Origin of the sequence: Rhodococcus sp. YH3-3 (genome assembly GCF_001653035.1) — a bacterium.
GTDB classification, from domain to species: domain Bacteria; phylum Actinomycetota; class Actinomycetes; order Mycobacteriales; family Mycobacteriaceae; genus Rhodococcus_F; species Rhodococcus_F qingshengii.
In genome coordinates this window covers 1,054,905-1,108,244 of the sequence record NZ_BCWH01000001.1, presented here as the reverse complement: position 1 = coordinate 1,108,244, position 53,340 = coordinate 1,054,905, and the positions used below count along the sequence as shown (strand labels likewise).

At 63.1% G+C, this 53,340-nt stretch carries 48 protein-coding genes and 1 pseudogene; 12 read left to right on the top strand and 37 right to left on the bottom strand.

The annotated features are described in order from the left end of the window. On the top strand, positions 1-353 hold a 353-nt coding region (locus YH3_RS36575), incomplete at its 5' end, for an enoyl-CoA hydratase-related protein (RefSeq protein WP_238592523.1). Positions 354-448: 95 nt separating this feature from the next. Further along, entirely contained in the window at positions 449-2,038 is a 1,590-nt protein-coding gene (fadD5, locus tag YH3_RS05195) for a fatty-acid--CoA ligase FadD5 (RefSeq protein WP_042451945.1), read from the top strand. Between the two features lie 57 nt (positions 2,039-2,095). Here fadD5 and YH3_RS05190 read toward each other — a convergent pair whose 3' ends face one another. The 8 genes from YH3_RS05190 to YH3_RS05150 form a co-directional block, all read right to left on the bottom strand. Next, positions 2,096-2,569, bottom strand: a complete 474-nt coding sequence (locus tag YH3_RS05190) for a nucleoside deaminase (protein ID WP_064443067.1) — start codon at positions 2,567-2,569, stop codon at positions 2,096-2,098. A 77-nt stretch (positions 2,570-2,646) separates the two neighbouring features. Then, positions 2,647-5,190, bottom strand: coding sequence for an ATP-dependent Clp protease ATP-binding subunit (locus tag YH3_RS05185; RefSeq protein ID WP_003945604.1), 2,544 nt, complete (start codon positions 5,188-5,190; stop codon positions 2,647-2,649). A 297-nt stretch (positions 5,191-5,487) separates the two neighbouring features. Continuing rightward, complete coding sequence (locus YH3_RS05180; RefSeq protein WP_047269654.1) at positions 5,488-6,345, bottom strand: triacylglycerol lipase; 858 nt, start codon at positions 6,343-6,345, stop codon at positions 5,488-5,490. A gap of 38 nt (positions 6,346-6,383) precedes the next feature. Continuing rightward, positions 6,384-7,280: a triacylglycerol lipase gene (locus YH3_RS05175; RefSeq protein WP_047269726.1), complete on the bottom strand. Its 897-nt coding sequence runs from the start codon at positions 7,278-7,280 to the stop codon at positions 6,384-6,386. A gap of 150 nt (positions 7,281-7,430) precedes the next feature. Continuing rightward, on the bottom strand, positions 7,431-7,769 hold the full coding sequence (locus YH3_RS05170) for an Lsr2 family protein (protein ID WP_003945673.1): 339 nt from the start codon (positions 7,767-7,769) through the stop codon (positions 7,431-7,433). A gap of 642 nt (positions 7,770-8,411) precedes the next feature. Next, a complete protein-coding gene (gene lysS / locus YH3_RS05160) occupies positions 8,412-9,923 on the bottom strand; it encodes a lysine--tRNA ligase (protein WP_003945834.1) in 1,512 nt (503 codons plus the stop codon). 11 nt (positions 9,924-9,934) lie between these two features. After that, the gene (locus YH3_RS05155) at positions 9,935-10,438 is read right to left on the bottom strand and encodes a DUF1772 domain-containing protein (protein ID WP_054826783.1); all 504 of its coding nucleotides are present in this window, start codon (positions 10,436-10,438) and stop codon (positions 9,935-9,937) included. Next, entirely contained in the window at positions 10,435-11,268 is an 834-nt protein-coding gene (locus tag YH3_RS05150; RefSeq protein ID WP_058227243.1) for an NAD(P)H-binding protein, read from the bottom strand. Before YH3_RS05150 ends, YH3_RS05155 begins: the two co-directional genes overlap by 4 nt. A gap of 80 nt (positions 11,269-11,348) precedes the next feature. Between YH3_RS05150 and YH3_RS05145 the strand changes: the two genes are divergently transcribed. Further along, on the top strand, positions 11,349-12,308 hold the full coding sequence (locus YH3_RS05145; protein WP_064443066.1) for an AraC family transcriptional regulator: 960 nt from the start codon (positions 11,349-11,351) through the stop codon (positions 12,306-12,308). 21 nt (positions 12,309-12,329) lie between these two features. Here YH3_RS05145 and YH3_RS05140 read toward each other — a convergent pair whose 3' ends face one another. The 14 genes from YH3_RS05140 to YH3_RS05075 form a co-directional block, all read right to left on the bottom strand. Beyond that, the gene (locus tag YH3_RS05140; RefSeq protein ID WP_003945445.1) at positions 12,330-12,752 is read right to left on the bottom strand and encodes a rhodanese-like domain-containing protein; all 423 of its coding nucleotides are present in this window, start codon (positions 12,750-12,752) and stop codon (positions 12,330-12,332) included. Next, positions 12,749-13,267, bottom strand: coding sequence for a cysteine dioxygenase family protein (locus tag YH3_RS05135; protein WP_007726989.1), 519 nt, complete (start codon positions 13,265-13,267; stop codon positions 12,749-12,751). The genes YH3_RS05140 and YH3_RS05135 overlap by 4 nt, the downstream gene beginning before the upstream one ends. A 261-nt stretch (positions 13,268-13,528) precedes the next feature. Further along, positions 13,529-14,344, bottom strand: a complete 816-nt coding sequence (locus tag YH3_RS05130) for a type III pantothenate kinase (protein ID WP_064443065.1) — start codon at positions 14,342-14,344, stop codon at positions 13,529-13,531. A gap of 3 nt (positions 14,345-14,347) precedes the next feature. Continuing rightward, on the bottom strand, positions 14,348-14,794 hold the full coding sequence (gene panD, locus YH3_RS05125) for an aspartate 1-decarboxylase (protein WP_003945761.1): 447 nt from the start codon (positions 14,792-14,794) through the stop codon (positions 14,348-14,350). A 27-nt stretch (positions 14,795-14,821) separates the two neighbouring features. Beyond that, complete coding sequence (gene panC / locus YH3_RS05120) at positions 14,822-15,754, bottom strand: pantoate--beta-alanine ligase (RefSeq protein ID WP_003945953.1); 933 nt, start codon at positions 15,752-15,754, stop codon at positions 14,822-14,824. Then, on the bottom strand, positions 15,747-16,688 hold the full coding sequence (locus tag YH3_RS05115; RefSeq protein WP_003945822.1) for a Rossmann-like and DUF2520 domain-containing protein: 942 nt from the start codon (positions 16,686-16,688) through the stop codon (positions 15,747-15,749). Before YH3_RS05115 ends, panC begins: the two co-directional genes overlap by 8 nt. Before the next feature lie 110 nt (positions 16,689-16,798). After that, complete coding sequence (locus YH3_RS05110; protein WP_193777147.1) at positions 16,799-17,920, bottom strand: DUF6779 domain-containing protein; 1,122 nt, start codon at positions 17,918-17,920, stop codon at positions 16,799-16,801. 68 nt (positions 17,921-17,988) lie between these two features. Further along, on the bottom strand, positions 17,989-18,456 hold the full coding sequence (locus tag YH3_RS05105) for a DUF3180 domain-containing protein (RefSeq protein ID WP_153213529.1): 468 nt from the start codon (positions 18,454-18,456) through the stop codon (positions 17,989-17,991). Positions 18,457-18,473: 17 nt separating this feature from the next. Beyond that, on the bottom strand, positions 18,474-18,977 hold the full coding sequence (gene folK, locus YH3_RS05100; RefSeq protein ID WP_003945848.1) for a 2-amino-4-hydroxy-6-hydroxymethyldihydropteridine diphosphokinase: 504 nt from the start codon (positions 18,975-18,977) through the stop codon (positions 18,474-18,476). Further along, positions 18,974-19,339: a dihydroneopterin aldolase gene (gene folB / locus YH3_RS05095; RefSeq protein ID WP_003945780.1), complete on the bottom strand. Its 366-nt coding sequence runs from the start codon at positions 19,337-19,339 to the stop codon at positions 18,974-18,976. The genes folK and folB overlap by 4 nt, the downstream gene beginning before the upstream one ends. A 1-nt stretch (position 19,340) precedes the next feature. Further along, on the bottom strand, positions 19,341-20,201 hold the full coding sequence (gene folP, locus YH3_RS05090) for a dihydropteroate synthase (RefSeq protein ID WP_064443469.1): 861 nt from the start codon (positions 20,199-20,201) through the stop codon (positions 19,341-19,343). A 5-nt stretch (positions 20,202-20,206) separates the two neighbouring features. Then, positions 20,207-20,824, bottom strand: coding sequence for a GTP cyclohydrolase I FolE (gene folE, locus YH3_RS05085; RefSeq protein ID WP_019746783.1), 618 nt, complete (start codon positions 20,822-20,824; stop codon positions 20,207-20,209). 59 nt (positions 20,825-20,883) lie between these two features. Further along, complete coding sequence (ftsH, locus tag YH3_RS05080) at positions 20,884-23,448, bottom strand: ATP-dependent zinc metalloprotease FtsH (protein WP_050656734.1); 2,565 nt, start codon at positions 23,446-23,448, stop codon at positions 20,884-20,886. Positions 23,449-23,715: 267 nt separating this feature from the next. Then, positions 23,716-24,363 carry a FadR/GntR family transcriptional regulator gene (locus YH3_RS05075; protein WP_007727006.1) on the bottom strand — a complete coding sequence of 216 codons (648 nt, stop codon included), beginning with the start codon at positions 24,361-24,363 and terminating at the stop codon, positions 23,716-23,718. Between the two features lie 99 nt (positions 24,364-24,462). Here YH3_RS05075 and YH3_RS05070 point away from each other — a divergent pair, with 99 nt between their 5' ends. Both YH3_RS05070 and YH3_RS05065 read left to right on the top strand, forming a co-directional pair. Continuing rightward, positions 24,463-25,803 (top strand): SLC13 family permease, encoded by a 1,341-nt coding sequence (locus YH3_RS05070; RefSeq protein WP_064443063.1) that lies wholly within the window; start codon positions 24,463-24,465, stop codon positions 25,801-25,803. Positions 25,804-25,831: 28 nt separating this feature from the next. Continuing rightward, positions 25,832-27,241 carry an acyl-CoA synthetase gene (locus YH3_RS05065; RefSeq protein ID WP_064443062.1) on the top strand — a complete coding sequence of 470 codons (1,410 nt, stop codon included), beginning with the start codon at positions 25,832-25,834 and terminating at the stop codon, positions 27,239-27,241. 32 nt (positions 27,242-27,273) lie between these two features. Here YH3_RS05065 and YH3_RS05060 read toward each other — a convergent pair whose 3' ends face one another. The 7 genes from YH3_RS05060 to dacB all read right to left on the bottom strand — a co-directional run bounded on the left by YH3_RS05060 (position 27,274) and on the right by dacB (position 37,131). After that, positions 27,274-29,934, bottom strand: coding sequence for an RDD family protein (locus YH3_RS05060; protein ID WP_154100281.1), 2,661 nt, complete (start codon positions 29,932-29,934; stop codon positions 27,274-27,276). 46 nt (positions 29,935-29,980) lie between these two features. Next, positions 29,981-32,302: a PQQ-binding-like beta-propeller repeat protein gene (locus YH3_RS05055; RefSeq protein WP_238592522.1), complete on the bottom strand. Its 2,322-nt coding sequence runs from the start codon at positions 32,300-32,302 to the stop codon at positions 29,981-29,983. A gap of 22 nt (positions 32,303-32,324) precedes the next feature. After that, positions 32,325-32,990, bottom strand: coding sequence for a DUF4190 domain-containing protein (locus tag YH3_RS05050; protein WP_020968343.1), 666 nt, complete (start codon positions 32,988-32,990; stop codon positions 32,325-32,327). A gap of 122 nt (positions 32,991-33,112) precedes the next feature. Beyond that, positions 33,113-33,667: a hypoxanthine phosphoribosyltransferase gene (gene hpt, locus YH3_RS05045; protein WP_003941159.1), complete on the bottom strand. Its 555-nt coding sequence runs from the start codon at positions 33,665-33,667 to the stop codon at positions 33,113-33,115. A gap of 3 nt (positions 33,668-33,670) precedes the next feature. Beyond that, complete coding sequence (tilS, locus tag YH3_RS05040) at positions 33,671-34,648, bottom strand: tRNA lysidine(34) synthetase TilS (RefSeq protein WP_058227234.1); 978 nt, start codon at positions 34,646-34,648, stop codon at positions 33,671-33,673. Next, positions 34,649-35,722, bottom strand: coding sequence for a zinc-dependent metalloprotease (locus YH3_RS05035; protein WP_007727018.1), 1,074 nt, complete (start codon positions 35,720-35,722; stop codon positions 34,649-34,651). Continuing rightward, positions 35,722-37,131, bottom strand: coding sequence for a D-alanyl-D-alanine carboxypeptidase/D-alanyl-D-alanine-endopeptidase (gene dacB / locus YH3_RS05030; RefSeq protein WP_058227233.1), 1,410 nt, complete (start codon positions 37,129-37,131; stop codon positions 35,722-35,724). The genes YH3_RS05035 and dacB overlap by 1 nt, the downstream gene beginning before the upstream one ends. Before the next feature lie 103 nt (positions 37,132-37,234). Between dacB and YH3_RS05025 the strand changes: the two genes are divergently transcribed. After that, positions 37,235-37,726: an inorganic diphosphatase gene (locus YH3_RS05025; protein ID WP_003941181.1), complete on the top strand. Its 492-nt coding sequence runs from the start codon at positions 37,235-37,237 to the stop codon at positions 37,724-37,726. 106 nt (positions 37,727-37,832) lie between these two features. Here the strand turns inward: YH3_RS05025 and YH3_RS05020 are convergent, their stop codons facing one another. The 3 genes from YH3_RS05020 to YH3_RS05010 all read right to left on the bottom strand — a co-directional run bounded on the left by YH3_RS05020 (position 37,833) and on the right by YH3_RS05010 (position 40,579). Next, positions 37,833-38,663 (bottom strand): crotonase/enoyl-CoA hydratase family protein, encoded by an 831-nt coding sequence (locus tag YH3_RS05020; RefSeq protein WP_007727023.1) that lies wholly within the window; start codon positions 38,661-38,663, stop codon positions 37,833-37,835. 46 nt (positions 38,664-38,709) lie between these two features. Next, entirely contained in the window at positions 38,710-38,916 is a 207-nt protein-coding gene (locus YH3_RS35530) for a hypothetical protein (protein ID WP_124568973.1), read from the bottom strand. Positions 38,917-39,049: 133 nt separating this feature from the next. Continuing rightward, entirely contained in the window at positions 39,050-40,579 is a 1,530-nt protein-coding gene (locus tag YH3_RS05010; RefSeq protein WP_233405644.1) for an LCP family protein, read from the bottom strand. 122 nt (positions 40,580-40,701) lie between these two features. Here YH3_RS05010 and YH3_RS05005 point away from each other — a divergent pair, with 122 nt between their 5' ends. From YH3_RS05005 to YH3_RS04985, 5 genes and pseudogenes are all read left to right on the top strand, one after another. Continuing rightward, the gene (locus YH3_RS05005) at positions 40,702-41,520 is read left to right on the top strand and encodes a polysaccharide deacetylase family protein (protein WP_007727026.1); all 819 of its coding nucleotides are present in this window, start codon (positions 40,702-40,704) and stop codon (positions 41,518-41,520) included. Between the two features lie 4 nt (positions 41,521-41,524). After that, a pseudogene (locus YH3_RS05000) lies at positions 41,525-43,503 on the top strand (amino acid permease). A 434-nt stretch (positions 43,504-43,937) separates the two neighbouring features. Beyond that, on the top strand, positions 43,938-44,360 hold the full coding sequence (locus YH3_RS04995; RefSeq protein WP_228232423.1) for a hypothetical protein: 423 nt from the start codon (positions 43,938-43,940) through the stop codon (positions 44,358-44,360). A gap of 142 nt (positions 44,361-44,502) precedes the next feature. After that, positions 44,503-45,102, top strand: a complete 600-nt coding sequence (locus tag YH3_RS04990) for a TetR/AcrR family transcriptional regulator (protein WP_039972767.1) — start codon at positions 44,503-44,505, stop codon at positions 45,100-45,102. After that, positions 45,099-46,892, top strand: a complete 1,794-nt coding sequence (locus YH3_RS04985; RefSeq protein ID WP_064443058.1) for an alpha/beta fold hydrolase — start codon at positions 45,099-45,101, stop codon at positions 46,890-46,892. Before YH3_RS04990 ends, YH3_RS04985 begins: the two co-directional genes overlap by 4 nt. Positions 46,893-47,840: 948 nt before the next feature. Here the strand turns inward: YH3_RS04985 and YH3_RS04980 are convergent. After that, positions 47,841-48,326: a hypothetical protein gene (locus tag YH3_RS04980; RefSeq protein ID WP_147343843.1), complete on the bottom strand. Its 486-nt coding sequence runs from the start codon at positions 48,324-48,326 to the stop codon at positions 47,841-47,843. A gap of 475 nt (positions 48,327-48,801) precedes the next feature. On the opposite strand from YH3_RS04980, the gene YH3_RS04975 reads away from it, so the two are divergent. Beyond that, positions 48,802-49,323 carry a 2-oxo-4-hydroxy-4-carboxy-5-ureidoimidazoline decarboxylase gene (locus YH3_RS04975; RefSeq protein ID WP_007727034.1) on the top strand — a complete coding sequence of 174 codons (522 nt, stop codon included), beginning with the start codon at positions 48,802-48,804 and terminating at the stop codon, positions 49,321-49,323. A gap of 56 nt (positions 49,324-49,379) precedes the next feature. Here the strand turns inward: YH3_RS04975 and YH3_RS04970 are convergent, their stop codons facing one another. The 4 genes from YH3_RS04970 to YH3_RS36570 form a co-directional block, all read right to left on the bottom strand. Beyond that, a complete protein-coding gene (locus tag YH3_RS04970; protein WP_003941110.1) occupies positions 49,380-49,835 on the bottom strand; it encodes a tellurite resistance TerB family protein in 456 nt (151 codons plus the stop codon). 84 nt (positions 49,836-49,919) lie between these two features. After that, on the bottom strand, positions 49,920-51,476 hold the full coding sequence (locus YH3_RS04965) for a TerD family protein (RefSeq protein ID WP_052959813.1): 1,557 nt from the start codon (positions 51,474-51,476) through the stop codon (positions 49,920-49,922). A 40-nt stretch (positions 51,477-51,516) separates the two neighbouring features. Then, the gene (locus tag YH3_RS04960; protein ID WP_047269678.1) at positions 51,517-52,410 is read right to left on the bottom strand and encodes an SGNH/GDSL hydrolase family protein; all 894 of its coding nucleotides are present in this window, start codon (positions 52,408-52,410) and stop codon (positions 51,517-51,519) included. A 158-nt stretch (positions 52,411-52,568) separates the two neighbouring features. After that, on the bottom strand, positions 52,569-53,340 hold a 772-nt coding region (locus YH3_RS36570), incomplete at its 5' end, for a TerD family protein (protein WP_238592521.1).

Here is a 53,340-nt window from a genome sequence, read left to right as displayed (position 1 = left end):
ACGGCGGCGCCAGTGCGTTGGTACCGGCAGCGATCGGACGCGCCCGAGCGGCCGAGATGGCATTGCTGGGCGAGCGAGTTTCCGCCGAGGACGCAGAGCGGTTCGGGCTCGTGTCCCGCACCGTCGCCGACGACGCGTTCGACGCACTCGTCGACTCCGTGGTCGATCGCACGTCGAAGGCTCCCCGACGCGCCCTCGAACTCACCAAGCGCGCACTCAATGCGGCGACACTGGACCGCCTCGATGATGCGCTGGAGCTCGAAAATACCGGTCAGGCAGAACTTCTCACTGGCGAGGACTTCAAAGAAGGCGCGATGGCGATGCTGCAGAAACGCGCGCCCCACTTCAAGTAATCACTGCGAATTTTCGTTAACAAAACCACTGTACGAATCGACGGCTCACTGTAGCCTGAGTCACACAATCACCCACGCATGAGAGGAACCCATCGATGGCCTCCACCGATGCAGTCTCCGAGGCGCAGCGTTCACGCCGCACCAACTGGAACAATCAGATCGCCAGGCATGCGCAGATGATTCCCGATCGCACCGCACTGCGATTCCTGGGCGATTCCATCACCTGGAGCACCCTCGACGCACGCGTCGAGAAGCTGGCGGACGCTCTTGCCCGACGCGGCGTCAGCTTCGGCGACCGCGTGCTCATCCTGATGCTCAACCGCCCCGAATACCTCGAGGTCGTGCTCGCGACCAACGCACTGGGCGCCATCGCTGTTCCGGTGAACTTCCGTCTGACACCACCCGAGGTCGCTTATCTGGTAAACGACTCCGGCTCCAAAGTCATTGTCGCCGAAGGACCGTTGGCTCCGTTGGCCGGAGCTGCGCGAGCCGCGTCCGAGGGTATCGACATCTCCATCACCGTAGGCGCCCCCGCCGAGGGTGACAGCCTGAATTACGAGGACTTGATCAGCGAAGAGGGCGAGTCGCACGCGTTCGTCGACATCCCGGACGACACTCCTGCACTCATCATGTACACCTCGGGAACCACCGGTCGCCCCAAGGGCTCGGTGCTCTCCCACTCCAACCTGTCTTCGCAAGCATTGACCTGTATCAGGGCCTTCCACCTGTTCAATGCCGATTCCATCGGCTTCTGCGCGTCGCCCATGTTCCACATCGCAGCCCTCGGTTCCATAGCGCCGAGCCTGCAACTCGGCACGACCACGGTGATCCATCCGGTCGGCGCATTCGACCCGGGTCAACTACTCGACATCCTGGAAGCCGAGAAGGTCACCAGCTTGTTCCTCGTGCCCGTGCAATGGCAGGCCGTGTGCGCCGTACAGAAGGCGCAACCTCGAGCACTGTCGCTGAAGAACATCTCGTGGGGCGCCGCACCGTCGTCCGATACGATCCTGCGGGCAATGGCCGAAACCTTCCCGGACGCATTCAATGTCGCGGTCTTCGGTCAGACCGAGATGTCGCCCATCACTTGCGTTCTCGACGGCGAGGATGCGATTCGTAAGCTCGGATCCGTCGGTCGGGTCATCCCGACCATCTCGGCCAGGGTCGTCGACGAGAACATGGACGACGTGGCGCCCGGTGAAATCGGTGAAATCGTCTACCGCGGGCCCACGATGATGAGCGAATACTGGAACAACCCCACCGCCACCGCTGACGCCTTCCACGGTGGATGGTTCCACTCCGGCGATCTCGTTCGAGTCGACGACGAAGGCTTCGTCTACGTCGTGGATCGCAAGAAGGACATGATCATCTCCGGCGGAGAGAACATCTACTGCGCGGAGGTGGAAAACGTTCTCTACGAACACGAATTGATCGTCGAAGCGGCCGTCGTCGGTCGCCCCGACACCAAGTGGGGCGAGGTGCCGGTAGCGATCGTCGCGATGGCGCCAGGTTCAGCCGTGGACCTGACCATCGAGGAGCTGAGCAGCTTCCTCAACGATCGTCTCGCGCGCTACAAGCACCCGAAGGACATCGTCGTCGTGGAAGCACTGCCGCGCAATGCAAGCGGCAAGGTCGTCAAGGGTGAACTGCGAGAGAAGGTTCGAGCGGTCGACGCAGTTTCCTGACTTCACACGCAAACGGGCGGCACCTCCAGCGAGGTGCCGCCCGTTTGTGTGTGCCCGTCAAGCCCTCTGCGAATGCAACTTCCGATGCAGTTCTCGCACCAGCGGAACCAACTCCGGCACCGGGCCTTCGACCGGGACGTTCGGCGCAACCTCGTTGACGGACAGAGACTTCACGGGGCCCCCCCCCCCCGCGGGGAGCCAGTCGCCGAGTTGGGCCGAAGAGCAGATGTAGACGATCCGTCCGAGGCCCACCCACGCGTGCGCGGCCGAACACATCGCGCAGTGCTCTCCCGAGGTGAACACCGTTGCCGTCGAACGCTCGTCCGGCGTCAGATACTGGGCCGCCCACCGAGCCAGCTCGAACTCGGGGTGGCGAGTGTTGTCGCCGCCCGCGATCCGGTTTCGATCTTCCGCCAGAAATGTTCCGTCGGCCGCTGCCAGGACGGAACCGAAAGGTTCGTCGCCCGCATCCAATGCTTCCGTTGCCAATTCGACGCAACGACGCAGGTGACCCAGTTCGATGTCGTTCATGTGTACGCCCTCTCCCGTGATACACGAAACGGGCGGCACCGGTGAGGTGCCGCCCGTTCGTTACCTACTCTGCTGTACTACTCTGCTGCGCTTTCGCTTTCGCCGGCCTTGGTCAGCTCGATCGGCGGTGCGTCCGGCACGTCGATCGGCTTCTTGGTAGGCGTGAACGTGAACTTCGCGTCCTCGCCCGAGCCTTCGCCGTCCCAGTTCTCGACGTCGACGAGCACGATGTGGCCGGGTCCGATCTCTCCGAAGAGGATCTTCTCGGACATCTGGTCCTCGATCTCGCGCTGGATGGTGCGACGCAGCGGTCGTGCACCCAGTACGGGATCGAATCCGCGCTTGGCCAGAAGCGACTTGGCCTTGTCGGTGACCTCCATGGCCATGTCCTTGTTCTTGAGTGCCGCCTCGACGCGAGCGAGCATCAGGTCGACCATCTGAACGATCTGCTCGTTCGTGAGCTGATGGAAGACGACGATGTCGTCGATACGGTTCAAGAACTCGGGACGGAAGTGCTTCTTCAGCTCGTCGTGAACCTTGAGCTTCATGCGCTCGTAGTTCGACTCCGTGCCCGTTCCCGAGCTGAAGCCCAGGCCGACTGCCTTGGAGATGTCCGACGTACCGAGGTTGGACGTGAAGATCAGCACCGTGTTCTTGAAGTCGACGGTACGTCCCTGACCGTCGGTGAGACGGCCGTCCTCGAGCACCTGCAGGAGGGTGTTGTAGATCTCCTGGTGTGCCTTCTCGATCTCGTCGAACAGCACGACGCTGAACGGCTTGCGGCGCACCTTCTCGGTGAGCTGGCCACCCTCTTCGTATCCGACGTACCCGGGAGGGGCACCGAACAGACGTGAAGCGGTGAAGCGGTCGTGGAACTCGCCCATGTCGATCTGGATCAAGGCGTCGTCGTCGCCGAACAGGAAGTTGGCGAGCGACTTCGCGAGCTCCGTCTTACCGACACCGGACGGGCCGGCGAAGATGAACGAGCCCGAGGGACGCTTGGGATCCTTCAGACCTGCACGCGTACGACGGATCGCCTTCGAGACGGACTTGACCGCCTCTTCCTGGCCGATGATCCGCTTGTGCAGTTCCTCTTCCATGCGGAGCAGACGAGTGGTCTCCTCCTCGGTGAGCTTGAAGACGGGGATACCGGTCCAGTTGCCCAGAACCTCGGCGATCTGCTCGTCGTCGACCTCGGCAATGACGTCCAGGTCGCCCGCACGCCACTGCTTCTCACGCTCAGCGCGCTGAGCAACGAGGGTCTTCTCCTTGTCACGCAGGTTCGCAGCCTTCTCGAAGTCCTGCGCGTCGATCGCGGACTCCTTCTCGCGACGCGCGTCGGCGATGCGATCGTCGAATTCGCGCAGGTCCGGCGGTGCAGTCATCCGACGGATGCGCATTCGCGCGCCCGCCTCGTCGATGAGGTCGATCGCCTTGTCCGGCAAGAAGCGGTCGTTGATGTAGCGGTCGGCCAGCGTCGCCGCTGCCACGAGAGCACCGTCCGTGATGGAGACACGGTGGTGAGCCTCGTAGCGGTCACGAAGACCCTTGAGGATCTCGATGGTGTGCTCGACGGTCGGCTCGCCCACCTGAACGGGCTGGAAACGACGCTCGAGGGCAGCATCCTTCTCGATGTACTTGCGGTACTCGTCGAGCGTGGTGGCACCGATGGTCTGCAGCTCACCGCGAGCAAGCTTGGGCTTGAGGATGGAGGCCGCGTCGATAGCGCCCTCGGCCGCGCCCGCACCCACGAGGGTGTGCAGCTCGTCGATGAACAGGATGATGTCGCCGCGGGTGTTGATCTCCTTGAGAACCTTCTTCAGGCGCTCTTCGAAGTCACCGCGGTAACGGCTGCCGGCCACGAGCGACCCGAGGTCGAGCGTGTACAGCTGCTTGTCCTTGAGGGTCTCGGGGACCTCACCGTTGACGATTGCCTGAGCCAGGCCCTCGACCACAGCGGTCTTACCGACACCGGGTTCACCGATGAGAACCGGGTTGTTCTTGGTACGACGCGAGAGAACCTGCATGACACGCTCGATTTCCTTCGAGCGGCCGATGACCGGGTCCAGCTTGCCTTCGAGGGCAGCTTGCGTCAGGTTGCGACCGAACTGGTCGAGCACGAGCGAGGTGGACGGCGTGCCGGCCTCTCCGCGGGTGCCACCGGTTTCGGTGGGCTCTTTGCCCTGGTAGCCCGACAGCAGCTGGATGACCTGCTGGCGGACGCGGTTGAGATCGGCACCGAGCTTGACCAGAACCTGGGCTGCTACGCCCTCACCCTCACGGATGAGACCGAGCAGGATGTGCTCCGTACCGATGTAGTTGTGCCCGAGCTGCAGCGCTTCGCGCAGACTCAGCTCGAGGACTTTCTTGGCGCGCGGTGTGAAGGGGATGTGACCGGACGGAGCCTGCTGGCCCTGGCCGATGATCTCCTCGACCTGGCTGCGGACTCCCTCGAGGGAGATACCCAACGACTCCAACGACTTGGCTGCGACACCTTCGCCCTCGTGAATGAGGCCGAGAAGGATGTGCTCCGTGCCGATGTAGTTGTGGTTGAGCATCCTGGCTTCTTCTTGAGCCAGGACAACAACGCGCCGCGCGCGATCGGTGAACCTCTCGAACATCGCTCTCCCTCACACTCTCCGGCGGGCAGGTTCGAGACCGGATGTCTCGTCCCTGGTCGCCGCGTTTCGCTCCGGCACTACAGACTGATCGCCTCGCCGGTCAGCGGACTGACGTCCACGAATCGACAAAGGTTGCACGACCCCACTTATTACTCTAGAGGGCGCGAAGTCCACCTGCTGCTCCTCCACCCGATTGGCGGCGGAAGCCGGACTGCTTACCGTTCACAACGTCGCAGCTGAGGGAATCGTTTCCCGGTTCCTGTACGCCTGAAGCGAACAGCGATTTTCGACGCCTGATCAGCCGAATATCGGGAGTACCCGAGCGCACGGCACCTCACGCGGATTCGACGGATCCAGCGCGTTGAGCGTCAGAGTCGCCGTTCGCTGCGACGCCACCAGCGCGATGTGATCCGACAGGTCCTGCTCGCAACCGTCCTGAACAACTATGTTCGACGCGTTCGACGCGGCCAGTATTCCGCTGCTGTACGGAACGACCACTTGATCGAACCGAGTCACGATGTTGGTGTACTCGACGTCATCGGAGTAGACGCCCGCGTCGCGCAGTTCGGTGACGAAGCTGGCGTTGTCGAAATCCGGTCCCCCGACGCCTTCCGGCGGGCCGACCTCCGAGCCGTCCCACAACGGAGCGATGGAGACGATCTTGGAAACGTGCGTGTCACCGCCGAGGAACTTGGCGTAGTAGGCACTGACCGTCGTCCCCTGGGAGTGCCCGATCAGGTCGACCTTCGAGGCACCCGTCGCAGAGAGAACGTCGTTGACGAAGTCCGACAGCTGCCCTGCGCTGTCTCCGAGTGGTGCGAGACCGCCGGCTGCGGAAATCGGCCACGGCTGGTCCGTTCGATTCCCGAAGGTGAGCGCAAAAACGCAGTATCCCTCGTTGGCTAGTACGGGTGCGAGTACGCCCCAATTGGTCTGACGGTTGGCCGCCGTCCCGTGCACCAGGACGACTGGATCAGGATGAGCAGCGGAAGGCGTGCACGAGAAGTCGTTGGTGCCAGGGGCCGATCCGCCCGGGCTGGTCGCTTCGAGGGCGATTCCACTGAGGAAACCGGACGGAACGGGAAGAGGTTCGTTCGCCGACGCAAGAGACGGCGCGGACACGGCCACGGCTCCCGCCACAGCGAGAGCGCCCACGCATGTTCGAATCCCCACCGAAGGCCTCCGCATAGTGATCAACCCACGACGGGCAATACCGAGTTGCACGGTACCGGCCGCTGATGCGCGGGGTCGAGTGCATTGAGAGCAAAAGTCGCGGCGCGCAGCGATGCCGCGATGGCGAGGTGATCGGAGATGTCTTGCTCACAACCGTCCTGGACGACGATGTTGGTGGCGTTCGGCCCAGGCTCCAGCCCATTTGTATACGGCAGCACCAGTTCGTCGTAGCGGGTCGTGATGTTCGTATAGTGAACACCCGGCGCGTAAACGCCTCCCGCACGGAGATTTTCGATGAACTCCGAGCCTGCCCCCATGTTCAGACATGCCTTGCAGATCGGGAATCCGGCCTGCGCTGCCTCGGATACCCCGAGTTCGCGAAGGCTGCGGCCGACACTTGCCTGCTCGTTTCCGAGCGTTCCCTTCCACAGCGACGCCACCGAGACGATGTTGTCCACTTTGTCGGCACCACCGAGGAACTTCGCGTAGTACCCGTTGATGATGGTGCCCTGGGAATGTCCGATCAGATCTACCGATGTAGCACCCGTGGCATCAAGTACTTGATCGACAAAATTCGACAATTGCGCTGCGCTGGAAGGAATTTCCTGCATTCCACCGATGGCCGACAACGGCCACGGCTGCTCGGGGAAGTTGCCGTATGTCAGCGCGAAGACGCAGTAGCCCTCGTTGGCGAGCAACGGCGCATAGGTGGCCCAGTTGGTCTGCCTGTTTCCACCCGTTCCGTGAACGAGCACAACCGGATTGGGATGTTCGGCAGTCGGTTTACACGAAAAGTCATTGGATCCAGGAGCTGAACCGCCAGGATTTCCCAACTCCTGAGGAACACCGGCAAGGAAGGCATTGGGCACGGGCAACGGGGCCTGAGCCGAAGCCACGGAGGTGAACCCGACGAGCATCAGAGCGGCAAGAACCACGCCCCCGAACAACCTGTTTCTGTGCACGACCGACTCCTCTACGAGAGATGCGAACCGTGCAGACGCTAACAAACTAGAACGCGTTATCAATCCGTTTCGGCAAAATGCGCCCGAATCCATTCGCGATCCATTTCAGACGGCCTTTTCGTAGGCTCGGCGCACCTCGGTGGAAATACGACCGCGGGCCGAAATCTCGAAGCCGGCACCCTTGGCCCATTCGCGGATGGCGGCACTCTGATCGCGGTCCGCAACGGGACGGGATTTGGTCACCGCTCCGTTGACTGATTTGGCGGAATTCGACTTTCTCGCATGAGGAATCCACTTTTTCAGTGCATCGCGCAGTTCCGCGGCGTGGGCGGCGGTGAGATCGATTTCGTAAGCAACTCCGTCGACGGAAAACTCCACAGTTTCGTCCGCGGGCGATTTTTTGTCCAGATCGTCAACCATCGTGACAACAACCTTTTTCACCACGACCATTCCTCCCCAGATCCTTCGATAAGCAGCGACAATAGCACCTGGACAAACGTCCTGTCTTGGCTCGTCAGGATGATTGGGACTTCTCGCCGCCGGGTATGCCGGTCGACTTGTCTTGCGACAAGGACAGTGCCGATACACTCCTCGCGACGCATCGGGGGATGCATCCAGACGGGGGAATCATGACAGACGACGGCTCGAGAAAAGACCTCTACCGAGCGCAATCTTCGCCTCCAAGAACGGCACTCTCGCCAGTATCGCTTACGGCGGACCCACGAATTTCACCATCTCCGGACGCCCGGCGATCCGGCACGCCGCAACCGTCACAAATATCCCGGCGGACAACGAATGCTATCCGCCCTCAGCACAATTCGATGTCGTCACCACACCCGGATACTCCACAGCCGAGGTCATGGTCTTCCTTGTCCAGTCGGATCAGGGACTACCTGACGCACTCAACCAGGGCACGATCGACCAAATCATCGCAACAATTCGAGAGTCCGAAACTCGGGCGACCGCGCATGGATGAATCCTTTGCCGCAGGCGAATGTCGTTGGGAACTATCGAATACCTTGGGAGCGCCCCAACTGAAAAAGGTTCGGCCGCAACATGTGCGGCCGAACCTTGATCGAAGTAAAGCTAGCGAGCGGACGGACGAACGATCGGGAAGAGGATCGTCTCGCGAATACCGAGACCAGTCAAAGCCATCAGCAGTCGATCGATTCCCATGCCGGTGCCGGTGGTCGGCGGCATGCCCTGTTCCATCGCGGCGAGGAACTCCTCGTCCAGCACCATCGCTTCGTCGTCGCCTGCCGACGCGAGGCGCGCCTGGTCGACAAAGCGCTCACGCTGGATGACCGGGTCGACAAGTTCGGAGTAGCCTGTCGCCAACTCGAATCCGCGGATGTACAGGTCCCACTTCTCGGTGACACCCTTCTTGCTGCGGTGATCACGGGTCAGGGGCGACGTCTCGACCGGGAAGTCACGGACGAACGTCGGCACGTACAGCTGATCGCCGCACTGGTGTTCCCACAGCTCCTCGACGAGCTTGCCGTGGCCGTAGCCCTTGTCCTTGGGAACCTCGAGGCCGACCTTCTCCGCCAGAGCGAGAAGCTCGTCGACCGTTGTATCCGGCGTGACCTCGGTGCCGATGGCAGCCGACAGCGACGGGTACATCTCGAGAACCTGCCACTCGCCACTGACGTCGTACTCGGAACCGTCGGCGAGGGTGAGGACCTGCGTGCCGAATGCTTCCTGCGCAACTTCCTGGACGAGTTCACGAATCATCTTCGCGGAATCGTCGTACGTGCCGTAGGCCTCGTACGTCTCGAGCATCGCGAACTCGGGCGAGTGAGTGGAGTCGACGCCCTCGTTGCGGAAGTTGCGGTTGATCTCGAAGACCTTCTCGATACCGCCGACGACGCAACGCTTGAGGAACAGTTCCGGCGCGATACGCAGGTACAGGTCGATGTCGAGGGCGTTCGAGTGCGTGACGAACGGGCGAGCTGCCGCGCCGCCGTGCAGCGTCTGCAGCATCGGCGTCTCGACCTCGAGGAAGCCGCGGCTCTCGAGTGCATTGCGCAGCGCACGGACAACTGCGACGCGCTTGCGGGCGTTGTCCCGAGCCTCGGGGCGAACGATCAGATCCGCGTAGCGCTGACGCACCCGGGACTCTTCGCTCATTTCCTTGTGAGCAACCGGCAGGGGGCGCAGCGACTTGGACGCGATCTGCCACGCGTCGGCCATCACGCTGAGCTCGCCGCGACGGGAGCTGATGACCTCACCGTGGATGAAGACGAAGTCGCCGAGGTCGACGTCGGACTTCCAGGCAGCCAGTGCCTCTTCGCCGACGCCGGCGAGGCTGATCATGGCCTGCAGCTGGGTACCGTCGCCTTCCTGCAGAGTCGCGAAGCACAACTTGCCGGTGTTGCGCATGAAGATGACGCGGCCGACGACGCCGACCAGCACACCAGTCGCCGTGTCCGGCTCGAGTTCCGGGTACTCCGCGCGGATCTGCGCGAGCGTGTGGGTGCGATCGACCGAAACCGGGTACGCCTCCTGCCCCTGCGCCAGGATCCGTTCACGCTTCTCGCGCCGGATACGGAGCTGCTCGGGGGTGTCGTCGACTGGCTGGGCTTCTACATCACTCACGGGGTACAAGACTACTGGGCCGTGTCCACCGCGTTTGTTGCTGGTAGCACCGCGGCCACCGCGAGCACGATTCCCGACAGCAGGTACAGCCCGACCCGAACGTGATTCCACATAGTCCAACCCGCCTCGTACGACGCCCATGCGGCCGCGTCGGTAGTGCTGACCGAGGCAAACGCGTCGTTGCGAGGGACGTGGTAGATCGCGGTCACCGCGAAGGACGCGAGCACCCCGACGCAACCAACGACAGCAAGGACCCAGCCGTCCGGTCTGGAGATCGCTGCCCAGATTCCAGCGGCGATCGCGGTGAGCGCCGATCCGACCAGCGGCAGCATCAACGCACTACGCGGCGCTTCGACGTTGATCGCCTGCATCGACGTGATCGCGGTATGTGCATCGACCGACCGCAGAGCGGGCATCACGAAGGACGAGAAGGCAAACAACGCACCACCGGCGACGAGCGCGCCGAGCGCAGTCACCCCGAGCAGCAGCTCCAAGAAAATCTCGGATTTCTTCACGACCAGACCCCCGTTCGGGCAGCCTCGGCGGCAAAAGTGGTGAAATCTCGAGCGGGTCGTTCCAGGACCTCTTCGACGGCGCCGGTCACACTTTGATTTCGTCCGTCGAGAACCTCGGCAAACAGGTACCTGAGTAACTCCACGACGTCACTCGGGACGCCGACCTCCGCCATGCCGTCGGAAAACTGTTTGAGTCCAATTCTTTCGAATGTCACGAGACGACCCGACGCCGTCGAAATCGCATCCACCGCCGCCGCGAAGGTGAGCAACTCCGGACCTGTCACCTCGAGAACTCGGCCGAGGAGGTCGGTTCGAGTCAATGCGGCCACCGCCACGTCGGCGAGATCGTCGACGTCGATGAACGGCTCCCCCACCTCACCGACCGGAAGTGCCAGGTGGCCTTCCCGAATCGGATCGAGTAGGTACCCCTCACTGAAGTTCTGGGCAAACCAACTGGCCCGCACCACAGCCCATTCCAGACCGCTGTCGGCGAGAACCTGCTCGGCTTTCTGCGCCGCCGGTTCACCGCGCCCGGACAAGAGCACCATGCGACGAACCCCTTCGCGGTACGCAAGCTCCGCGAACTCCTCGATGTGGGTGCTCGATTCCGGAACAGCCAGATCTGGCGCATACGTCACATATGCCCCGTCGACGCCGGACACTGCTGGCTGCCACGTCGCCTGATCGTTCCAGTCGAAACGCGTCCCGGATGTTCTCGACGCGATTCGGGTACGGATTCCCACCGCCGTCAGCCTCTGCGCAACGCGCGCACCGGTCTTACCGGTACCACCGATCACTACTGCCGATTGAATGTCGCTTGTTGTCGTCATGCACTCATTCGACCGCGGAGCACCAATACGATCCATAGCCGAAGGTCGCAGAAACATACGCCAGCGTCTACGGTCGAAGCATGGATGCATTGTCGATGATGCTGGCGGGATCGCGGGCGGAGGGCGCTTTTCTACTGCGCTCGCTGCTCGATCCACCGTGGTCACTACGTATCGAGGACCACGCACCGATCACCGTGCTGGTTCTGGTTCGAGGCAGCGCGGTCGTCGTCTCCGACACCGGCCAGACAGAAGAACTCGAGGCCGGCGACGTTGCACTGTTGCGCGGCCCCGATCCGTATACGGTCGCCGATCACCCGGACACACCAGTCCACGTACTGATCGACGAGGCACAGAATTGCGCTGCGGTCGACGGCACACCGCTCGAGGACATGTCGGTTCTCGGCGTTCGCACCTGGGGCAACTCGACCAGTGGTCAGACCGTCATGCTCACGGGCACATACCGTTTGGACTCCTATGTCAGCCGTCAGATCCTCGACAGCCTGACACCCGTCGCGGTAGTGCGACGCAGCATCGAAACCGCGCCGATGACAAACCTTCTGGAACAACAGATCGCCGCCGACGGGCCAGGGCAGGAAGTGTTGTTGGACAGGCTCCTTGACCTGGTCCTGATATCGGCGGTCCGTACGTGGTTCGCCGAGAACCCGAATCGATCACCGCGTTGGATCAAGGCCTACGAGGATCCCGTCATCGGGCATGCCTTGCGGCTCATACACAATCGGCCGGAGCACCCCTGGACGGTCGCGAGCCTGGCCCAGGAGTCCGGCAGTTCACGAGCGGCCTTCGCGCGCAGGTTCACCAGCCTCATGGGGCTCGGACCTGTCGGCTATCTGACCGAGTGGCGACTGTCCGTGGCGGCAGATCTGCTCGCAGACCCGGCACGAACGGTGTCGTCGATCGCGCGAGAAGTGGGCTACTCGAGCCCCTTTGCCCTCACAACCGCGTTCACCCGTCATCACGGAATGAGCCCGAAGATGTACCGCCAGACCCGCTGTGCGCCTTTATTAACCGCCCGCGGTTAATAAAGGCGCACAGCAAATACCTCAATGAGCCGAAACCGCCGCCAACTCGCGGGAGCAATGACGAACTCCGCTGAGCGCACCGAGCAGGCCGGCGGCCTTGATCGCCTGGTACCCGCCCACGAGATCGGTGGCCTTGTGCAGACCCAACTGCTGCAACGACGCTGCGGCCAGGCTCGAGGTGTAACCCTCGGAGCAGACGATCACCCACTCGACGTCGTGGTCGGTGGCCAACGCGAGGTGTGCGCTGCTGGTGGGGTCAAGGCGCCATTCGAGCACGTTCCGCTCGATCGCGAGTGCACCGGGGAGAGTTCCCTCGATGGCGCGCTGCGCCTGCGGGCGAATGTCGACGAAGATCGCGCCGCGGTGGAAGGCTTCGGTGAGCTGGAAGACGTACATACGATCGATCTGTGCGCGAGCGTCGTCGAGCATTTGGTCGATGGTCATTTGGTGCCCCCCTCGGGCAGGTCGGTCAGCTCGGTACGGGTGCGGCGAAGTGTCCGGTGATCCGTCACTTCGTAGAAGGACATTGCCGTCAGCGGCGGCGAGTAGGCGTGAACGCTCAGAGTCGGTGCATCAGAGCTGATTTCGATCGGAGCACCGGGAGCATCCGTCGAACGCACGACATCGTGAACCCATCCGAGCGGGAACGAAGCCTGATCGCCGGCGTCGAGCTGGCGTTCCACCAGGGCGTCACCGGCCCAACGGAATTCGGTGAGCGAACCACTGAGGACGGTCAAGGCGCCGAACGAGCCTGCGTGGTCGTGCAATTCGGTGTTGCGTTCGGGCACCCAACTGATGAGCCACACATCGACGTCGTCGTCCGCGTGCAAGCGGGTGGACCAACGGTCGAGCGTCGGGAAGGTATCGGGGATGAGGTGATCGAAACGGCCGTCGAGCACGCCGTTTGCTCCCTCGTCGGTCAGCCGCAGCAGATCGGCCGGGCGAAGGCGGGTAGGCAACGACGCACCACTCGGACGGCGTCCGGACGCCCCACGATTAGCGCTACGACCTGCGGAAACAGCACGATCAGCAGCGAGAGTCGGGGTCAAATCAGAGAGATCTGCAGAATATGTGGATAGCACGAGCTAGCTCCAAGGAATGTGAATTGGTCAAGGCAGCGGTCAGCCTCGACAACACTCCTGAGCACCCATGCAGCGATTCACGAGCACCATTGTGGCATAACTTTTGCAATCGCGAAACCGCTGGAACGAAACCATCGATCAGGCGACGGGTCGTCGACCGGATCCACGACGCGCCTGATTGCGCTCGAAGACCAACCTCAGCCCCTCGAGGGTGAGGTCCCGTTCGAGGTGATCGATGGTGTCGGACTCGGGAATGATCAGCGGTGCGCTGTCCCCGGTCGCGATCACGGAGACGTCGTCACCACCGAACTCCGGTAGTTCGTCGCGGACGCGGTTGACCAATCCGTCGACGAGGCCCGCAAAGCCGAATACCGCACCGGACTGCATGCATTCGACGGTATTCTTGCCGACCACCGAACGCGGGCGCACCAATTCGACCTTGCGCAGCGCAGCGGACTGCGACGCCAAGGCATCGGTCGAGATCTCGAGTCCGGGCGCGATGCAGCCGCCCAGAAACTCACCCTTGGCGGAAACGACGTCGACACAGGTCGACGTACCGAAGTCCACGACAATGCATGGCCCCTCGTAAAGATGGTGAGCGGCAAGGCTGTTGACGATCCGGTCGGCTCCCACCTCTTTGGGGTTGTCCACCAGCAGTGGCACTCCGGTGCGAATACCCGGTTCGACCACCACATGGGGAACGTGACCCCAGTACCGCTCGAGCATCACACGGATTTCACGCAAGACGGACGGCACTGTCGACAGCGCCGCAACGCCGGTGATCTGATTGACATGAGAACCCAACAGCCCACGGAAGGTCAACGCCAACTCGTCGGCAGTCATCCGAGGATCGGTTCGCATTCGCCAGTCCTGCAACAGCTTCGAATACTCACCAGTCCCGGAGAACAGACCGAGAACGATGTTGGTGTTCCGGACGTCGACCGTGAGCAGCATGGATTACACCAGGCTGGATTCGCGCGAGGCCTCGAGCGTCGACAGCATGCGTGGGGTGATCAGACCCGAACCCTCCGGCGCGTGAGCCGGGTCGGAACCGAGTTCGATCTGCTTGTTGTCGGCATCGACGAAGACTACGCGCGGGGAGTACTCCTTGACTTCCTGCTCGTTCATCACGCCGTAGGCGATGAGGATGACCAGGTCGCCTGGCTTGACCAGATGCGCTGCCGCACCATTGATTCCGATGACACCGGTTCCGCGCTCGCCGGCAATGACATACGTCTCGAGACGCGCACCGTTGTCGATGTCGACGATGCACACCTGTTCGCCTTCGAGGAGGTCTGCGGCGTCCATCAGATCCTGGTCGACGGTGACGGAGCCGACGTAATGCAGGTCGGCGTGAGTCACGGTGGCGCGGTGGATCTTCGACTTCATCATCGTGCGAAACATATCCAGGTCCTTACTCGTGAAAAGTGCTCAGTGAGACAGCAGGTCGTCGATGGCGTCGGCGGATGGGTCGGTGTCACGCTCGAGGAAGCCGGTTCCCACCGCGACACCGACGTTGTCGATCAAACGGGTGGTTCCGAGCTTGGCGGCCACCAACAGTCGGCCGTCACCTCGCTCGGGCGCGGGGCCCAGATCGACGCCCCGAACCTCGAGGTAGTCGACCTCGATTTCCGGAACAGCTGCCAGAACAGCGCGTGCGGTTTCCAGGATTGCTTCCGCTCCCCCAGCCGCCGCGTGTGCACCGGCGATCAGAGCGGCGGACAGCGCGACCGCTGCCGCGCGCTGGTTCTCGTCGAGGTAGCGATTGCGAGAGGACAACGCGAGGCCGTCGAACTCGCGAACCGTCGGAACTCCGATGATCTGTACATCGAAGTTGAGATCCCACACCATCTGACGGATGAGCGTCAGCTGCTGGTAGTCCTTCTCACCGAAGTACGCGTGATTGGGTGCCGCGATCTGCAGCAGCTTCGCCACTACCGTCAGCATTCCCGCGAAGTGAGTGGGGCGCGCTCCGCCTTCGAGTTCGCTACCCAACGGGCCCGGCACGATGGTGGTGCGCTGACCACGCGGGTACATCGTCTTGGCGCTCGGCGCGAACACCAATTCGACGCCCTCGGCGCGCAACAGGTCGAGATCCGCATCGAGAGTGCGCGGGTACGCGTCCAGATCTTCGCCGGCACCGAACTGGAGCGGGTTCACGAAGATGGAAACGATCACGACGGCGCCGGTGACCTTGGCCTGACGAACCAGTTCGATGTGGCCGGCATGCAGCGCACCCATCGTCGGAACGAGCGCCACCTGACGCCCGACACCTCGCAGTGCCCGCGAGACGCGCCGAAGCTTGTCCGGATCGTGGTGCACCGTCAGTTCGCCGCGCTTGTATCCGCCCTGCAGATCACTCACGACGGTCACCTCCCGTTTCAGTCAAGATGTCGAACAATTCGGTGGGGGCGCCCACCCGCTGGGCCGATCGCAAGGACATCGCCCGATAGCCGGCAGCGAGCTCCGGATCCAGGTCTGTCAGTACGCGCAAATGTGTGTCGACAGCAGCAGCGTCGCCGCGTGCCACCGGGCCGGTCAACGCCGAGGGACCGCGTCGTAGCGCGTTGTCCAAGGCCGCCGACAGCAGCGGCTGCAGGACTCGCTCGGCCACTCCACCCGGATCGCCGTCGACCAACTGCTGACCGAGCAGCTCGTCACCTTGCAACGACGCTCGCAGGGCCTCGACGGCGTCGACCACGAGCGTGACCAGGTGATTACTGCCGTGAGCCAGTGCGGCGTGGTAGAGCGCGCGGTTCTCCTCGCGCACTCGGACGGGCTCGCCGCCGATCTCGAGGACCAGTGACTGCGCGATCGCGTAACCGATGTCGTCGGCAGCGGTGATTCCGAAGCATGCCGACGACAGCCGTGCGGTGTCCTCGTCGTGACCGGTGAACGTCATCGCCGGATGGATAGCCAGGGGTAGTGCGCCCAGTTCGGTGAGTGGAGTCAGGATCGCGATCCCGTTGGCACCGGACGTATGGGCGACGAGCGTGCCCGGCTTGACGGCATGGGTGGCCGCCAGACCTCGAACAAGATCCGCAAGTTGATCGTCAGGAACGGCGAGAATCAGCAACTCGGAACGAGCTGCGACGTCGGCGGCCGGAAGAATTTCGGTATCGGGAAGCCGCTTCACAGCGCGGGCAACCGAGGCGCTGGAGACGGCGGAGCAAGCGCTGACAACATGACCGGCTCGCTCCAATGCGGCACCGACAGCTGTTCCGACCCTGCCTGCGGAGACAATTCCTACCGTCAATCGCGCAGGTGCAGGTCCATTAGTGATCCCGAAGGAAGTCACCGGATTCCTCTCGTTCGTTCCAGTCCCGCTCGGCGGGTACCAGACGTTCTGCGTCCGAGGATATCCTTCGCCCGAACCGTCATGCCATGGCCGGGCGAGTGATCTGCGACTCAGTCCTCTCGGCGACGGCGTCGACCGGAGCCTTCGGACGGGCTGTTCGAACTCAGGTTTGCCATGATTTCGGCGACGGTCAATCCGTTGGAATGAGCACCACTGGCGGCATCTTCCGGGGCAGCACGGCGACGACGTCGCGGCTCCGCGTCAGGCTCCGCAGCGGATTCGGGTTCAGCTTCCGCGACAGCTTCGGGAACAACCGCGGGAACAACCTCGGGCACCTCTTCGACGACAGCGTCTTCGATGACGGCATCTTCGATGTTCGGGGCCTGGGCGGGAGCCTTGACTTCAGGCTCGACCGGCGCGACCGGCTCCGAATCCTTCTTCACCGGAACGTCTTTCACCGTTCGTGTCGGCGAGGAACTCACCGGAGAACTCGGCGCTAGGTTCCCGCTCTGGGGCTTCTGTGTCTCTTGTGGCTTCTGCGTCTCTCGAGACTTCTGGGTCGGGATGACGCGCGGCGCCACGAAGCTGCTGTCACGCCACGACGTCTCCGCGAACACGACGGTTGTCTCAGCAGTCACCGGATCGTCGTTGGGCGAAGCCAAGCCGCCGACGTTCGGTGCCGGTTGGCTGGGTCCGCTCTGGCCGGCGCCGGGAACATACAACCCCGACGGTGCCGGCTGGTACGCGCCGTACGAACTACCGCCAAGTTCCGGTACTCGCGTGGAATCGGTCTTGAGCGCGGTCTGTTCGGGCAGCAGTCCACCTTCGAACAGTGCTTCGAGGTTTCGGCGCAGCGCCACCAATTCGGCGCGCAGCCCGGCCAGTTCCTCCGCGTCCGCGGTCACCTCACGTCGCACGCGACCTTCGACGCTCAGTTCGTACTCACGTCGAGCAGAAATTTCACGTTCGAGCTGCAGTTCGTACACGGTCTGCAGATCAGCAACCTTGGCTTTGTCCAGTGCCGACTCACGCCGATACTTGGTCATGGCGATAGCGCCGAGGGTGGCTGCCCACAGAGCGACGACCAGACCCACCCGAAGAAGCTGAACGCTGTTGCTGAAAATCAGAAACAGCGAAGCAATGACAGCAAGTGCCAGAAGAGCAGCAATGATCATCTGGCTCGCGCTGCGCTTGCTTCGGCGCGCAGACTTCGATCGACCAGAATTTGTCATGGTTGCCAGGGTACTTGCCGAGACCGGGGTCGCCACGTACCTCGGTGGGTGATTTGCCGACCAGGCTGTCAGTGCGCAGGCTCGTCAGGTGTATCTTCCGGCGTCTTGCAACAATGTTCGAGCCACAGAGCTGCCGCTACCAGCGCAATTGCGGCGCCCAACCCCACCCACGCGCCCGGCGTGTCGGAGGCTGCGGCCTGCAGAACCGAGCGCTGTGGGATGAGATACACCAGCACTCCGACCCAGACACCGACGGTAGCTGAACCGACCAAAGCGGATGCTTTGGCCAATGCCAGCGCTCGGGCGGCGGTGATCGGATGAAGCTGTCTGAGCCCGTCGCCGACCTGCCGGTTCTTGACGCGTGAACGAATGACAAAAGCGAAGACGGCCTCGGCAACGGCGACGAAGTAGAGCGACGCTCCCGCATAAACGGGGATGGGCGGCATCGAACCGTAGAACACGCGAATCAGAATCCAGGTGGCCACGGCCGCCACTGCGGCGAGTACCGCGAGTTCACTGATCCGGGTCGGCTTCAAACCCTTGTCGTTTTCGGTCACCGCGCAAGCACCACATCGGTAGTGCGGACACCTTCGCGCTCAGTGCGATCGAGGCCGTCGAGAATTTGTGCCACCGGCAACTTCTGGCCGTCGACGATCAGCGTCGCGTCAGGCTCGACGTCCAGCCAGGGAACGAGAACGAATGCCCGAAGATGCGCGCGCGGATGCGGAAGTGTGAGCACGGGATCGGAACTGACGACGCCTTCGCAGTCGACTACGTCCACGTCCAGGCTCCGTGGCCCCCACCGCTGTTCGCGCACCCGGTCTGCGGCTTCCTCTAGAGCTTGCGAGCGGCGAAGCCATTCAGCGGCATCGGCTTCGGGATCGTCGACCACCACCACCGCGTTGTAGAAATCCTGCTGCTCGACGCCACCCCACGGCGCGGTCGAGTAGACCGGTGAGACAGCAACGACGGCGCTGCCCAACCCGTCGACAACGGACTGTAGGTGAGCCACACTGTCGCCGATGTTGGAACCGATCGACAGAACAGCGCGCGTCATGCCGATCTGGTCCGATGTGCGACGACGGCGACGTCCGCAAAAACCAGCGGAATCGGTGCCGACGGTTTGTGGACAACAACCTCGACGCTCTCGACTCGCGAATCTTTCATGACGTCGTCGGCGATCTCCGCGGCGACGGTCTCGATGAGATCGCGCGACGGGCCGGCGACTATCGCTGCGGCGGCTTCCGCCAACTCGCCGTAGTGCAGGGTCTGCGTCAGGTCGTCCGACGCCGCGGCGGGAGCCAAGTCCATCCATACGGTGATGTCGATGAAGAAGTCCTGACCGTCACGCTTCTCGTGGTCGAACACTCCGTGATTGCCGCGAACCTTCAGTCCGCGCAATTCGATTCGGTCCCCCATGTCAGGCCCTTTCTCGTCCACGGTTCCAGGCGTCGACCACGGCAATGGCGTCGAGCGAAGCTTGTGCGTCGTGCACCCGAACTCCCCAGGCGCCTTCGCGCGCTGCAAGGGCGGAGACCACGGCCGTCGCAGGCTCGCGGCCACCGGGTGGACGCGGATTGCCGTCGGGATCGCTGAGCAGAGACCCGAGGAACCGCTTTCGGGAAGCGCCGACCAGTACCGGGAATCCGGTCGCGTTGAACTCGGGTAGTGCTCGCAACAGTGCCCAGTTGTGGTCGGCGTTCTTAGCGAACCCGAGGCCGGGGTCGAGGATGATCGACGACGAATCGACCCCTGCTTTCAACGCCAGATCGACCTGCGACAGCAGTTCGTCACGGACGTCGCGGACCACGTCGTCGTAGTGATCGGCGCTGCCACGATGGACGTAGTCGCCGGCCGAGCGCCAATGCATGAGGATCCAGGGCACTCCGGCGTCGGCCACAACGGAGGCCATGTCGGGGTCTGCGCGACCGCCCGATACGTCGTTGACGATGCCTGCGCCCGCTTCGATCGCGGCGGCGGCGACGGAAGCACGCATCGTGTCGACGCTGACGCGAATTCCGGCTGCCACGAGTTCTTCGATCACCGGGGCAATTCGGTCCGCCTCGAGTTTCGGATCGACGCGGGTGGCTCCGGGGCGCGTCGACTCGCCGCCGACGTCGACGATGTCGACGCCGATGCGTTGCAGTTCGAGTCCGCGAGCGATCGCCGCGTCACGATCGAGAAATTGACCACCGTCGGAAAACGAATCGGCGGTGACGTTCAGAATCCCCATCACGACCATCCGGGCCGGATCGCTGCCTGCAACGGGAGCCGCGGACATCTTGCTCACTTACGCAGGATGAGGTCCAGCGCTTCGGACCGCGAGGCCGCGCTGGATTGCAGGAGCCCACGAACCGCAGACGTGGTCGTGCTGGCTCCGGGCTTGCGGATACCGCGCATCGCCATGCACAGATGCTCGGCTTCGATGACGACGATGGCTCCGCGCGGGTCGAGCTTGCGCATCAAAGCATCCGCGATCTGACTGGTCAGGCGTTCTTGAACCTGCGGACGCTTGGCGTACAGGTCGACGACGCGCGCGAGCTTCGACAAACCGGTGACCTTGCCCGACTTTCCCGGGATGTAGCCAACGTGAGCAACACCGTGGAAGGACACCAGGTGGTGCTCGCACGTCGAGAACATCGGAATGTCTCGCACGAGCACCAATTCCTGGTGCCCCTCGTCGAAAGTTGTGTTCAACGCGTCGTCGGGCTCTGAGTACAAACCCGCGAAGATCTCCTTGTACGAGCGCGCCACCCGGGCCGGCGTATCGAGCAGGCCTGGGCGCTCCGGATCTTCACCGACCGCGATCAACAATTCCCGTACGGCAGCCTCTGCCCGCGCCTGATCGAACGGGCGGCCCGTTCCGAGCGACACCAGTTCACTGGCCACATCATTCACCGACAACCGAACTCTCCTCGAGAATTGTTCACAGGTCCCCCGCCGCAGAGCCTAGTGGCGCAAGGTCAGCGAGATCCGTCCGGTCCGTCCCAGCGAACGGTGCTCGGTCCCTCGTCCTCAGCCGAATGATGCGGCGGAGGAGTTTGCGGCTGTTCCGGTGCGGGGCTCTGCCACTGGTTTTCACCCGACGGGTTTCCCCGGTTCGGATCGGCGAAGGGTCCACTGTCCGGGTACTGCACCGGGTAATCGGGCTGCGCGGGGTAACGGCGGCCGGGATGCGGCTGCTCCGGGTACGCCTGCTGCCCCGGGTGCGGCTGGCCGTACTGCCCCTGATCGGGCTGGGGCTGACCGTGTTGGGGCTGACCGTACTGGCCCTGCGACTGGTTCGGCGGGGTCGGATTCTGTCCACCGGTGTACCCACCCGACTGCTGTCCGGGGTACGTCGGCGACGGGTTCTCACGCGGAGGCCAACCCGGTGCCGACCATCCGGCGGGCGCTCCGTAGTCGGGTGTTCCCGGTTGCGGAGTCTGCTGCGGAGCACTCGGCTGCGGGTACGAAGGCTGTGCGTAGCCGTTCGAGGGTCCCTGGTTGCCGTTGTTGGGGAGACCACCGTTGTTGGGGAGACCACCGTTGGGGGCACCGCTGTTGGGTGCACCTGCCTTGACGAGAACAGGTGCGGCAGCTGGCTCCGGCCAGGTTTCGCCGCGCTCGATCGCGAGTTCGCGAGGAGTCTTCACCGGCGGACGATCCGAAGGCGTACGCCCACCGAAATCGTTGAAAGCCGTGATGCGCGGACGCTTTTCGACGCCGGCAAGGATCTTCTCGAGGTCCTTGCGAGTCAACGTCTCACGCTCGAGCAGTTCGGTAGCGATGAGGTCGAGCGCATCGCGGTACTCGTTGAGGATTGCCCACGCTTCGGTGTGCGCTGCCTCGATGAGGTTGCGCACCTCTTCGTCGATTTCACGGGCGATCTCGTGTGAGTAGTCGGACTGAACGCCCATCGAACGGCCGAGGAACGGATCCCCGCCCTCCTGTCCGTAGCGAACCGCGCCGAGCTTGGCACTCATGCCGTATTCGGTGACCATCGCGCGGGCGATCTTGGTCGCCATGTCGATATCGGACGACGCTCCGGTGGTGGGCTCGTGGAACACCAACTCCTCGGCGGCGCGTCCACCCATTGCCATGACGAGACGAGCGATCATCTCCGAACGCGTCATCAAACCCTTGTCGTCCTCGGGCACGGTCATCGCGTGGCCGCCGGTGCGTCCGCGAGCGAGGATCGTGACCTTGTAGACCGGCTCGATGTCAGGCATTGCCCAAGCAGCCAGCGTGTGACCGCCCTCGTGGTACGCCGTGATCTTCTTCTCGTGCTCGCTGATGATGCGACTCTTACGCCGCGGTCCACCGACAACACGGTCCACCGATTCCTCGAGCGAGGCTTCGGTGATGACGGTCCCGTTTTCGCGTGCGGTGAGCAGTGCAGCCTCGTTGATGACGTTGGCGAGATCAGCACCCGACATTCCGACGGTCCGCTTGGCGAGACCTTCGAGGTCGGCGTTGGGATCGATCGGCTTGCCCTGCGAGTGCACGCGCAGGATCGCGCGGCGACCGGCGAGGTCGGGGGCGCCGACCGGAATCTGGCGATCGAAGCGTCCCGGACGCAGCAGTGCGGGGTCGAGGATGTCGGGGCGGTTGGTTGCGGCGATCAAGATGATGCCGGTGCGATCACCGAAGCCGTCCATCTCGACGAGCAACTGGTTGAGTGTCTGCTCGCGCTCGTCGTGTCCGCCGCCCAATCCTGCGCCGCGCTGACGACCGACGGCGTCGATCTCGTCGACAAAGATGATGCAGGGGCTGTTCTGCTTGGCCTGCTCGAACATGTCGCGAACACGCGAAGCACCGACACCGACGAACATCTCGACGAAGTCCGAGCCGGAGATGGTGAAGAACGGGACGCCGGCTTCGCCTGCGACAGCGCGAGCGAGCAGCGTCTTACCGGTTCCGGGAGGGCCGTACAGCAGCACACCGCGCGGAATCTTGGCGCCGAGCGCCTGGTAGCGAGCCGGGTTCTGCAGGAAGTCCTTGATCTCGTACAGCTCTTCGACAGCCTCGTCCGCACCGGCGACGTCGGCGAACGTGGTTTTCGGCATGTCCTTGGTGAGCTGCTTGGCCTTCGACTTACCGAATCCCATGACTCCGCCGCGACCACCGCCGCCCTGCATCCGGTTCATGACGAAGAAGAAGATGCCGAACAGAATGATCATCGGCAGCACGAATAGAAGGATCGACGTCAGCCAGCTCTCCTGAGTGACCGTCGTGTTGAACTTGTCCGCACCGGCGCCTTCGACCTTGTCGAAGATCTGCTCCGACGCACTCGCGGGGTACTTCGCCAGGATCTGCGTCTTACCGTCGGTGGCGTCGTTGCCGTTCTTGAGCCACAGACGAACCTGCTGCTCACGGTCGTCGATCTGCGCCGACTCAACGTTCTTGGCGTCGAGTTGGGAGATCGCGACCGAGGTGTCGACGGTCTTGAAGTCGCGGGTGTCGTTGCTGAAGTAGCTGAAGGCATAGATCACCAACAGCACGACGGCTACGAGTAGCACGTTACGGAACACAGTCTTACGGTTCATACAGGTCGGCCGATGTGGCCGGTCCTTTCGAGAGTGCGGGTCTGCCAGGTCGCCTTCCGGCTGCCAACCGGACACCTGCAGGTTACCGCGATCGGCCCCATCGATGCCCGCCAGCGGCCGTGCCGCTTGGTTGGAACGGTCGTCACTGTGTTCAACGTGCGCATTGCCGATCAGGTTCCCGGGCTACGTCGCAGCACAGTTTCCTGTGAGCGAACATGCTCATAGTGGTTATCGTGCGCTTTTCCGACGCTCGTCCGTCGTTATTCGTCAGGCCGTTTCGGAGAGGATTCCCGCAACAGCGTCAGCGGCGCCCGATTGGTCACCGTCGATGATCCGGTGGGCGAGCTGATCGAGTCGCGCAGACAGTCGCGCCGAGGACTCGGGCACGTCTGCCTGCTTGGCGATGGTGTCGTCGAGATCAGCCAATAGGCCGCCACCGGCCAGGTGCCTGACGCAGCGCCATGTCTCGGCGAAGTTTCTCGCGGTCCCGTCGTCGGTCAACATCGCGACCCGAAGCGCAGCGTTGGGATTCGACGCCGCCGCCCGAGCCAGGCCGGCCATGATCGCCTCCCTGGCGGCAGTCAGTTCGTCGACGGTTCGGTCCTGTAGCCGCACTCCCGAGTCCGCAGAGCGGCCCGCGTCGGGCGTCGGAGCTTCACGAATCACTGCACCGTTACCGTGCTGGATTTCGACTCGGCCTCGGATTTCGAGGGCAACGAGCGCTTGAGCCAGCGACGCGCGACTCACGCCGAGTTCGGCAGCCAGGCTGCGTTCGGGAGGAAGCCGATCACCGGGCGAAAGACCTTGAGCCTCGATGAAATTCGAAATGTGCTCGGCCAACTGCTCGTACAGGCGCGGACGCTTCAATCGTCCGGGCAGGCCCGAGCGCGAGCCGGGCGATGACGTCGAATTCATGCCTCGGAGTGTACTTGACAAATGGAGCAGTGGCAGAGAGGCTAGGCCACTTCCAAGTGATGCAGACCACAAGCTGGTCGCGAACGGATTGAGAGTTCGATGGCAAATGTCATAGCCCTGTCAGTACTTGTCCTGGTGTTCGTCATATCCACCGTGAGGTCGGTGAACATGGGTGCGCTCGCCCTGGTGGCTGCCTTCGTCGTCGGAACACTGGTCTTCACCGTCGATACCAGCGAGATCCTCGACGGCTTCCCGGCCAGTCTCTTCGTCATCCTGGTCGGCGTCACCTACCTGTTCGCGCTGGCCAGAAACAACGGCACGGTCGACTGGATCATTCACGCGGCAGTCCGCGCGGTCAGAGGACGAGTGGCCCTCGTGCCGTGGGCGATGTTCGCGGTGTGCGCGGCCGTCACCGCCATGGGCGCGGTCAGTCCCGCTGCCGTCGCCATCATCGCGCCTGTGGCAATGGGCTTCGCCACCCGCTACCGGATCCACCCCATGCTGATGGGCTTCATGGTCGTCCAGGGCGCAACGGCGGGCAGCTTCTCCCCTATCGGAATCTTCGGTGTGATCACCAACGACGTCATGCGTCAGAACGGCCTCCCGTCGAGCCCGGCCTTGCTGTTCGTCTCGACCTTCGCGGCCGCGGCCGTTGTTGCTGCCATCGCGTACGTCTCGTTCGGCGGACGCGCGTTGATTGCGCGCGGCGCCTCCGAACGCGTGCTCGTCAACGCAGTCGGCAATGCGTCTGGCGGGAGCGACACCATCACCGGTTCGGGTTCCGGCGACAGCTCGAAGGGTGGCGGCAAGTCCTCGGGTGGGACCGCTCCGCACGAGGGAGCACTCAACCTCGAGCGCCGACTCACCTTGCTCGGACTGGCGTCGCTTGCACTCGGCGCCTTGGTGTTCGACCTCGACGTCGGATTCACCGCACTGACTGTCGCGGTACTTCTCACCCTGATCTTCCCGGCCTCCGCCCGCGGCGCCGTCGACAAGATCAGCTGGGGCACCGTGCTCCTCATCGGCGGAATCGTCACGTACGTCGCTCTTCTGCAGAACCAGAACACCGTCCAGTGGCTCGGGGATTCTGTTGCACACGTGGGGATTCCACTTCTCGCGGCGTTCTTGATCTGTCTGATCGGCGCGATCGTGTCGGCGTTTGCATCCACCACGGGAATCCTCGGCGCACTCATCCCTTTGGCAATTCCATTCCTCATGACCGGTCAGGTCAATGCAACCGGTCTGGTCATCGCGCTGGCAATCTCCTCGTCTCTGGTCGATTGCAGTCCGTTCTCGACCAACGGCGCGCTGGTGGTCGCGAACGCCGCTCCGGAAGAACGCGACGTGGTGTTCGGGCTGACGATGCGGTGGGGCATGACCATCATGGTGGTGACGCCGATTCTCGCCTGGCTGATGTTCGTTGTTCCCTGGTCCGTCTGAATCTTCGCTCAAAGAAAGGGAACTCGCGATGAACAGCGAATCCACACTTCTGCGCTCCCTCGACCCCCGCATCTTCGACGACCACGGAGCGGCGGTCAGTTTCGGCGAAGGCGCAACCCTCTCTCGCGCCGACTTGTTTGCCGCCGCCACCGCGGTCGCCGATCGAATCCACGGTGCACAGCGAGTGGCAGTACAAGCCGCCGCCCGCCTCGAGACAGTGGTCGCCGTCGCCGGCGCGCTGATCGCCGGTGTTGCCGTGGTCCCGATCCCACCGGACTCCGGCCCGCTCGAACGTCAGCACATCATCGCCGATTCCCAGGCCGAACTGATACTCGGAGAAGGACCGTCGGATTCGAGTATCCCGTTGATTCCCATCGATATTCACGCGCGATCTGCGACGTCCTATCCCGAACCGAGCGCGTCAGCTACCGCACTGATCATGTACACCTCAGGAACCACCGGAGCTCCGAAAGGCGTTGTCCTCTCGCGAGCATCGATCGCAGCGGATCTCGACGCGCTCGCTCATGTGTGGAATTGGACGCCAGAGGACACACTCGTCCACGGACTGCCCCTCTTCCACGTCCACGGGTTGATTCTCGGCGTGTTGGGCGCCTTGCGCGTGGGTTCGCCGCTGATTCATACCTTCAGACCAACTCCGGATTCGTATGCCGCAGCGGGTGGCTCGTTGTACTTCGGTGTTCCGACCGTCTGGTCACGCGTGTGCGGTGATCCCTCGGCGGCAGCAGCATTGCGATCCGCGCGCTTGCTCGTGTCCGGAAGTGCACCACTTCCGGTTCCATTGTTCGAGCGGATGAAATCGCTGACCGGGTTGGCTCCCGTCGAGCGCTACGGAATGAGTGAAACCCTCATCACCGTCAGCACGACGCACGACGGCGAACGTCGCCCGGGTTGGGTCGGGCACGCCGTTCCGGGAGTCAGGACGAGGTTGCGCGGCGAGAACGGCGAATTGTCGGCGCACGACGGAGAGCAGCTTGGGCAACTGGAAGTTGCGGGCGCCGTTCTCTTCGACGAGTACCTCGGGAACCCCTCGAAGACAGCGGAATCCATGACCGAAGACGGCTGGTTCCGCACCGGCGACGTCGCGGTGATCGACGACAGCGGATTCCACCGCATCGTAGGTCGCGAGTCGGTCGACATGATCAAGTCCGGTGGATACCGCATCGGTGCAGGCGAGGTGGAACAGGCACTTCTGGCATACCCCGGTGTTCGCGAGGCCGCCGTCGTCGGTGTGCCGGACGACGATCTCGGCCAGCGCATAGTCGCCTTCATCGTCGGAGATGTAGCCGACTGCGCGGTGGTTTCGGACTTCGTCGCCGAATCGCTGTCGATCCACAAGCGCCCTCGTCAGGTTTGTCTGGTGGACAGCTTGCCGCGCAACGCTATGGGCAAGGTCCAGAAGAAGCTGCTGACGCCCTGAAGATGTGCTTGTTTCACTCGAAGCGTGCTCGCTCACTGCCTGGTGACCACGACGACGGCATCAGCCATCCGATCGTGGAAGCCGCGGACGTCCGGTGCGCTACCGATCGAAACGATGATCGCGATCGAAATAGCGACTGTTACCAGAGAACCGAGAATGCTCGCGACACTGCCCAACGACATCGAATTCAGCATGCCGACGAGCTCGTCACCACTACCGAGCATGGCCAACGCCGAAACAGCCGATCCGAGGTACATGGGGATCACGAATGCATTCCGTTTGAAGGACTGCGCCAGGGCCGGACGCGCACCTCCTACCGAGCGAACGCCTATTCCGAGGGCGAGTTTGCCCAGGGTTACCCCGAATGCCGACTCTCCCCATACGAAGTACACGATCGAACCGATCCCGATCAGCAGGCCAATCAGACCCGAACTTGTCCGGTAGGAATCGAAGTCGAATCCGTTTCCGAGCGTCGCGGTGGAGATCATTCCGCCGACGACCGACACAACTGCGAGAATGGCAAAATCGATGAACCGCGCGGCAACTCGTATCCCGGCTCCGGCCGGCCGAAACCCACCAAGCCGGAGTGGAACGCCGGTCGGCCCATACCCCGGGTCCGGTGGCGGCACGGCAAATTGCGGCACGGCCGATCGCGGTGCGAACGGTTGCACAATTTCGCCGCTGGAGCTGGACTCCGGTCCGCTCGAAATGAACGTCTCGGTCGCAGGTTCGGGTTCGGGTCCGAGTAGACCGAATTGCCCGGCAGCCCTTCGGTCCAACGCTGCATCCACAGCAGGATCACCCAGCGCTTCGAGCCACGTCACAAGATCGTCGTACGTCGACGGATTCGCAGCAATCGCCGGCCGCAACTCCGGCGAACTCGACGCAATCTCGAACAGCACCGCCGCCGGAGTCCGCGGATCCGCAGCCTCGAGAGCACGTCTCGAAGACTGCACGGGCACGGGCACCGGCGCAGGCACGGGCACGGGCACACGGCCAGGTTCAGGTTCAGGTTCAGGTTCAGGTTCAGGTTCAGGTAGACCGAATTGCCCAGCAGCCCTTCGGTCCAACGCTGCATCCACAGCAGGATCACCCAGCGCTTCGAGCCACGTCACAAGATCGTCGTACGTCGACGGATTCGCAGCAATCGCCGGCCGCAACTCCGGCGAACTCGACGCAATCTCGAACAGCACCGCCGCCGGAGTCCGCGGATCCGCAGCCTCGAGAGCACGCCCCGAAGGCCGAACGGGCTGTCCGAGATTCGGTATTGCAGCTGTAACCGTGGTGGCCGACGCGAACAGTTGCACCCCCGCATACAAATTCCGAACAGCCGGTGAGACTGTGAGAGCGAGAGCAACCAGAACCACCAGCATCGCCATGGCGAGATCGAATATCCATGCACTGTAATATATTTCGCCATACATGGCCGACTGCACCACGAGACGAGCGATCATCAGGACGAGCAAGCCGAGACAGACTCCGAGACCGACCTCGCGTGACGGGCGAGGGTCGAGCGAAGAATACCGAAGCGACAGTGATCTGACTCCGACAACGGCAAGAATCCCGAAGAGTATCGCGAGAACAGCGAGCACTAACGCATCTCCCCACGGCACGATGCCAAATTGCGTTGCTGCCATTGCGATCTGAGAGAATCCAACACCGAAGCTCCACACCGCGATCAACAGCATGCCGTTTCGTGCCGCTGCGAGCCAGACGTGTCCGGGGTGCGTCCCGTCGCCGACGGACGCAACACCGAATGGAATGAATGTAATTGCGGCTGCGGCAATCAAGAACGTGATGCCGTAGTAGGGACTAGCCGTGACCGTGTGGAACAGCTCGACACTTGTGCCCTCGCTGATCGAGTGGAGTAATCCGGCTGCGAGGAGAGCGATGCCGAGCGCGGCGATGGTGAGGCGCCAGGACGCAAACCGTCTGGCGAGACCGACTGCCGCAACACCCACCACGACGATCGGAACGGCCGACGACACGAAGAGAACGATCAGGCTCTCGAATGTCTGCGGCCCGTCGTAATATCGGTAGCGACTGACGGAGACCAGGATGTAGATCAGCGCGAGTAGCGCCGAGGCCACTGACGACCCCCAAGCCACAAACACAAGCGGCTTCACCAACGCCAACCATCGCGGCGCGGTTCGAGGGTCGATGCGAATTTCGGCCGCGCGCGGTTGAGCTGCGAGCAGGGCGCCGGCAAGCCCGAACCACGCTCCAGCGCCAACCCCGTTGCCGGTGAAAATACTCGAACTCTCACCGAATCGGAACATTCCACGAATGACGTCGTAGACGACAAGACCCACAACAGTGGCAATGAGGGGTCCGTTGGCCACCAGACGCAGCACACGTATCTGCCCGACATTCCAATTCGGCCCGAGCATTCCGAGTCGCGCCACGTACGGCAGTAACAGCGACGCCAGCGACAGCAGTGTCGGCAGAACCAGAAGCAGCACAAGAGCACTCGAACCGACGCGGGCTATTCCGACGGTCGCACTCCACGGTAAGAAGAGCGACACGAACAGCAGTGCCGCGGCTGTCCCGTCGCGGGTGTAGTCGCCGATCCGAATATCCACGAACGCAGATCGCGTCGGTGAATAGCTCTGTGGCGGTGGATACATGCCGTGCGACTGGGGCGAACTGCTTATTGATGGTTCACCGGGTTGACGCGAGTTGTCTTCGGTCATTCGCCAAGCTCCTCAGATGTGGGAAGTGCGCCGAACGGGTCAGGCACTATCGCCGATATTTGGTGGTCCCCGACGAATCGCGATCGTTGCTGACGATCTTGGCGAAGCATTGATCGTTGGCAATCCGCTTCGAATCGCACCACCCGTTGGACGCATCCGCATCCGCAAACGTCAAGCCTGCGACGGTTATCCACCAACCCCGGAGATCGAAGGTCCGCCATTCGTCACTCCAGAGCAGACGCACCTCCGGATACATGAGACGAAGTTCGAGATGCTGTCGCAGGATCTGGGCAGCAGTCCAATGCACCTGAGCGCCATTGATATCCGCCGCATCGAGTCCGACCCGCTTGGAGGAGATCTGAGCCACCCACCTGTTCGCGAGGTCACCGATCACAAAGGGGCGATCGGCGTCGGCCTGAGCCCGGAGGGCGTCGAGACTCGCAGATTCGACGTCGCCCGTTGTCGGCTGCGCGCTACGTGTGGGTCGGATCGGCGTATTGGTGTCACTTCGCGATGCCGGCCCGGATGTCAGGCTGGTATCACTCGTCCCGTCGTCCTCGCATTCGACGAGTTGAGCACCTGACGCTCTCGAATTGGTCAGACTCGAAGACTCACCGAGAGTGTTCGGCAGCCTCCAGAAGCTACCGAGGTCGTACAGGAACTCGCGCTGGATCGAGTTCGTCGTGTTCGTCCCATCGGTTCGGGGAAGATAGATCGGCGCATCGGAGAAGTCGAACACCGCCGATGCAACGCTCTGGCCGGTGTCGGTGATCGATACACGAAGCGCGTCGGTGGAGACGATGTCTCCGCCGGGACATGATGCTTTCATTTCCATTAGAACGACGAGACCCTCTGCCTGCGTGCGGTATTCAACCGGCGTCAGGGTCGGTGTCCGTCCGCATTTCGTGACGTACTCGTTGCCTCCGTCGAATTCAGGGACAGCGGGCAGCCTGCCCGGTGCTCCTGACGGTCCGCCGGTCGGTGGGTAGTAGAGGAATCTGTCATTGGAGATCGAGGCGAGTCCGTCGTGGGCCTTCGACCAAGACCAGTGGTTGGTGTGGGAATCGAGGGACCAACTGACAGAGCCGTCGTCGAGTTCGACGGCGAGTACCCTGCCGTCGTTAGGATGGACGAGAATTCGCTCACCGTCCGAGACCGAGTAAGAGAAGTAGTCGCCGATCTTGGTCGACCACAACTGTTCCCCGGTGTCGATTCGGTAGGCCGAGAGCGTGTCCGAGTCGTTGCCCAACACGATGTCGCCGACGATCCGGCGTAGCGAGAAGTGGTCTCCGCCGATGACCGACCACAGCTCGGTGCCGTCGTTCATGTCGTAGGCACCGTGCGAGCCGATGTACGGACGAGATTTCGATGCCGAGACAAGCCACGGTGATGCCGGTGCGTCTTCGTCAACTCTAAATCTCTCGGCACCGTCACGGTCGGACACGATGCTGGAGTATCCGTCCGACGCAAATGGCATCGCACAGAGGACGCCGGCAAAACCTTGTCCTGGAAGTGCCTCGTAGCCACCCAGATTCGGATTCGAAAGCAGTGCGCCATCGACCGCGTTGAGCGCCGTAGATCCGATGCTCGAGTAATAGACGATGCCGTCGACGATCTCGAACGAATGCGAATCGCCGGATCCGACGCAGTCGGTTTCCGGTGGAGTTGTCGTTGTCCACGCCGCATCGAGGTCGGTGGGGGTTCCGCGCGAAATCACCAGCCCGGACTGGCTACCGCCGACAGTGAAGACCGCTCCGTCGGAGACCTCGACCAAGGTGGCCGTATCGGTGTCGACACTCGAACGAATCGCCCCCGAGTCGAGCGAGAAGGAAACGACTCGAGCTGTTCCACCAGGGTTCCTGACGACACAAGGTAGGGCTGCATCGATCGCGGCGGTCGCACACGACACCGTGCCGGCGACCGGCGTTTGCCATCGAATGGATCCGCTCTCGGCGTCGACTGCAACAAGTTGGGACTGCTGGCCCTGCTGTGGACCGACCGTAGTGATCAGAGTCTGTCCCACGTCGATGAATCTCGCCGTTCCATAGCTCGCACCGAGCGAATCCGGCCACAGAAATCTTCCGCCCGGCAGAACCTCGTCAACGTCCAACGACCACCCTGGCGTCGGCTGCGTCGGGTAAGTGTTGACCAGCTGGCCTGCCACCGGTCCATCGGTGTCTCCCGACCGGAGAATCGTGACAACGGTGACGGCGCCTGCGGCGAGGGCCGCGACGGCGGTAAGGGCTGCAACGGCAACAATCCATCCTCGGCCACGAGATCGAGAGGGCGGAGGATGTCCGGCAACCGGAGCCTGCGGTGGTGAAGGCGGGGGTGGTGGGGGAGGTGGGGGCGGGGGCGGCAACGTCATCGGTTGTGTCTCCCTCTGTCGATCATTCGTCCGCTAGGCAAAGCACTACGACAGGACTCTCTTTGCGAACCCAATCGGCGGTGCACGAAGATGTGGACGTGCCGCGGCTGACTACCCGGTGAGTGGCGCTGCTCGAGCTGCATGAGACCGGACTGACGTATGTCTCGCTGGTCCCGTCGCCCTTGTCTGCCCCGAGCCTTCGTACGACGCAGTCACCTACCGAGGCATTGGCGATGACCGACGCCGTGTCGCTTCCGCTGTACGTCGGCGCCACCGTCCGGGATGTGGTGGTCGCATACGTCGGATAAGTCGTACTCGACGATTCAGATGTGTAGTAGAGAGAAGACGCGCTGTCGTAGTCGTCGAACGCGCGGGTGACTGCATTGGCAATGAGAAACATCCACACGATCGACAGCACCAGAAGCGCGGTGAAGATGTAGCCGATGACCAGACCGGCGATTGCAAGTCCTCGCCCCTGCTCACCGGTTCGTTTGATCTGCGCCAGCGAAATGTGGCCGAGCACAATGCCGACCGGCGCCAGCACGAGCGCCCCGACCAGGGCGGCAATTGCGAGGCCGTTTGTGGTCGGAGGTTGGTACAGAACGCCCTGCGGTTGGGCACTCCAGTACTGCTGCTCCCCACCAGGCGGGGGCGGTGGTGGCGGTGGCGGTGGCGGCGGAAGGGTCACCGAATAAGCCGTCGATAGCGCATTCCGTGAATCTAGCGACGCCTCGGAGACCTGTCTGTCATCCGTTCGGCGGACTGATGCAGAGGTGCCGAAATGTGAAGAGTTCTAACCGGCGAGCAGGCTCAGCCGCCGTAGACCTCGGGGTCCAGGGTGCCGATGTACGGCAGATCGCGGTACCGCTCGGCGTAGTCGAGGCCGTAACCTACGACGAACTCGTTGGGGATGTCGAAGCCCACGTCGCGGACGTCGACGTCGATCTTGACCGCATCCGGCTTGCGGAGCAGGGTGACGACCTCGAGCGAAGCGGGATTACGTGTCTTGAGGTTGCGCATCAGCCACGACAGCGTGAGACCGGAGTCGATGATGTCCTCGACGATCAGCACGTGGCGACCGGCAATGTCCTTGTCGAGGTCCTTGAGGATGCGGACGACACCCGAAGACGAGGTCGAGGATCCGTAGGAGCTCACGGCCATGAATTCCATCTGCGACGGGATCGGCAGGGCGCGGGCGAAGTCGGTCATGAAGAAGACCGCTCCCTTGAGGACGCCGATCAGCAGGAGATCCCCTTCGGGGGCGCCTGCCGGGTAACGCTTGGCGATGTCCTCAGCCAGTTCCGCCGTTCGTGCACGGATCTGTTCTTCGGAGATCAGTACCGATGCGATGTCGCCCTCGTACACGCGTCAAACCCTTCGTCGGTCTTCGAATCCGAGGATCAGCCTGCCACGTCGCCGGGCCGCCACCAACCTCGCCTCCGGTGTTCCGCCGCCGATCGCGACGCCGCCTTGCCCCCGCCAGTCGGTCACCAGGGCGTCGACTGCGCGTAACTGTTTGTCCGTCAATGCTTTTGCGCCGCCCTGCAGCAGCCAGGCGCGCAGAGCGCGTCGACGGATTGCGGTGGGCGCTTCGGCAAGTGTGTCCACTTCCACTTCCCCGTCGACGACAACCCGTAGGAGTAGGGCCTCGGCGTACTCGTCGAGCGCCTCACCGTCCTCACGCAACTGCGTCGCGGTTCGGGCCAACGCCTCGGCAACTCCCCCGCCGAGAATTTCTTCGAGCAGCGGCAACGCCTCGTGCCGCAGACGCACGCGAGTGAACTCGGGATTGTTGTTGTGCGGGTCCTCCCACGGCGTGATGCCCAGGTCGACGCAGGCCGCCCTGGTCACCGATCGCCGGATGCCGAGTAGCGGCCGTCCCCAGGGAGCGTCGAATGCAGCCATACCTTGAATCGATCGCCCACCGGACCCGCGCGAGAGTCCGAGAAGCACGGTCTCGGCTTGATCGTCGAGCGTGTGTCCGAGCAGAACCGGGAGGTCAGTCCTGGCGTCGCGCAGAGCGCTGTACCGAGCCTCACGCGCAGCGGCTTCGAGACTCCCACCTTCGGCTACGTCGACGGTCAGCACCGTCGCGGTCCGGCAACCCAGCGCCAGCGCCTGATCCGCGGCAGAGCGTGCGACGGCATCCGAACCAGGCTGCAGCCGATGGTCCACGATCAACGCGTCGACCGAATCGGCTTCCGCCACCGCTGCTGCGGTCAACGCCAATGAATCGGCGCCCCCGGACAGGGCGACGACCACACGGCGTCGTGGCTCGAATGCGAGCGTCCACGCCCGCACGGCCTGTCGCAGCGCCAGGAGGGCAGGCGTTTCAGGCAGCAGCATCTAGCCGAGAACGCGCTTTACCCACGCGTCGGGATTGTCGATCTCGTCGAGCAACGGCAAGGTCTCGGGCCCGGTCCAGATGGTGTTGAACTGCTCCATGCCGACCTTGAGAACCACCGCGTCGACGAAGGCCTTGCCGCGTACGTACTGCGCCATCTTGGCGTCCATGCCGAGAAGCATCTTGATGATCCGCTGCACGGGGTTGGACTTGCGCTGCCGACGCTTGTCGAAGGCCGCGCGGATAGTTGCCACCGACGGCACCACGGCGGGGCCGACGGCGTCCATCACATGGTCTGCATGCCCTTCGAGGAGGGTGCCGAGTACAAGCATCCGATCCAGCGCGTCACGCTGAGGTTCCGCCTGCGAGGCGCGCAGCAGCCCGATGATGCCGCCCGCCGTCGCACCGTCACTGGAGTCGGGTTCCTTCCGCGAGCGCAGCTCTGCAGCAAGGCGCCCGACAACGTCGGTCATCGACTCGTCCACCGTCGCACCAAGCGTTTCGACGGAATCCTTCATGTACTCCGCTAGCCACGGCGAGGACGAGAACTGAACCCGGTGCGTGACCTCGTGCAGGCAGACCCACAACCGGAAGTCACTCGGGTTCAGCCGAAGGGACCGTTCGACGGAGACGATGTTCGGTGTGACCAGAAGCAGGGTGCCGTGCTCGCCGGTGAACGGGTCGTACTGCCCGAGGATCGCCGAAGACAGGTACGCCAGCATGGCGCCGGCCTGCAAGCCCGCCGGCTTTCCGACGATGAGATTGCCACTGCCGTCGGGATCCGCGCCGGTGAGATGTGCCATCGACCGCGAGGCTGCCGTGATCCACCCGGCCCGGTCAAGCACGTCAGCGGCCGGGACCGGTAGACCGTCGGCCAGCCCGGTCACTTCACGAACCGGCAGTTCTGCGCGCTCGGACGCTTCGGCGAGTTCTGCGGTTGCCGTCTCGGCCGTGTAGCGAGACATCGCGGGGCCGCCGCGCGCCAGTTTTATCCCGGCTTTGGCGGCAAGACTCCAGTCGACGGCACCACCGAGCGGAGCCGAGGCGTCATCATCTTGTGGAGTCTTTTCGGCCACTATTGGCACCCGCAATTCCTCAATGCTCCGGCAATCGCGTCCAGGGCAGGACGGCTCACTTCTGGCGGCCGGTCATTGGACATCAGTGCGAAGGTGAGCACTCGCCCGTTCTGATCGACCACGAACCCTGACAACGCGCTGGCCGTTGAGAGAGTTCCCGTCTTGGCTCGCACCCAACCCGCACCGGTTCGGTTTCCGGACGCGTAGCGGTCGGACAAACTTCCTGTTCCGCCGGCCACCGGAAGGTAGTCCAGCAGCGGACGCAGTTTCGGATCACCGTCACCGGCCGCAGCCGTCATGACGCGATCGAGTACCTGAGCGGGAATGAGATCGTCGACGGAAAGTCCGCTGGAATCGTGCAGCGAAACTCCGGTGTAGTCGAACCCGGCCGCCTGCAAGGTCTTGCCGGTCGCGTCGACGGCTCCGGTGAACGAGGCTTCGATTCCGGAGGCAATCGCGACCTCACGCCCGATGGTCTCGGCGAGCACGTTGTCGGAATGTTCCATCATCTGCAGCAGCCGGTCGCTCAGCGGCGCCGACTGCACGGTGGCGATCGGCTTGGCACCGGCAGGCGCCGCGCCGAGACTCACGTTGGCGGGATCGACACCGAGCGCCTGAGCGAGCACCTTGCCCGCGTCCAACGCGGGAGTTTCCGAACGCGGCGACTCGTCTTGAGTGCCGTCGTACCGACCACCTTCGATCATCACCGATTCGATCGGGGTGATGTAGCCGGCCGCGATGTCCGCGGGGAACCATCCGGTGGCCATGTTGTCGCCCTTGAACAAGCTCGAGTCCACCACGACGCTGGTCACCGGCGTACCGGCAGCCTTGATCTGGTCGACGAGATCCGCGATGTGAGCAGCATTGGCGTAATACCCGCTCTGCCCCTTCGGCGTCGCCGTCAGCGTCGGGTCACCACCGCCGACCAGAACGACCTGCCCGGGGCTCGCTCCGGGAACCACCGTCGTGGACAGCCGGTGGTCGAGCGGCAACTTCAGCAGTGCCGCCGATGCGGTCAGCACCTTCGTCGTGGACGCAGGCGTCATCGGCGTCGACGGGTCTGCGCTCCACAGAATGTTTCCGGTGAGCGCATCAGCGACAACTCCGGTGAACTTCCCCAGATCCGGGTTGGCCACAGCCGGGCCGATCGCCGCGGCGATTCCCGCCGCGCTCGGGATCGGTGCGTCCGTCGGGACGGGCACCACCTGAGGTGACGGCGTCACGAGCGCAGGCTGCGGCGACGTAGTCACGGTCGCGCTGCCCGCGGTGTCGTTCGACGTACCGAGTTTCACGACGACAACTCCGGCGACGGCCAGTACAACCACTGCACCGACCGCCAGAAGGATGCGGAAGTTACGCCGTCGACTCTCTTCCAACGAGCCGATCTTCTTCTTTCCTTGGCCCGCCAACGCCCCTCCGTCTGTGCTCTGCCTACTGGGTGGTCAGGCAACCTTATCCTTGACCCGATATCCTTCCGACGAATCATTACCGACACGACAGCGAGGAATCGGCGTGGAGTTCGACGTCACCATCGAGATCCCCAAGGGTCAGCGCAACAAGTACGAGGTCGACCACGTAACCGGTCGCGTCAAACTCGATCGCTACCTCTACACAGCTTTCGGCTACCCGGCCGACTACGGCTTCATCGAAAACACCCTGGGTGAGGACGGCGATCCGCTCGACGCCATGGTCCTGCTCCCCGAGTCGGTCTTCCCCGGCGTCATCGTCGAGGCTCGCGCAGTCGCGATGTTCAAGATGGTCGACGAGGCCGGCGGAGACGACAAGGTCCTCTGCGTTCCGGCCGGTGACCCCCGCTGGGATCACATCCAGGATCTGGGTGACATCTCACAGTTCGAGCTCGATGCGATCAAGCACTTCTTCGTCCACTACAAGGACCTCGAGCCGAACAAGCACGTCGAGGCAGCCAACTGGGTCGGCCGCGCCGAGGCAGAGGCCGAGATCGAGGCTTCGATCAAGCGTCTCGCTGCCAACGGCGGTCACTGAGCTCAAGTTCTCAGGCCTAACGAAAATCCCCGCACATCGGAAGATGTGCGGGGATTTTTGTGCTGTTTTTACTCGCCCTTGCAGTTCCTACTCACCCTTGCAGTTCCTACTCACCCTGGAAGACTGGCGGGCGCTTCTGGAAGACGGCGGTGATGGCCTCGGTCAGATCCTGCGAAGGCAGGAACGCCGCGTTCCAGGCTGCGACGTAGCGAAGGCTGTCGTTCACGCTCGCGCTGCGGGTGTGATCGAGCACGTCCTTGATCCCGTGGACGACGAGCGGCGGGTTGAGCGCAATCTCCTTGGCGGTCGCGCGCGCCGCTGCCAGTACCGCGTCGGCATCTTCGAAAACGTCGTTGACGAGGCCGATCTTCTCGGCGCGCGCTGCGTCGATGTCCTTGCCGGTCAGAGCCAACTCACGCAGGTGTCCGTCGCCGATGATCGCGGGCAGACGCGCGAGGCTGCCCATGTCTGCGACGATCGCGACCTTGACCTCGCGGATGCTGAACTTGGCATCGGCACTTGCGTAGCGGATGTCCGCCGCCGTGATCAGGTCGACGCCGCCGCCGATGCACCAGCCCTGCACAGCTGCGACGACGGGCTTGCGGCAATCTGCGACGGCATTGATGCCCGACTGCATGCGCTTGATCATGTCGTGGAACTTGGTGCGCGGGCCTGCCTGAGCCTTGTCCGCGAGGACGGCACCGAATTCACCGCTCATCGCCGGCAGGTCCAGTCCGAACGAGAAGTGCTTGCCGGAACCGGCGATGACGATTGCACGCACCTCGGGGTCGGCGTCGAGGTCGGCGAAGATTTCGGGGAGTTCACTCCAGAAATCCGGCCCCATCGCGTTGCCCTTGCTCGGCCCGATCAGCGTCACCTGGGCGATGTTGTCTTCGCGCTCGACGGTGAACGCATTCCAGCTCTTCTGTTCAGTCATTACTCAAGAGTAACTAAAGGTCCGGCTCAGCCGAAGACCGCTGCCTTCATCCGAAAATTCCTGCCTCGTCAAGTACCAGTACGACGAGGGTGACGGCCATCAGGGCGAACATGATGAGCATCGCCATCCTGGCCGCCCGCTCACTGGTCGGTGGGAAAACGCGCTGCGCCGGATGCTCGGCCACGTACTCGGACAAGGACATGGTCCTGGCACGTGAGCGTGTCGGATTCTGTACCGCTGCTGTTGTAGCCATGTCGGTGATCCTTTCAACTACGCAATCTCAGTCAGGTACCCCAAAGGTGAAGTACCCGACTGAGTTCGACTTCTCCAATGTAGACCCGCAGATCGAAGAAGTCAGCGTGAGTTTGGTGCGAATTACCTGAGAGTCAGTCCACACAGGGGATGCCGCCATTCGCGTCGGCCCGGATGGGTGATCCCTGCGCTCCCGTATCGGGAACGGTGCCGGCGGATACCGACGAGTCCGACTGCGCCGGAGCGGCCGAGAACACGGTCTGCGCATTGTCCTCACCGATCAGTACAGACACTGATTCGGCCGCTGCCTGCTCGTTAGGCACTGCGGCCACGCCCAACTGCTCGGCCAGCGCCTCTGCGACGGCTTTGGCGCCGACTCCATAGCTGACCACCGACTTTGCCGTCGCAGCTGCGGTGCTCACCTCTCCGACTTCGACTCCCGACGCTTTCGTCGCCGCTGCCAACGCGGCGCCCAACCCGTCCGTCGCGGTTCCGTTGCGGATATCCACAACTTCGTTCCCGGTCGAGACAGCAGTGTCCATCGCAGGTGCAGATGCCGAGTCACCTCCCGCGAAGATCCGCGACACTTCACTACGCAGACGCGCCGGATCGACCATGTTGACGTCCTGGCCGTCGACGGTCTCGTATCCCTCGATGGGCAGGGTGTAGAAGTCGATGTTCCCACCTGCGAGAGCGCTTGCCTGAGAAGCGAATCGGACGGGATCCATGGCAGAATCGATCACCACGTCCTTCTTCACCACGTCGGCCAGTGCCGTCATCTTCGGAATGTTTCCGATGACGCCGGAGCCCTTCAAGTTGGCGATCACCGCGCTGATGAAAGCCTGCTGCCGGTGGGTGCGATCCAAGTCCCCGTTGTCCAGGCCGTGGCGTTGACGGACAAACGAAAGCGCCTGTGACGCATCGAGAGTCTGAACTCCGGCCGGGAAGTTGGCGCCCGAGAAGTCATCCTGCACCGGATTGTTAAGGCACACCTGAACGGGGCCGATAGCCGAGACGACGTCGTAGAAGCCCATCAGGTTCACTTCGGCAAAGTGATCGATCGGAACCTTGAGCAGATTCTGCACGGTGGTCAGTGTCGACCGTCTTCCGACTTCACGCGCTTGTTGTTCTCGTGCAGCAGGATCCGTCACACCGTCCGCTATGAGTTTGGCGTCCGCATCAGCCTTCGCCATTCCGTAGGCTTCCTTGATCTTGGCCATTCCGTAGCCGGGTACCGCGACGTAGTCGTCGCGTGGGATCGCCACTGCACTGGCCTTGCCGCCATCGCCCGGAACATGGAGCAGGATAAGCGTGTTCGTGTTGTATCCACCCACATCGCTGTCCCCCGCATGCAGCTTGTCGGTGACGAACTCTGCCGGCAGATCGCTGCCGTCCATCGCCTTGCGACTGTCGAGCCCGATCAACAAGATGTTGGTATCCCCGTCGAGCGAACTGCCGGCGTCGTCACCGAGGGCGGAGAGCGCATCCGACCGGTACAGCCCCGACGTCAAATCCGACTGCACGTACCAGCCGATTCCGACGCCCACCAGAATCGTCGTCGACAGGGATGCCGCCGCCAGCTTGCGCCCTACCGAGAGCGTCGACCGCTGCGGTTGACGCCTACGCCTGTGTCTGGTTGCCGAGTGTCGAGGTCGCGGTTCCACGGCCGACACGCTATCCAGCGTTCCTGAGTAGAACCTGTCGATACCGGACACGGCTGGTCATTGGCTGAAAAAACGCTGAGAATGAAGTCCGAATAGGGCAAATCTGCTCTAGGCTCCGCCCTGTGGACCGCCGACGCTTCCTCAGTGCCCTCGCAGCAGCAACTCTGACCGGAACCGCCGCGGTGACCATGGGAACCGCTTGTTCGTCACGTTCGGTCGGGACGGCAATCGCCGCAGCCGACGAACCAACCGACCCCGTCCCTGTCCCGGATCTCCCGCCTGCCTTGTTGCCGCCTCCACCGCCGTCTGCCCGGGTGCCGCTGCCCGCCGGCGGATCGTTGACCGCGTTACCCGGCGGTGGGGATCTGTTTGCCCTGACGGTTGACGACGGAGCCAGCTCCGAAGTCGTGCGCCTCTACACACAGTTCGCAAAAGACACCGGCATCCGTTTGACGTACTTCGTCAACGGGCAATACAACTCGTGGACCGAAAACGCCGGACTTCTCAGACCGCTGGTCGAGAGCGGACAAATTCAGCTCGGCAATCACACCTACTCGCACCCGGATCTGACGTCCGTGTCGAAGCAGCAGATCGCAGACGAGCTGACGAAGAACGGCACGTTCCTGCGCAACACCTACGGCGTGGACGCGGCGCCGTACTTTCGGCCGCCGTACGGAAGGCACAACGCGACAGTCGATTCCGTGGCCGCGAGCGTCGGCTACACCGTGCCCACCCTCTGGTACGGATCACTGTCGGATTCTTCGTTGATCACCGAGGAGTACATCCTCCAAATGGCGAACCAGTACTTCAATCCGGGGGCCATCGTGATCGGGCACCTCAACTATCTGCCCGTGACCCACGTGTATCCGCAACTGGTGGACATCATCCGGAGCCGAAACCTGCGGACTGTCACGCTCAACGATGTTTATCTGAAGCCGTGACGCCGTGGTGACCGCAGCCGACAACGAGGTCCCGGCCGAAAACACGGCTCCGTCCGTGAAACAACGCACCGAGGCCTGGCTGCTCGCGGACATCACCGAGGAACCGGCCGGACATCTGGGCCCCACCGGATGGCGCCGAAGAAGGAGAAGCGCCACCCGTGGTGGAAGGTGATGTGCCTGACGGGTGTCGATTACTTCTCCACCCTCGGTTACCAACCCGGTATCGCGGCACTGGCGGCCGGCACGTTGGCTCCCATCGCGACAGTCGTATTGATCCTGCTGACACTCTTCGGCGCTCTACCGGTCTACCGGCGAGTGGCTCGCGAGAGTCCGCACGGCGAGGGTTCGATCGCCATGCTCGAGAAGCTGCTGCCCAAGTGGCGCGGCAAGATCTTCGTTCTCGTGCTTCTCGGCTTCGCGGCCACCGATTTCCTCATCACTATGACGCTCTCGGCTGCCGATGCCACGGCGCACCTCGTCGAGAACCCTTTTGCTCCAACCTTTCTCTCCGGACACACCGTCGCCGTCACCCTGGTTCTGCTCGCGCTCCTCGCTGCGGTCTTCCTCCGCGGATTCACCGAAGCGATCGGTATCGCGGTCGGATTGGTCGCCGTCTATCTCGCCTTGAACGTGGTGGTCATCTCCGTAGGTCTGTGGCACATCGCGACCGCGCCGTCGTTGGTCACCGACTGGACGCGCGCCATGACCACCGAGCACGGAAACCCGGCGATGATGATCCTGATCGCGCTGATCGTCTTCCCGAAGTTGGCTCTCGGTCTGTCCGGCTTCGAAACCGGCGTCGCGGTCATGCCGCAGATCAAGGGCGATCCGCACGACACGGAACAGAATCCACGTGGCCGCATCAAAGGTGCGCGGCGCCTGCTCACCACGGCGGCGCTGATCATGAGCGGATTCCTGCTGACGTCGAGCCTGGTCACCACCATCCTGATCCCAGAAAACGAGTTCCAGCCCGGAGGCGCTGCCAACGGTCGCGCGCTTGCCTTTCTCGCCCACGACTATCTGGGTGAGATCTTCGGAACCGTCTACGATCTCAGCACGATCCTGATCCTTTGGTTTGCCGGTGCGTCGGCAATGGCAGGGTTGCTCAATCTTGTTCCGAGGTATCTCCCCCGCTACGGCATGGCGCCGTCGTGGGCCCGCGCCGTGCGTCCGCTGGTCCTCGTGTTCAGCGTCATCGCCATCACTGTCACGATCTACTTCGACGCCGGTGTCGACGCTCAGAGTTCCGCGTACGCAACCGGTGTCCTCGTGCTCATCTCGTCGGCGACCGTCGCCGTTGCACTGTCCGCTCGTAAGCACGGTCAGCGAAAACTGTTCGTGGGGTTCAGTTTTGTCGCAGTTTTGTTCGTCTACACGACGATCGCGAACATCTTCGAACGTCCAGACGGTGTGAAAGTGGCGTCGTTCTTCATCGCCGCGATCATGGTGGTGTCCTTCCTTTCCCGGATCTCGCGAGCCTTCGAACTACGGGCAACCTCCGTCGAATTCGACGAGACCGCGCTGCAATTCATCGCCGAGGCAGCCGAGAAGGGTTACCTCGCGATGGTGGCGCACGACGTCGACCGTCTCGACGAGGACGAGTATCGGCAGAAGGAATCGCAGCAGCGCGCCGAAAGCAACATCCCGGAGGCGGAGTCGATCATCTTCATCGAGGTCAACGTCACGGACTCCTCCGAATTCAGCACCGACCTCCTCGTCCACGGCCGACAGCGCGGTGAGCACCGGATTCTCTGGGTCGACAGCCCTGCCGTCCCCAACACCATTGCGGCGGTTCTCCTGCGGACGAGGGACATCACCGGCGTGATTCCCGACGTCTACTTCGAGTGGACCGAGGGAAACCCGATCATGTACCTGCTCCGCTTCCTGTTCATCGGTGAGGGCGAAACCGCTCCCGTGACCCGTGAGGTCCTCCGCCGCGCCGAACCCGACCAGTCCCGCCGGCCACACGTCCACGTCGGTTGACGCCCACTCCCACTAACCGCTCACAAGCCCGCTCGCGATTGCTGTCGAACATCGCTGCATCCAGGGCTGTGGTGGCCGAGGTGGCGGGCGACCAATGCGGGCGCGATGGTGAGGGGCGTCGTTCGTCATGGCGACCTTCCATTCGTGCCTGGGGGCCAATCTCGGTCCCCTTCATGGATTTCGCCTTCTGACAACGGAAATTGCACCGGCAAGAGGGACTGGCGTGCAACTGGTGAGCGAAAAGTCTGTCCGCACGCGCGAGTGCAGATTGAAAGGCCTTTCGACCCGCAGGTGGACGGGACGATGCGACGGAGATCGAGAATGACCGCGACATACAATCGCGATCAGAGCGAAGCTCCAGGCCGAGATTCCGGCGCCGCTGTGATGGAGGGGTCAGGATGTTCGGTTGGAAAAAGAAGCGCAACGATTCAAAGATGACGCTCGACGATGTGATGTCGAAGCTCAGGCCTGACCTGAGTCGGGAATCACTCGGCGTCGGACCCGACTTTCCGGGCGTCGCCCCGAACCCGCTCATGAGCAGTGATGCACGCAAGCGCAATGCGGAACTGCGGACGGGGGTGCTTGCGCTCGGCGTTCTCGTCGACTGGCGGGAGGTCAACAGCAATCCACGCGTGGTCCTGATGTTCGACGTGGAGACCTCCGACGGCATCTTGTTCCGCGGTATCGCAGACGAAGACCTCACGATCACCGAGCTGACACGACTCGCCCCAGGACAGACGTTGCCCGTGCGCTACCGGCCGGCCGTCATGGACCACTACGTCGCCCTTGCCCGGGACGCGGACGCCGCCCACGTTCAGCAGCTCTCCGACGAGATCGCGACCCGCAAGCGGACCTGACCCGAAGCCTTGGCCGGATCCTAGGTCGCCGGCACTCCGATGATGGCGTCGGCGGTCACACGCATGTCGATCACGACGAGACTGGTTGGTAGACGCATTCTCTCGGTTGAAAATAATATGTAGACCGGTCTATTGTTGGCTCATGGCATCCAAAGGAGACCTGACAAGGGCACGGCTCGCAGAATCCATGCTCGAGCTCATCCAGACCAGCGGCTACAGCGGCACGGGCCTGAACGCCGTGATCGAACACGCCGCAGCGCCGAAAGGGTCGATCTACTTCCACTTCCCCGACGGGAAGGAAGGCCTGGGCGTCGCAGCGATTGAGCTCGCCACGAAGGCATTCGGGACGCTGATTGCAGAGGCCGCGATTTCCCGGGTCGATGCGGCCGAGGCAGCACGCGCCGCGATCGAGGCCCTGACGACCATCGTCAGCGAGAGCAACTTCCGGCGGGGTTGCCCGGTCTCTGTCGTCACCCTGGAGATGGGCGCGGAGAACGAGCGTCTGCGGCAGGCGTGCGCCGCTGCCTTTGAGTCGTGGATCGCCCTGACAACCGCGTTTCTCGAGGCCAGCGGCGTTGTCCCCGACGAGGCCCGATCCCTGGCGACCGTTGTTGTGTCGACGATCGAGGGGGCGGTCATCGTCTCTCGCGCTACGCAAAACACGCAACCCCTGATTTCGGCCGCTGACATCGTTGCGGAGCTCATCAACCAGCGCTGCCAGACCGTTGGCGGAACGCGATGACTCCACGCGACGTCTCCCGTCACGCCCTGGTCTTCGGGGCCTCAGGTCTGGTCGGTCGGCACCTCGTCCTGACCCTCGCCGAGGCTGGTACGAACGTCACGGCGGCAGTTCGGACCGCCGAGTCCGGGGCCCGTGTCGAGCGATGGGTCAGAGAGCATGGCCTGACGCGGAGCATCAGCACGACGATCGTCGACTTCGACGCTCCTGAAATCGTCGCGGGTGGCCCATCGGCGTTCCCTTTCATCACAGAGATCCACAACTGCGCCGGGTCCTACCGATTCGGAATGACCGCCCAGGAGGCACGCAGCGCGAACGTCGGCATCGTCGAGAAGCTGATCGACTTCGCCAAGGACCTCCCCAACCTGCAGCGCGTGATCCACGTGTCGGGCTACCGCGTCGGCGGACAAGACCCCACAACGGTTCCATGGCCCGACGATCACCGCACCGCGGTTTACAAGGACCTTGGCGCCTACGAAGCGTCAAAAGTGGAATCCGACGCAATCTTCCAGGCCCGAGCCCTCAAGCACGGAGTTCCCTGGACCATTGTCAATCCGTCCAGCGTGATCGGCGACAGCGCCACCGGGGAATCCGACCAGCACATCGGGCTGGCCAGCACAGTCGAGCAGATTTGGAACGGCACCGCAGCAGCGTTGCCTGGAAACGAATCGACGTTTCTCCCGATCGTCACGGTCGACTATCTGGCGGCCTTCATGACGGCAGCTGCGGTCGATCCCGCTGCTGAGGGCATGGCCTACTGGGTTCTCCACGACGACACCCCACCGCTAGCGGACCTGCTCACACACGTCGGTCGGCATCTCGGTGCGAAGGTCCCGCGGGTCAGGATTCCGATCGGCGTCATCAAGCGGCTCCCGCAGCAGATCACCAAGGCCGATCCCGAGACCCTCACCTTCATGTCCGCCGACCGCTATCCGACAGAGTCCGCCGTCGAGTTCGCCGACAGACACGGGATCCTGATGCCCGACGTGCTGGTGTCCCTCGAACGGTGGGCCGACTACCTGGCAGCGCATCGGTTTGGTGCCGTCATGTCCGCCGACCGTCGATTCGTCGACGTCGGCGGCCTGACGACATTTGAGCTCGGCGTACGAGGATCGAGTCGGGTGATTCTTCCCGGCATGCCCGTGAACGCGGACACGTGGGCAGAGGTAGCTGCCGGCATCGAGGGGCGGGTCGTCGACTTGCCCGGCCTCGGCCTCAGTAGCGGGGCCGGCGTTCAGGACTGGGATGAGTGGCTGCCGGCGGTAGTAGCTGGTGAACCTGCTGACCTCGTCGGCCACTCCATCGGTGCGGCTGCTGCAGTAGTTGCGGCTGACCGGTTCCCGGCGCAGGTGAAGTCCCTCACGTTGATCGCACCGTTCTTCCTCCAGGCCCCGATGGGTTCCTCGGCCAGACTGAAGCCGCTCGTACGCGCCTACTTGCGACACGCAGACCCGGCACGGCTCTCACGCAAACTGACCGGATCAGAAGCGAGCGCGGATTCTCTCGTTTCCAGTCTCAGTGACCTCGAGCGAAGCAGTTCCAAGAGCGTGGCCGAGCATCTCGCCCGTGCGGGATCGAAGCGGTGGCGTGCTGAACTCCAAGAAGCGCTTAGGCGATTCAGTGGCCCGGTCCGCATCATCACAGGAAGCAAAGACCCAATCGACCCGGCCGCGGTTGCGCAGCTCGAGTCACTTCCGAACATCAAGCTGATCTCGCTGCCGGGTGCCGGGCACCATCCGCAACTAACCCATACCGATGCTCTCGTCGATCTGCTCGAGGGATCGCTCGCGTGACATAGACGCCTGCGGTTTCAGCAGCTGACAGAGATACGGGCATCCAATCTGTAGCTGGCCAGTCTGTCGGTGACCATCACACTCAGCACAACTCCAGTCCTTTGAGCAGTCGACGTAAGAGCTTCATGGCTGCCGAAGTGTTCACCAGGGCGTCAGTAAAACTGCGTTCCGCTTGAGCTCGCATGGAGTCACCTAGGAGAGCGCTATCCGCCATTCCCACGGCAATGGAAGCCACCGAATCCCACCCCAGCAATCATCTGAAGCCTCCTCGAATGCGTTGTTGCTCCGGATCAGTGACAACCGGGGAGGTCGACGGGCCGTGCAGTATTCGAATCGCGCAGTGTTCCTTCACTTCAATTGCAACGGAGGGGAGCGTTGAGTGGCTCGAGGCCGCATCACCGGAACCCGATACGAGTAGCGAGGCAACATGATCGGCGGGGCCGGCGCTGCAGCTTCGAGGGTGCCCGCCGCGAGCCTGGTGAGCAACACCCCATCGCCGACGGCATCAACCTCGTCGGCATCAGGCGGGTCCTCGAACTCGAGGACAGCACCGCAGCACTACGCCGCGACAACGCGCAAACAACACTGAAATCCGCACAGCCAGAAGGACACACCGCACAGTAAGGACCACCGCCATGGAAAACGACCGCGTACCCGCAGCCGTCGACGCGACACCCGACGCCGACTACATCGAACAATCAATACCCGTCGTCCAGGACGAAAACCTCTGAGTGAGTCACGGCACCTCATGGAGAGTTCGCCGTTCACACACCAAACGGCGCAGATAAACCGTGGAAGATCGTGACGTCTACGAGCTACTTCCGAGGCAGCGAGCGCTTGCGTCGCCCCACAAAAAGAATCGCCGAGCTACTTGCGTTCGAATGGCGTAGCCGCGAGGACGGTTACGTGAAATTCCGGTTTCCCTGCCACCGCCGCCGCCATACGGACTCACATGTTCAACGTCCCCACATCACTACGCCCCTTCCGTCGAGCCGGCCACGCCCGAACTGCCTTCCGCCCGGAGAAAACCGCCAACGCTCCCGTCGCCAATGACAGCGAACTGCTCAAAGCCACGATCAGCGTCGGACTCGATCCGACCAAGTGACCACTCGAACCCCGCCACAACCTGACCGTCTGCCCCACAGCGTATTCGTGCGCGCTGGAGCACTCGACGAACGATTCGATGTGGTCCACCTCGTCCTGCGCCCATCCCACCGTATAGGTGCGCGGATGCACACAACGGCCCAGCGTGGCACCGTCCTCCACGTCCAGCACCCTCGCTTCGACAGCAGGACCCATACCACCGGAGATCGACTGCACAGCAATGCTGAACGTCACCACCGCGCAGATGAGTGCTGCCAGAGCAAGTATCGACAATGCGGCGACGATCCACATCCCCCTCCGCTCGCCCACCGTATCCACCCTCGACCTCATAGATTCTTGATATGACATCTACGGCCCGATACAAAATCGAGCCAACCGCGAACTCGCGCGGAGCCTCCACGACTGCCAGCGAACGAGACACACTCCCTGCCCATTGCAGGGGCCGACGCCGAGAGCCTCAAACGAGAGCCGACCCTGTCAAGCCGCTGGTCGCCTTTCGGAGACGGCGGGATCGCCAACCGATCTCCGTGAAGTTGCATCAGACGCAACGTTATTGGCCTCTTTTCGGGACAGATTGCTCGCCATCTCCTGTGGTCATCGGCGCCCGGTTGAGTCGGCTTCGTCAGCGAACCTTGTCGGGTGGAGACCGTGTCGGTCAGCTCGTTACGCCGCGTTAAGAACCTGAAAACTCGGGGAGCAAACCTTCCTTTCCCAGGTGAAGCAGTGAATTATCGATATGGTCGCGCATCTGGTTACCGCGCGGCATGTCGAGCGCGCCTGAAAGCACAACGGGCCGGGAGGTCACATGCTGCTACATCAATCGATCGGGTTGGAGCGCTTCAACGAACTACCGCGGCAGAAGGCAGTTCACGCATTGTTCGAGTGCTGCTGCTCGCTGACGTGGGCCGGGTGGGTCAGCGACGGACGTCCGTTCGCCGACCACGCGGAGATCCTCTCGCGCGCCGAGGACGCGATTCTCAACCTCTCGGACGAGGACGTCGAACGCGCCCTGCAATGCCATCCACCCGTAGGCGTGCGCAAGAACAGCGTGCCGTCCCACCTCGAGCAATGCTCGATCTGGGTTCCGGACGACGCCGTCATGGCAACCATCTATCGCGCCGGCGAGGAGTACGAGCGGAACTTCGGCTTCCGGTATCTGTGGTGTTCGCACGGCCACGACGCCGACGACCTGCTCGAGAACATCGGCCAGCGCATGTCCAACGAACGGTCCGTCGAGCGCAAGGTCTGCGTCGACGAGCTCGCCAAGATCACGCGGACGAGGATCGAGCGCATGCTGGGACCCGAGGACGGCTATCCCGAGTACTGAAAAGAAAAGCGGGTGCAGCGCTTTCGCGCCGCACCCGCTTTCATGCTCTGAATCGATCAGAGATCGAACTCGGCCGGAGAAATTCCGACTGCAAAACACATGTCGCGTACGACGCCGCGCTCGTGCTCGTCGAAGTTGCCGTCCGCGCCGCCGATGATGATGCCGATCTGGATGACCGCGCGGGCCTGATCCTGCTTCGACTTGAGCTTGGCGATGGTCGCGGTTGCCTCGACCTTGCCGAACTCGTAGTCCGAGGACAGCTTGCTGCAGTACCAGTCGAACTGCTCACGAAGCTCGTCCGGCGGGAAGACCGCGAGCGACTCGTTGCTCATGATCAGCGCGGCGGTCTTCTGACGCTCCGACGGATCGATCGAACCGTCTGCGGCGGCGATCAACGCGCACATTGCCATGCTCGCGTTCTTGAATTCCTTGTTCTGGAACTGGCTGGTCTTTGTCTTGAGCTGGCCGTTCATCTCCTGAGCCTTAGCCTTCAACTGATCCCAGAATGCCATGAGTCTCCTCGAGTATTGCCGCCACACACCGCGCGTGGTCGTACCACCACTCTGCCTGTGTGCTCGGCAATCCGCCATCGGCCGCTAGGTGCGGTCGAACACTGCCAGAATTCGCGACTCGGAGATCGGGTCGAGCACGTCCGGGGTGAAGTGCCATTGCGTGCGGGTCCACGGATCGTGAACCTCCGTCTGCCCTGCTGCCGAAAGATGTTGGCACCCCTCGGACAGTGCGGCGACGGATTCTTCCGCGAAGTTCGACTCGTCCTCTCCGACAATCAGTATGGACAAACCGATTGCCGGCCCGCGTTCGGCGAGGAACATGATGGTCTGTGCGTCTTCGGCGGAGTATCCGTGCGGGAAATCGCTGAGGATCAACAGGCGCAGGGAACTCGGCCCGTCGGCGACGCCACTCATTCGCGCGAGTTCGCCCATGTCGACGGCCTCGGCCAGTGCCCGCAAGCGCGCCGAGATCTCGGTGTGAGCGGTGATGACCGGCCCCGCGAGCATCGGTGCCAGTCGGTCGGTCAGTGGCGTGAGCGAGCCGGTCAGGTCGACGACGTCGAGTAGCGGCATCGGGCCGGCGGCCATGACGCGCACGGTGACGGCACTGATCAGACCGAGCGCTGCTTTGCTCGACGTACTGTCCACCCAGATCGGCCGGCGCAATGGCAACGGGACGCAGTACGGAACGGTGAGTGTGCCGCGGTCCGGAGCCGACAGCTCGCCAAGACGCATTCCGTCGCTGACGGCTGTGATCTGGGCCGGATCGGTTGTACCCGCCCACGACACCGACTTCCACGACGCCATCGACCGTGGGAGCACGCCGTCGATCACACCGAGTTCGTGCGCAAGCTGAGCGCTGTCGCGGGCGTGGTTGTCCCGTGCGAGTGAGACGAGGTCGTCGTGACGCTTCTGTGCGGCGTCGCGCGCCGCCACTCCCGCTGCCGAGTTCCGCAACGACGGATCTGCGACGGCAGCGGTCAGATCTTCGTCCAAACGGGCAAGCGCGTACTCGCTGCTGGAGACGAAGGAAGCGGCAGATCGTGAGGCATCCTCGAAGATCATCCACGCGCGCTCGAGGCCTCGGCCCACCTCCAACGGCTCCACTGCGGAGTCCCACGCGGGCGCGGCTGTCGGAGCTGGTTGTGCCGGCTCGTCGTCCACCTCGACGCCGTGCACCGAGATCAGTTCCGCCAGACCACCCGCATAGCCCTGCCCTACGGCCCGAATCTTCCAGGCACCGGACTTTCGGTACAGCTCCCAGCAGATGACCGCTGTCTCGGTGCCTGCGGTGGGGATCGCGAATTCGGCCAGGACCGAACCGGATTGATCGCTCAGGGTGGCGGAGAGCCCGGCCGTGCGAAAGGCGCCCGCGGCCGTCGCTGCCGGATCCACGCTGACGATGCACAACACCGCTGCCGCATCGGGGTGAAGTCGATCGAGTTCCATCCGGATGCCACTCTCGTCGAGTTGCACTCCAGCGGTGGATGGTTGGTTGTAGAACACGAAGTCCGCGGACGTCAATGCCCGCAGGTTCGCGTCCGCTACCAGCGCCGACACGTCGAACGGCGTCTGGCTCTCGGCTCGAAACGTCACCACGGGCGCCTGCAGCGGCGCGTTCTGTCCGGGAACAAAAGTCATACCCACAGCAGCGAACTATGCCATGACCGGGCTCTCTCGGTCAGCCTTGCACGTCCGCCACCACTAGATCGGCCACCGCGGTCATCCCAGCGTCCGTGAAGTGCAAGCGTTGCGCCGTCGACTCCGAGAACAGGCCTTCGAACCAACGCTGATCTGCACTCGCACATGCGTCGTGCCCGCCGGCGATGCTCGCCGCCGCAATGTCGACAGTGCGCACACCGTGGGCGTGGGCGACCTCGTCGAACTTCGTGTTGTAGCGAGCGAAGTAGTCCATGAACCAGGATGCGTCGGCGTCTGAGAACGGAATGTTCGGCCAGCATCCGCGAGAGGAGATCATGCCGCCCTCACCGATCAGGTAGATGCGAGCGTTCGGCGCGCGCTGCGTGACCGCGGTCAGGATGCGATCCAATTCTCCGGCAGCCCGGTCGATTCCGGACTGGGCGACGGAATTCGCGAGCGGGTCGTACCGGCATCCACGATCGGTTCCTGGCCCCGGAGCGACGCACAGGGGGCCGAGGAAGATGCTGTTGGAGTCGTTGCCGCCGATCGAGATGGTGATCAGGTCGGTGTCCGGGTGAACGGCATCGAGTTGGACAGGCCAGTAGTTCGGAATCAGCTGTGGAGTGTCGATGATGTTCTCGGCGCGTGCCGCGCTGCAAGAGACGTCGGCGAACTCCGCGACCTCGAGTGCCCGAGAGATCTTGCCCGCGAAGTTCTCGTACGAACGCGAACAGGCGTCGGGGTACATCGGTTCCAGCCTTGGGCCGGAGGCGCGGGAGTCACCGAGGGCGACGTACTTGATCCCGGTGCCGGATACACCTGACAGCGTTTCCGACTGCGGCACCGAAGCCTGCGCGATTCCGGTGCTCACGAGCGCCAGCACAACGCCTGCGACGGCCGCCGCCCGACCGAGAAGTTTCCCTCGAATGATCATCTACTGTGCCAAGTCCTCTCGCGCACGGCCGCTCGACTGACGGCTCGACATGCCGCATGAGGTTAACGCACAGAGGGGGAAACGATGTCCGGTTCGACGGACGGCGATCGAAATCACCTACCGCCGAACCGGATTCATCTCGACTATGCAGTCTCGACTCAAGCAGTGAGGAAACGGCCCAGCTGCGGCGCAGCTTCTCCTGCGTGCTTGGCCTGGATACCTTCACCGATGGCCTGCAGCTTCCATTCACCGTTCACGCGGTACACCTTTGCCATCACCATTCCGGTGAAAGCCATGCCGCCCTGGAGCGTGTATCGAGCGAGCTCGGAGTTGGTGGTGCTGTCCACGAGACGGCAGAAAGCGTTGGAGACCTGCTCGAACGTGTGTCCGCGGTACGAGGTCACGGTGAAGATCACGGTGGTCACGTGAGCCGGGACCCGCTGCAGATCGACGAGCATGACCTCGTCGTCGCCGTCTCCGTCGCCGGTCAGGTTGTCACCCATGTGACGGACCGAGCCGTCCTTGGACGTCAACTGACCGTAGTAGCAGACGTCGACGAGGTTGCCGTCGGCGTACAGGAGTGCCGAAGCGTCGAGGTCGACGTCGGCGGTACGGCTTCCGAACAGGCCGCTCTTCTTGATCGGATCCCAACCCAGACCCATCTGGATCATGGTGAGCGCGACGCCGCCCTCCTTGCGGAGTGTGACCTTCTGTCCCTTGGTCAGGCTGACGGGGCGTCCCTTGACCAGGCTCACCTCGGGCTGCTGCGCCGGCGGCTGGTTCTGCACGGGAGGCGCCGGGGGTGCCTGGTTGTACGTCGGCTGCTGGTTGTACGCAGGCTGTTGGTTGTAGGCAGGCTGCTGCGCCGGCGGGTAGGCCGGCGGCGTCGGGCCCTGGTTGTAGGCGGGCGGTTGGTTGTACGCGGGCGGG

Coding starts and splice junctions, on each gene's coding strand:
- fadD5 (WP_042451945.1), top strand. CDS start 449: ATGGCCTCCACCGATGCAGTCTCCGAGGCGCAGCGTTCACGCCGCACC.
- YH3_RS05190 (WP_064443067.1), bottom strand. CDS start 2,569: ATGAACGACATCGAACTGGGTCACCTGCGTCGTTGCGTCGAATTGGCA.
- YH3_RS05185 (WP_003945604.1), bottom strand. CDS start 5,190: ATGTTCGAGAGGTTCACCGATCGCGCGCGGCGCGTTGTTGTCCTGGCT.
- YH3_RS05175 (WP_047269726.1), bottom strand. CDS start 7,280: ATGCTCGTCGGGTTCACCTCCGTGGCTTCGGCTCAGGCCCCGTTGCCC.
- YH3_RS05150 (WP_058227243.1), bottom strand. CDS start 11,268: ATGACGACAACAAGCGACATTCAATCGGCAGTAGTGATCGGTGGTACC.
- YH3_RS05145 (WP_064443066.1), top strand. CDS start 11,349: ATGGATGCATTGTCGATGATGCTGGCGGGATCGCGGGCGGAGGGCGCT.
- YH3_RS05140 (WP_003945445.1), bottom strand. CDS start 12,752: ATGACCATCGACCAAATGCTCGACGACGCTCGCGCACAGATCGATCGT.
- YH3_RS05130 (WP_064443065.1), bottom strand. CDS start 14,344: ATGCTGCTCACGGTCGACGTCCGGAACACCAACATCGTTCTCGGTCTG.
- panD (WP_003945761.1), bottom strand. CDS start 14,794: ATGTTTCGCACGATGATGAAGTCGAAGATCCACCGCGCCACCGTGACT.
- YH3_RS05110 (WP_193777147.1), bottom strand. CDS start 17,920: ATGACAAATTCTGGTCGATCGAAGTCTGCGCGCCGAAGCAAGCGCAGC.
- folK (WP_003945848.1), bottom strand. CDS start 18,977: ATGACGCGCGCTGTTCTGTCGATCGGTTCCAACATCGGCGACAGTGTG.
- folB (WP_003945780.1), bottom strand. CDS start 19,339: ATGGGGGACCGAATCGAATTGCGCGGACTGAAGGTTCGCGGCAATCAC.
- folP (WP_064443469.1), bottom strand. CDS start 20,201: ATGTCCGCGGCTCCCGTTGCAGGCAGCGATCCGGCCCGGATGGTCGTG.
- ftsH (WP_050656734.1), bottom strand. CDS start 23,448: ATGAACCGTAAGACTGTGTTCCGTAACGTGCTACTCGTAGCCGTCGTG.
- YH3_RS05075 (WP_007727006.1), bottom strand. CDS start 24,363: ATGAATTCGACGTCATCGCCCGGCTCGCGCTCGGGCCTGCCCGGACGA.
- YH3_RS05070 (WP_064443063.1), top strand. CDS start 24,463: ATGGCAAATGTCATAGCCCTGTCAGTACTTGTCCTGGTGTTCGTCATA.
- YH3_RS05065 (WP_064443062.1), top strand. CDS start 25,832: ATGAACAGCGAATCCACACTTCTGCGCTCCCTCGACCCCCGCATCTTC.
- YH3_RS05060 (WP_154100281.1), bottom strand. CDS start 29,934: ATGACCGAAGACAACTCGCGTCAACCCGGTGAACCATCAATAAGCAGT.
- YH3_RS05055 (WP_238592522.1), bottom strand. CDS start 32,302: ATGACGTTGCCGCCCCCGCCCCCACCTCCCCCACCACCCCCGCCTTCA.
- tilS (WP_058227234.1), bottom strand. CDS start 34,648: ATGCTGCTGCCTGAAACGCCTGCCCTCCTGGCGCTGCGACAGGCCGTG.
- YH3_RS05020 (WP_007727023.1), bottom strand. CDS start 38,663: ATGACTGAACAGAAGAGCTGGAATGCGTTCACCGTCGAGCGCGAAGAC.
- YH3_RS35530 (WP_124568973.1), bottom strand. CDS start 38,916: ATGGCTACAACAGCAGCGGTACAGAATCCGACACGCTCACGTGCCAGG.
- YH3_RS04995 (WP_228232423.1), top strand. CDS start 43,938: ATGACGCTCGACGATGTGATGTCGAAGCTCAGGCCTGACCTGAGTCGG.
- YH3_RS04990 (WP_039972767.1), top strand. CDS start 44,503: ATGGCATCCAAAGGAGACCTGACAAGGGCACGGCTCGCAGAATCCATG.
- YH3_RS04985 (WP_064443058.1), top strand. CDS start 45,099: ATGACTCCACGCGACGTCTCCCGTCACGCCCTGGTCTTCGGGGCCTCA.
- YH3_RS04980 (WP_147343843.1), bottom strand. CDS start 48,326: ATGAGGTCGAGGGTGGATACGGTGGGCGAGCGGAGGGGGATGTGGATC.
- YH3_RS04975 (WP_007727034.1), top strand. CDS start 48,802: ATGCTGCTACATCAATCGATCGGGTTGGAGCGCTTCAACGAACTACCG.
- YH3_RS04970 (WP_003941110.1), bottom strand. CDS start 49,835: ATGGCATTCTGGGATCAGTTGAAGGCTAAGGCTCAGGAGATGAACGGC.
- YH3_RS04965 (WP_052959813.1), bottom strand. CDS start 51,476: ATGACTTTTGTTCCCGGACAGAACGCGCCGCTGCAGGCGCCCGTGGTG.
- YH3_RS04960 (WP_047269678.1), bottom strand. CDS start 52,410: ATGATCATTCGAGGGAAACTTCTCGGTCGGGCGGCGGCCGTCGCAGGC.